45 protein-coding genes and 1 tRNA gene (2 of these 46 only partly in view) are annotated in these 57,671 nt (G+C 70.7%); 23 read left to right on the top strand and 23 right to left on the bottom strand.

The genetic code is table 11. From position 1 onward, the window contains the following. The 6 genes from NQ151_RS04465 to NQ151_RS04440 all read right to left on the bottom strand — a co-directional run. Positions 1-198, bottom strand: the beginning of a protein-coding gene (locus NQ151_RS04465) for a DUF58 domain-containing protein (protein WP_257527128.1). Its footprint begins 1,158 nt before the window's first position; the window shows 198 of its 1,356 coding nt (coding positions 1-198); it begins with the start codon at positions 196-198; the stop codon falls past the left edge of the window. Continuing rightward, on the bottom strand, positions 195-1,160 hold the full coding sequence (locus NQ151_RS04460) for an AAA family ATPase (RefSeq protein WP_257508409.1): 966 nt from the start codon (positions 1,158-1,160) through the stop codon (positions 195-197). The genes NQ151_RS04465 and NQ151_RS04460 overlap by 4 nt, the downstream gene beginning before the upstream one ends. Before the next feature lie 43 nt (positions 1,161-1,203). Continuing rightward, positions 1,204-7,167: an Ig-like domain-containing protein gene (locus NQ151_RS04455; protein WP_257527127.1), complete on the bottom strand. Its 5,964-nt coding sequence runs from the start codon at positions 7,165-7,167 to the stop codon at positions 1,204-1,206. 1 nt (position 7,168) lies between these two features. Continuing rightward, positions 7,169-8,311: a serine/threonine-protein kinase gene (locus tag NQ151_RS04450; protein ID WP_257508411.1), complete on the bottom strand. Its 1,143-nt coding sequence runs from the start codon at positions 8,309-8,311 to the stop codon at positions 7,169-7,171. 123 nt (positions 8,312-8,434) lie between these two features. Next, complete coding sequence (locus tag NQ151_RS04445; protein ID WP_257527126.1) at positions 8,435-9,406, bottom strand: FHA domain-containing protein; 972 nt, start codon at positions 9,404-9,406, stop codon at positions 8,435-8,437. Between the two features lie 36 nt (positions 9,407-9,442). Then, positions 9,443-11,020 (bottom strand): dolichyl-phosphate-mannose--protein mannosyltransferase, encoded by a 1,578-nt coding sequence (locus NQ151_RS04440; protein WP_353477556.1) that lies wholly within the window; start codon positions 11,018-11,020, stop codon positions 9,443-9,445. 23 nt (positions 11,021-11,043) lie between these two features. Between NQ151_RS04440 and rsmI the strand changes: the two genes are divergently transcribed. Then, a complete protein-coding gene (gene rsmI, locus NQ151_RS04435; RefSeq protein WP_257508413.1) occupies positions 11,044-11,877 on the top strand; it encodes a 16S rRNA (cytidine(1402)-2'-O)-methyltransferase in 834 nt (277 codons plus the stop codon). Here the strand turns inward: rsmI and NQ151_RS04430 are convergent. The 4 genes from NQ151_RS04430 to NQ151_RS04415 form a co-directional block, all read right to left on the bottom strand. Further along, on the bottom strand, positions 11,867-12,784 hold the full coding sequence (locus NQ151_RS04430) for a sugar ABC transporter permease (protein WP_257508414.1): 918 nt from the start codon (positions 12,782-12,784) through the stop codon (positions 11,867-11,869). The genes rsmI and NQ151_RS04430 overlap by 11 nt on opposite strands. Next, positions 12,784-14,409: an ABC transporter permease subunit gene (locus NQ151_RS04425; RefSeq protein ID WP_257527125.1), complete on the bottom strand. Its 1,626-nt coding sequence runs from the start codon at positions 14,407-14,409 to the stop codon at positions 12,784-12,786. The genes NQ151_RS04430 and NQ151_RS04425 overlap by 1 nt, the downstream gene beginning before the upstream one ends. Positions 14,410-14,485: 76 nt before the next feature. Next, the gene (locus NQ151_RS04420) at positions 14,486-15,718 is read right to left on the bottom strand and encodes a sugar ABC transporter substrate-binding protein (protein WP_257508416.1); all 1,233 of its coding nucleotides are present in this window, start codon (positions 15,716-15,718) and stop codon (positions 14,486-14,488) included. 104 nt (positions 15,719-15,822) lie between these two features. Beyond that, positions 15,823-17,838: a beta-galactosidase gene (locus NQ151_RS04415; protein WP_257527124.1), complete on the bottom strand. Its 2,016-nt coding sequence runs from the start codon at positions 17,836-17,838 to the stop codon at positions 15,823-15,825. A gap of 115 nt (positions 17,839-17,953) precedes the next feature. Here NQ151_RS04415 and NQ151_RS04410 point away from each other — a divergent pair, with 115 nt between their 5' ends. The 3 genes from NQ151_RS04410 (at position 17,954) to NQ151_RS04400 (ending at position 21,656) form a co-directional block, all read left to right on the top strand. After that, the gene (locus tag NQ151_RS04410; protein WP_502883553.1) at positions 17,954-19,000 is read left to right on the top strand and encodes a LacI family DNA-binding transcriptional regulator; all 1,047 of its coding nucleotides are present in this window, start codon (positions 17,954-17,956) and stop codon (positions 18,998-19,000) included. A 200-nt stretch (positions 19,001-19,200) separates the two neighbouring features. Next, entirely contained in the window at positions 19,201-20,778 is a 1,578-nt protein-coding gene (gene metG, locus NQ151_RS04405; RefSeq protein WP_257527122.1) for a methionine--tRNA ligase, read from the top strand. Beyond that, positions 20,775-21,656: a TatD family hydrolase gene (locus NQ151_RS04400; protein WP_257527121.1), complete on the top strand. Its 882-nt coding sequence runs from the start codon at positions 20,775-20,777 to the stop codon at positions 21,654-21,656. The genes metG and NQ151_RS04400 overlap by 4 nt, the downstream gene beginning before the upstream one ends. Here the strand turns inward: NQ151_RS04400 and NQ151_RS04395 are convergent. The 3 genes from NQ151_RS04395 to NQ151_RS04385 are packed head-to-tail and all read right to left on the bottom strand — an operon-like array spanning position 21,635 to position 26,072. Further along, positions 21,635-23,641: a glycosyl hydrolase gene (locus NQ151_RS04395; RefSeq protein WP_257527120.1), complete on the bottom strand. Its 2,007-nt coding sequence runs from the start codon at positions 23,639-23,641 to the stop codon at positions 21,635-21,637. The two genes, NQ151_RS04400 and NQ151_RS04395, sit on opposite strands and share 22 nt — an antisense overlap. Then, positions 23,638-24,369 (bottom strand): efflux RND transporter periplasmic adaptor subunit, encoded by a 732-nt coding sequence (locus NQ151_RS04390; RefSeq protein WP_257527118.1) that lies wholly within the window; start codon positions 24,367-24,369, stop codon positions 23,638-23,640. The genes NQ151_RS04395 and NQ151_RS04390 overlap by 4 nt, the downstream gene beginning before the upstream one ends. Next, positions 24,366-26,072, bottom strand: coding sequence for a glycosyltransferase family 2 protein (locus NQ151_RS04385; protein WP_257527117.1), 1,707 nt, complete (start codon positions 26,070-26,072; stop codon positions 24,366-24,368). The genes NQ151_RS04390 and NQ151_RS04385 overlap by 4 nt, the downstream gene beginning before the upstream one ends. 195 nt (positions 26,073-26,267) lie before the next feature. Here NQ151_RS04385 and rsmA point away from each other — a divergent pair, with 195 nt between their 5' ends. From rsmA to NQ151_RS04340, 9 genes are all read left to right on the top strand, one after another. Next, on the top strand, positions 26,268-27,122 hold the full coding sequence (rsmA, locus tag NQ151_RS04380; protein ID WP_257508424.1) for a 16S rRNA (adenine(1518)-N(6)/adenine(1519)-N(6))-dimethyltransferase RsmA: 855 nt from the start codon (positions 26,268-26,270) through the stop codon (positions 27,120-27,122). Between the two features lie 10 nt (positions 27,123-27,132). Beyond that, complete coding sequence (locus NQ151_RS04375) at positions 27,133-28,197, top strand: aldo/keto reductase (RefSeq protein ID WP_285169134.1); 1,065 nt, start codon at positions 27,133-27,135, stop codon at positions 28,195-28,197. Continuing rightward, positions 28,194-29,126, top strand: coding sequence for a 4-(cytidine 5'-diphospho)-2-C-methyl-D-erythritol kinase (locus NQ151_RS04370; protein ID WP_257508425.1), 933 nt, complete (start codon positions 28,194-28,196; stop codon positions 29,124-29,126). Before NQ151_RS04375 ends, NQ151_RS04370 begins: the two co-directional genes overlap by 4 nt. Before the next feature lie 15 nt (positions 29,127-29,141). After that, positions 29,142-30,464, top strand: a complete 1,323-nt coding sequence (locus tag NQ151_RS04365) for a GNAT family N-acetyltransferase (RefSeq protein ID WP_257527116.1) — start codon at positions 29,142-29,144, stop codon at positions 30,462-30,464. Positions 30,465-30,529: 65 nt separating this feature from the next. Beyond that, positions 30,530-30,820 (top strand): DUF427 domain-containing protein, encoded by a 291-nt coding sequence (locus tag NQ151_RS04360; RefSeq protein ID WP_257527115.1) that lies wholly within the window; start codon positions 30,530-30,532, stop codon positions 30,818-30,820. A gap of 2 nt (positions 30,821-30,822) precedes the next feature. After that, positions 30,823-31,560 (top strand): ABC transporter ATP-binding protein, encoded by a 738-nt coding sequence (locus NQ151_RS04355; RefSeq protein ID WP_257508428.1) that lies wholly within the window; start codon positions 30,823-30,825, stop codon positions 31,558-31,560. Further along, positions 31,557-32,249 carry an ABC transporter permease gene (locus tag NQ151_RS04350; protein WP_257527114.1) on the top strand — a complete coding sequence of 231 codons (693 nt, stop codon included), beginning with the start codon at positions 31,557-31,559 and terminating at the stop codon, positions 32,247-32,249. The genes NQ151_RS04355 and NQ151_RS04350 overlap by 4 nt, the downstream gene beginning before the upstream one ends. After that, a complete protein-coding gene (locus NQ151_RS04345; protein WP_257527113.1) occupies positions 32,246-32,986 on the top strand; it encodes an ABC transporter permease in 741 nt (246 codons plus the stop codon). The genes NQ151_RS04350 and NQ151_RS04345 overlap by 4 nt, the downstream gene beginning before the upstream one ends. 19 nt (positions 32,987-33,005) lie before the next feature. Beyond that, entirely contained in the window at positions 33,006-33,923 is a 918-nt protein-coding gene (locus tag NQ151_RS04340) for an ABC transporter substrate-binding protein (protein WP_257527112.1), read from the top strand. Between the two features lie 6 nt (positions 33,924-33,929). On the opposite strand, the gene NQ151_RS04335 is transcribed toward NQ151_RS04340, so the two are convergent. From NQ151_RS04335 to NQ151_RS04310, 6 genes are all read right to left on the bottom strand, one after another. Next, positions 33,930-34,742: an ABC transporter permease subunit gene (locus NQ151_RS04335; RefSeq protein WP_257527111.1), complete on the bottom strand. Its 813-nt coding sequence runs from the start codon at positions 34,740-34,742 to the stop codon at positions 33,930-33,932. Continuing rightward, positions 34,739-35,704 (bottom strand): ABC transporter ATP-binding protein, encoded by a 966-nt coding sequence (locus NQ151_RS04330; protein ID WP_257527110.1) that lies wholly within the window; start codon positions 35,702-35,704, stop codon positions 34,739-34,741. The genes NQ151_RS04335 and NQ151_RS04330 overlap by 4 nt, the downstream gene beginning before the upstream one ends. A gap of 173 nt (positions 35,705-35,877) precedes the next feature. After that, entirely contained in the window at positions 35,878-36,618 is a 741-nt protein-coding gene (locus NQ151_RS04325; RefSeq protein WP_257527109.1) for a DUF5808 domain-containing protein, read from the bottom strand. Further along, the gene (locus NQ151_RS04320; RefSeq protein WP_257508435.1) at positions 36,615-36,950 is read right to left on the bottom strand and encodes a PadR family transcriptional regulator; all 336 of its coding nucleotides are present in this window, start codon (positions 36,948-36,950) and stop codon (positions 36,615-36,617) included. Before NQ151_RS04320 ends, NQ151_RS04325 begins: the two co-directional genes overlap by 4 nt. Positions 36,951-37,014: 64 nt before the next feature. After that, positions 37,015-38,841 (bottom strand): ABC-F family ATP-binding cassette domain-containing protein, encoded by a 1,827-nt coding sequence (locus NQ151_RS04315; protein ID WP_257527108.1) that lies wholly within the window; start codon positions 38,839-38,841, stop codon positions 37,015-37,017. Positions 38,842-38,905: 64 nt separating this feature from the next. Then, positions 38,906-39,403: a MarR family winged helix-turn-helix transcriptional regulator gene (locus tag NQ151_RS04310; protein WP_257508437.1), complete on the bottom strand. Its 498-nt coding sequence runs from the start codon at positions 39,401-39,403 to the stop codon at positions 38,906-38,908. A 160-nt stretch (positions 39,404-39,563) separates the two neighbouring features. Here NQ151_RS04310 and NQ151_RS04305 point away from each other — a divergent pair, with 160 nt between their 5' ends. From NQ151_RS04305 to NQ151_RS04265, 9 genes are all read left to right on the top strand, one after another. Beyond that, positions 39,564-43,139: a glycosyl hydrolase 53 family protein gene (locus tag NQ151_RS04305; protein ID WP_502883566.1), complete on the top strand. Its 3,576-nt coding sequence runs from the start codon at positions 39,564-39,566 to the stop codon at positions 43,137-43,139. Positions 43,140-43,207: 68 nt separating this feature from the next. Further along, positions 43,208-43,279 (top strand) — tRNA-Gln (locus NQ151_RS04300). A 1-nt stretch (position 43,280) separates the two neighbouring features. Further along, positions 43,281-44,741, top strand: a complete 1,461-nt coding sequence (glmU, locus tag NQ151_RS04295; RefSeq protein WP_257527107.1) for a bifunctional UDP-N-acetylglucosamine diphosphorylase/glucosamine-1-phosphate N-acetyltransferase GlmU — start codon at positions 43,281-43,283, stop codon at positions 44,739-44,741. Further along, positions 44,716-45,750 (top strand): ribose-phosphate diphosphokinase, encoded by a 1,035-nt coding sequence (locus NQ151_RS04290; protein ID WP_257508439.1) that lies wholly within the window; start codon positions 44,716-44,718, stop codon positions 45,748-45,750. The genes glmU and NQ151_RS04290 overlap by 26 nt, the downstream gene beginning before the upstream one ends. Before the next feature lie 7 nt (positions 45,751-45,757). Continuing rightward, positions 45,758-48,493, top strand: a complete 2,736-nt coding sequence (locus NQ151_RS04285) for a cation-transporting P-type ATPase (protein WP_257527106.1) — start codon at positions 45,758-45,760, stop codon at positions 48,491-48,493. 69 nt (positions 48,494-48,562) lie between these two features. Further along, a complete protein-coding gene (locus NQ151_RS04280) occupies positions 48,563-49,012 on the top strand; it encodes an FMN-binding protein (protein WP_257508441.1) in 450 nt (149 codons plus the stop codon). After that, positions 49,009-49,887 (top strand): FAD:protein FMN transferase, encoded by an 879-nt coding sequence (locus NQ151_RS04275; RefSeq protein ID WP_257527105.1) that lies wholly within the window; start codon positions 49,009-49,011, stop codon positions 49,885-49,887. Before NQ151_RS04280 ends, NQ151_RS04275 begins: the two co-directional genes overlap by 4 nt. A gap of 10 nt (positions 49,888-49,897) precedes the next feature. Continuing rightward, positions 49,898-50,449, top strand: a complete 552-nt coding sequence (locus NQ151_RS04270; RefSeq protein WP_257527104.1) for an MOSC domain-containing protein — start codon at positions 49,898-49,900, stop codon at positions 50,447-50,449. Next, positions 50,449-51,990 (top strand): FAD-dependent oxidoreductase, encoded by a 1,542-nt coding sequence (locus tag NQ151_RS04265; RefSeq protein ID WP_257527103.1) that lies wholly within the window; start codon positions 50,449-50,451, stop codon positions 51,988-51,990. Before NQ151_RS04270 ends, NQ151_RS04265 begins: the two co-directional genes overlap by 1 nt. A gap of 182 nt (positions 51,991-52,172) precedes the next feature. Here the strand turns inward: NQ151_RS04265 and NQ151_RS04260 are convergent, their stop codons facing one another. After that, complete coding sequence (locus tag NQ151_RS04260; protein ID WP_257508756.1) at positions 52,173-53,612, bottom strand: sensor histidine kinase; 1,440 nt, start codon at positions 53,610-53,612, stop codon at positions 52,173-52,175. Between the two features lie 71 nt (positions 53,613-53,683). Further along, positions 53,684-54,418 carry a response regulator transcription factor gene (locus tag NQ151_RS04255; protein WP_257508445.1) on the bottom strand — a complete coding sequence of 245 codons (735 nt, stop codon included), beginning with the start codon at positions 54,416-54,418 and terminating at the stop codon, positions 53,684-53,686. Between the two features lie 135 nt (positions 54,419-54,553). Here NQ151_RS04255 and NQ151_RS04250 point away from each other — a divergent pair, with 135 nt between their 5' ends. Further along, positions 54,554-55,906: an FAD-binding oxidoreductase gene (locus tag NQ151_RS04250; protein ID WP_257508446.1), complete on the top strand. Its 1,353-nt coding sequence runs from the start codon at positions 54,554-54,556 to the stop codon at positions 55,904-55,906. A 12-nt stretch (positions 55,907-55,918) separates the two neighbouring features. Here NQ151_RS04250 and NQ151_RS04245 read toward each other — a convergent pair whose 3' ends face one another. Together NQ151_RS04245 and gnd are read right to left on the bottom strand one after the other, a co-directional pair. Further along, positions 55,919-56,317: a VanZ family protein gene (locus tag NQ151_RS04245; protein WP_257508447.1), complete on the bottom strand. Its 399-nt coding sequence runs from the start codon at positions 56,315-56,317 to the stop codon at positions 55,919-55,921. Positions 56,318-56,358: 41 nt separating this feature from the next. Then, positions 56,359-57,671, bottom strand: the 3' portion of a protein-coding gene (gnd, locus tag NQ151_RS04240; RefSeq protein WP_257527102.1) for an NADP-dependent phosphogluconate dehydrogenase. The gene runs 136 nt beyond the window's last position; only the last 1,313 of its 1,449 coding nucleotides appear in the window; its start codon lies off the right edge, out of view — the gene reads right to left on this strand; it ends in the stop codon at positions 56,359-56,361.

Here is a 57,671-nt window from a genome sequence, read left to right as displayed (position 1 = left end):
CAGCCAGCCGGCGACCGTGACCGTTTCGGCCAGCGCCTGCCAGCCGGTGACGACCGCGCCGCGCACCCGGCGCCACACCCGCTCGCCCCGCACCGCGAGCACGGTGGTCGAGCGGGACGTGGCGTAGCGGGTGTGCGCGTGCGTGCCGCCGGTGGATGCGACCGTGCGGGTGAGGCGGGACTCGGACGGAATGCTCACACGGTATCCCGCTGGCTCGGCGGCATGGTGTCCAGCAGCACCTGTCCGATCACCGCGCCGGCGGTGACGCCGTCGAACTCCGCTTCGGGGTCGAGGATCAGCCGGTGGGCGAGTACCGGCTCGGCGAGGGCCTTGACGTCGTCGGGGGTCACATAGCCGCGGCCGTGCGCGACCGCCCAGGTCTTCGCAGCCTTGGTCAGGCCGATCGCGCCTCGCACGCTCACGCCCAGCTTCACCTCGGTGGCCAGTCGGGTTGCCTCGACGAGGCGGGCGATGTAGTCCAGCACGAGGGGGTTGAGGTACACGTCGCGGGCGACGTCTGCCAGGCTCACCACACCTTGCGGCGTGATGACCGGCTCCACCTCGCGGCGCACCGTGCCGGTGCCCTCGAGGATGCGCACTGTGGAGGCGTGGTCGGGGTAGCCCAGCGAAGTCTTCAGCAGGAACCGGTCCAGCTGCGCCTCGGGGAGGCGGTAGGTACCGGCCTGCTCGACGGGGTTCTGCGTCGCGACGACCAGGAACGGCACGCCGACCGGGCGGGTGACGCCGTCGACGGTGACGTGGCCCTCTTCCATGACCTCGAGCAGGGCGGACTGCGTCTTCGGCGAGGCGCGGTTGATCTCGTCCGCCAGCAGGATGTTGGCGAACACCGGGCCCTGGTGGAAGTCGAACTCGCCGCGGCGCTGGTCGTACACGGTGATGCCGGTGACGTCGCCGGGCAGCAGGTCGGGGGTGAACTGGATGCGGGTGCTCGTGCCCTGCACGGTCTGCCCCATCGCACGCGCCAGCGACGTCTTTCCGGTGCCGGGGAAGTCCTCCAGCAGCAGGTGCCCCTCGGAGACCATCGCGGTGAACGCGAGCTCGATCACGTGACGCTTGCCGAGCACGACCTGCTCCACGTTGTCGACGAGCTGCGCGAACGTCTCCTGGAACCAGGCGGTCTGCTCGGCGGTGATGGTCATGGGGTCCTCTCGGGGGGAAGCGCGGGTACGCGGGTCGCGAAGATCACGGGGTCGTCGGTGGCGGGACGGGGACGGTCACCGGCGGCGGCGGCGGCACGGGCGCGGGCGCGGGCGGCGGCGGCGGCTCGCAGGCGAGCGCGTAGGCGCCGGATTCCGTCGTGAGCGAGGCGAGCCCGGTCAGCGCGCCCCGCCACGTCACGGTGTAGGTGTGGGTGACGACGCCCGCGGCATCCGCCGGAGTCGACGTGACCGCGACGGTGTAGTCGGCCGGGTTGGCCAGCACCGTCGCGCCCGGGGCGGGCTGGTCGCTGCGACACGACGTGGGGAAGGTCACCCGGGCGGTGTATGCCGGTCCGGTGGGCGTCACCGCGACACCCGGCGCGCTGCAGCCGAACAGGTTGTGACACGAGAACGCTTCGATCGGTCCGGGGTTGGCACCCAGGGCGAACAGGCTGCGGAAATCGGTCGTCTCGACACCGCCGGCACGGTAGCGCACCTCGAACAGGCGGCTCGTATCGAGGTCGGGGAGGCCGGTGAGGCGATCCCAGGTGTACTGGCTGCCGTTGCGGGAGAAGCCGCCTTCGACCGTGTACGTCGCCCGGCCGGTGGGCTGGTCGATCCCGGCGATCGGGGTGGCCGTCTGCGACGCCTCGGTGGTGCCGAACCGGTCGCCGCGTTCGGTGACCGCGCAGGCGGTGACGGTGACCGGCAGCCACAGGTCCCGGTTCTCGAACACGTGGGTGACCGTGGCACCGCGGGCGTCGATCGCCTCGGACGGGCGGCAGCCGCGCCCATCGGTGAACCCGACCAGGATGCGCTCGCCCACGCCGTTGGCGGTGACCCGGGCCGTCGCCGTGATGGAGCCGGGGTCACCGGTCGTGGATGCGGCCACCGTCAACTCGAGCCCGGGTGCGCCGATGCCGTAGGCCTGGAACGAATGCGTCCCGCCGGTCGGGGTGCCGCCGGGGATCGGCGGCAGTTCGAAGCGGGTGAGGGCGGTCGCGGTGAGCGTCGTGGGGGAGTTCGAGCCGATCACATAGTCGCGGAACGTGACAGTGCTCCCTCGCACCGGTTCGGTGACCTCGCCGCCGGTGCCGCCGGCGAGGCGCACGAAGCCGGAAGACGGGTCGACGCCGGTCACCGTGATCGTCGCGACGCCGCCGGTGGAGCCGTTGGGGGTGGGCGTGAACTCCGCTCCGGCAGGGGCGGCGGGCGCGCGGTACGCCCACGCCGTCGTGCCGACGCTGCTGCGGGAGTCTCCGACGGAGTTGAAGGCGCGCGCCTCGTACGCGATGCGCTCGCCGGTGGGCGCGTCGATCGGAGGGCATTCGCCCGAAGCCGCGCAGGTGGCGACCACGCGGCCGCCGGCGGTGATGCGGTAGCCCTCGACGCCGGGGTAGGACGAGGAGTCCGAGATGACGCGCAGGGTCACGGTGGTTGCGGTGAAACCGGTCCAGTCCAGTCGCGTGGGGGCGGCCGGCAGGCCGTGGAGGTCGAGGATCACCTGACCGTTGCGGTCCCCGCTGGATTGGCGGCCCTGCGCATCCTGCACGACGAACGAGCCGGTGCAGTCCGCCGCCCCCGCGGCATCCGTGGCCCAGCTGGCCCGCACCGCGGTGTCGCTGGCGCGGGTGAAGCTCACCCCGGCGCAGTTGGCAGGCCCCTCCGCCGAGACCAGTGTGAGCGGGGTCCCCGGCAGCGGGTTGATCTCGCCGGACATGCCGATCACCGAGATCGTGCACGAGGTGGTGCCGCCGGACTGCGAGCAGCGCTGCACCGCGGTGCCTCCCTTGGGCAGCGTCGAGGGTGCCGGGCCGACGGTGACGATGAGGCTGGCGGCCGGCGCGTCGGGGTGGCTGGGGAGGGTGACGGTCACCGGCTCCTCACGGCCGGGTCGGGAGGCATCGTTCGCGGTGACCGAGACGAGCGAACCGGACTGCGATACGACGAACTGGTCGCCGCGGTAGCTCGTGGCGTACTGCACCGCGTCCCAGTCCTCCTTGCCGGCCCAGTCGACCATGCCGCGGAGGTCGTACTCGATGGTGGCGCCGGGGCTGACGGCGACCGAGGCGCTGCGCAGCACCGGCTGGGGGATCTCCGCCTCCACGTCGATGTGCACCGTGAGGAACGTGTACTGGTCCTGGATCTGCAGTTTCACCGGCACGACACAGCTGTCCGTCCAGGGAGCGCCCGCGCCGGCCGAATAGCGGATGGTGGTGCCCGATACCAGGGTGCAGGATGCCTCCGGGCGCGCCCCGCCGGCACGTACGCCGCCGCCGTCGACGTCGATCGCCTGCCCGGAGGGCATCGCGACCGCCTCCGCGAGATCCAGCTCGACCGATTCCTTCTCCTTCACATCCAGCGAGGACATCGCGGTGCGCAGGCTGAGCCGCACATCGCGGTCGCCCGGCACCCGCAGGAAGCCATAGGAATTCACCTCGGTGCCGTCGAAGGCGGTGCCGGTGACCTCGAACGGGATGAGCAGGGTCTCATCGGGGATCTGCCCGGAGATCTCCCAGCCGTCGACCTCGATGCCGGGGTGGGATCCCCACAGCGACAGTTCCAGCCCGGAGACGTCGCCGGCGTTCCAGGACACCTTGCCGGTGAGCACGTCTACGCCGCGGGGGAACGCCTCGCGCGTCTCGATCGTCAGCGCGGTGTCGCGCACGATCGGAAAGTCCGGCACGGGGCCGCGGACCACTTTCACCACGATGAGCCCGATCGCCGTGTCACCGGAATCGTTGCGCACGGTGTACGAGTACGAGAACGTCCCCAATTCCTCCCCGGCTCGCAGCGTCACCTGACCGTCATCGATGGCGCCCAGCCGCGCCTGGAGCGCGGTGAATTCGTCCGAGTCCGGTGGCGCATTCGGCTCCACGGCCACCAGTTCCAGCTCACCACCGCCGGGGTTGACGTCGTTGTCGCCGGGGCGCACCACCGCTTCGGCGGTCGCACCGGCCTGGATCTGGATGTAGTCGCTATAGGTCACCGGGCTGGGGTCCGACTGGCCGTCGAGCACGCCCACCCGGACCTCCGCGGCGCCGGTGGCTCCTTGGGAGTCGCGCACCTGGTAGCCGAAGCGCACCTGACCGCTGAACTCCGCCGGGCTGGTGTACACGATCGCGTCGCCTTCCGGTGCGATCGTGGCGGAGCCGTCGGCGGGCTGGGAAGTGATGCGATCCAGCGTCACCGTGTCGCCGTCCGGGTCGACTTCGAAGGAGGTGAACGGGATCCGCACGGTCTCGCCGCTGAGCACGCGACCCTCGAGGGTGTGGGGGACCGGGGCCTGGTTGCTCTCATCGCCGACGACCGTGACGATCACCCGTGCGGTGTCAACGACCTCGGGGAAGCCGAGCCGGAAGATGGTGTACCCGATGCCGTAGGTGCCCGGAGCCGTCGGGGCGAGGTAACGCACCAGTCGACTGGTCGCGAACGCGAGTCCGGCGCTGTTCTCGTTGACGATGAGGGAGGGGTCCACCGCGATCAGCGCACCCGAGGGGGCGCTGTCGTTGGACAGCACCGGGATGTCGATCTGGGCGCCGGCGCGAACGGTGACGGCATCGTCGACGGCGATGGGCGGGTCGGCGGCGGGGGAGGGCAGCAGAATCACCGTCAGCTCGCCGTGCGCGCTCGCGGTGGGCGACCCGGTGCCGTCCGACACGGTGTAGCGCACCACGCCGAGCCGACCGGGCTGGCCGTCATCGGTTGATCCGCTGACCCGCAGCATGCTCTGACCCACGAGGTCCACGCTCAACGACGCGAGCGGGTCGCTGCGTGGGCGGATGTCGCTGACGAGGAGCACGAGTCCGGCCGGATTCGCCACGGCAGGGAACACATCCACCGTGGCATCCTCGTTCGGGCGGACGAACGCCGTCAGCGGCGGCGTGGAGATGGTCGCGGCGTCCGCGGGGCTCATCGTCACCCGCACCGTCGCGCTGACCTCGCCGCGGTCGTCGCGAACGGTGTACTGCACGAGGTAGGAGCCGGCCTCGGTGGCGCTGAAGAGCATGCTCAGCCCCGTCGCGTTCGTGGTGACCGACGAACGGGCCTCATCCAGTGCGACCGCCTTGGACAGGATGAGCGCACCGGTCGCGCCGGTGACGTAGGGCGCGAGGTCCACCGCTACCGGTTCGCCCACGACACCGACGACGGCGAACGATTCCGCGGTGAGGTCGGGGGTGGGTGTGACGCCGATCGTCAGGGGACGGTCCGCCGTCGCGCCGAACGCGTCGGACACCGTCAGCCCCAGCGTCACGGTGACGGCGTCGGCGGCGTTGGGATCGGGATGCTGATAGGTCACGGTGCCGCCGGGCGTCGTGGTGACGGTGCCGCCGGCGGCCGCGTCGTTCGCCGCGCCGGCGAGGTAGATGGGGTCGCCTTCGGGATCGACCCAGCCGTCCAGCACGTCCACGCTCACCGTCGCCCCCGGTGCGACGGTGGGAGACGGCCAAGTCGCCAGGCACCCCTCCACGCCGCACCACACCGGTGCGCTGTTCTGGGAGGGGGACACGACGGTGATCGTGACGGTCGCGGTGCCCGACAGCAGGCCATCGGTGGTGGTGCCGTCTGTGGTGCGATACCGCAGCGTCGCGGACCCGGTGGCGTCGTCGGCGACGTTCAGCACGAACTGCTGCTGCGCCCCCGCGATGGACACCGTGCCGAATGCGGGGTCCACGCTCTCCAGCGAGGCCGGATCGATGCTGAGCACGTCCTCGTTGGGATCGTGGTCGTTCAGCAGCACCGGCAGCACAGCGACGGAGCCTGCGCGCACGCCGAACGCGTCGTCGACGGCGACGGGGGGCTTCGGGTCCAGTACCCGCTCGGCCTCCACATCGTTCTGCTGCTCGACCTCGGTCGGCTCCTCCAGGTCCCACGCCTGCGATGAGGGGACGAGCTGTCCATCGGGAACGGTCCACACCCACCCGGACTGCCGCTCGTTCAGCGCCAACCGGGACCCGTTGCCGACGAACACCGGATCCAGGCCGTCGCCGATGTCGGCGCCGGCGTAGTCCAGCGGCACCGCCTCGCCCGTCGTACTGGACCACAGTGTGCCCCCGCCGTCACCCTCGGACAGCCACGCCGCATGCACGGCGCCGGCCAGCGTCACCGGGGCGACGGGGATGCCCCCGCCGGAGTGCACCCGGGCCGGGCTGAGCGAATCAAGCGGCACCTGGATCAGACCTTGAGTATCGGCGATGAACACGTCCGAGCCGGTGACGGCGGACTGCTGCAGCACCGCGCCGCCCGCGGCATCCGTCGGCACCTCCTCGGCCCGGTCGCGCAGCAGCAAGCCGCCGGTCGACTCGTCCAGCAGCACCCAGCGGCCGTCGACGGCGGTCAGCTGCGCATCCGCGGGGGACCGGGCGGTGGCGTCCTCGCCGACGATGCTGCCCGTCGCGGCGTCGGCGCGGATCACGCGGCCTTCGGTGGCGGAGTACGCGTAGAGGATGCCGGTGGCGTCGACCGCCACGGCGGTGGCGACGAAACGGGGCCGCTCCTGTCCCTCCTCCGCCTCGACGTCGGCATAAGGGTCGACGCTCACGGTGCGTCCCGCGCCCGACAGCGTGGCACCGTACACGGCACCCGTCTCGGTGAGGTAGGCGAGGTAGTCCCCGGCCGCGGCGATGTCGGCGGTGCCCGCAGGCGTCGGCGCGAAGGCGTCCTCGGCTTCGGCGGTGAGGTCGGCGGGGGTGGCCATGTCGACATCGGCGAACTGCGTGTCGGCGTCGCTGAAGACGAACAACCGCTCACCGCTCTGCGCGAGGGAGCTGCCGTTCTCGACCTGCTTGACGGTGTCCAGCTCCGCCAGTTCCAGGTTCACCCGCGCGTAGCCGCTGCCGGCCCCGTTCTGCATCGCCCAGACCGTTGCGTCGTCCAGCGGCGTCTGCTGTGCGTCATAGCCCGGCCACACCACCGCGAGGGTCGCGACGACGGCGACCACGGCGCTGACGGCGGCAGCGCCGAGCCAGTTGCCGCGTCGCGCACGACGGGGGGTGGCGGCGGACACGTCAACGACCACCCGTCAGCACGAGCACGGCGGTCACGACGCCGCCGGCGACGAGCACCGCCGCGGCAGAGGAGATCAGGACGACCCGCGCCGCGATGCCCTTGCCCCGCCGCGGCCGGGCGCCGGCGAGCACGGTTCCCTCGTCGCGACCGCGGCGCGGCGGCGCGACCCGGGGCGGGCGCCGGACGGCCCGCTCGACGCTGGGGCGCACCGGGCCCCGGGCGCGGTCGTCCTGGAAGTCGATCGCGGTGCCCGCCATCGCCCATTCGTCCACGGCGACATCCAGCGCGGTGTGCGGCAGGCCCAACTCGTGCTGCACCAGCTGCAGGTCGTACGCGAACTCAGCGACGGAGGCGTGCCGGGCGGCGGGATCCTTGCTCATGGAGCGGGCCAGCGCCGTCTCCAGCCGGGCGGGCACGTCGGGGCGGCCGATCGGGGTGTAAGACGCACGGCGGATGCGGGATTTCAGCTGCTCGCGCGAATTCTGTCCGCTGCCGGCACGCTCGAACGGGCTGCGTCCCGCCAGCAGGGAATACACCGTCGCACCGAGCCCCCAGATCTCGGCGGGGATCGAGCCCGATACGCGCTCGTCCACGATCTCCGGGGCGCTCCACGGCACACTCATCGCGAACACCTCGTCGGTGCCGGTGCGTCCGTTGACGGCCGCGGCGATGCCGAAGTCGCTGAGCACGGGGGAGCCGAACGCGGTGACCAGGATGTTGGACGGCTTGATGTCGCGGTGCAGCAGCCCCGAACGGTGAGCCGTCTCCAGCGCCGCGGCGATCTTCACCGCCAGCTGCAGCACCTCCGCGACCGGCATGACCTCGCGCCGGTAGCGGTTGGTCAGCGAGGTGGGGCAATACTCCATCACGAGGTAGGGGCGGCCGTCGGAGGAGATGCTCGCTTCGTAGATCGTCAGGATCGACGGATGCGAGCTCAGCCGCGCCATCACGTCGGCCTCGGCGTTGAACATGCGAAGCAGGCCCTCGTCGACGATGTCCTCCAGCAGCACCTTCACCGCCACCGGGCGGCGGGGGAGGTTCTGCTCGAACAGGAACACGTCAGCGAATCCGCCGGTCCCCAGGGGGCGCACGTAGGTGAATCCGGCGAGCACCGGCGGCGCGGAAGGAAGCCTGTTCGCCACCCGGTCACCTCACCTCATGGAAGTCGACGGGGGCAACCATGCCGAAGCAGAGGCCCCCCGGATCCCTGCTTCCTTAGAAAGTTCTAACACAGCCTGGGTACGGCCGGAAATCACGATCCTGCCTCACTCAGCGGCGTGGAATCGGGCGACGTTCCCGTCGCCGATGTCCAGCAGCGCGCCCTCCGTCAGCCGCGCCGTGGCACCCCCGCGCAACAGCATTGCCGAACCATCGGCGTGGCGCACCACCGTGCCGTTGGTGGAACCGAGGTCGCGCACCAGCAGCTGCTCGCCGTCCAGCCGCAGCTCGACGTGTGTGCCGGACACCTCGCGGCGCGGCGACGGCAGTGAGGCCAGCCGTGCGCCGGGGTGCGCGGCCGGCTCCGGCGCCCGCCCGAGCACGACGGGCAGGTCCAATTCGAGCACGCGGCCGCCCTCGAGCGAGACCACGAACCGGCGCGTGATCGGGCGCGGCCGGCGGCGACGGACGGCACCGAGCTGCGTGTGGTCGTCCAACGCGCCGGCGACCAGTTCTGCCAGCGATTCGCGGTCCACCGCCATGGTGCTGTGCGGATCGTCGAGGTCGGCGGCCCACGCCGGCAGTTCTCGTGCCGGCGGTGCGGCGGGTGCCGGATGGGACCCGGCGGCGGGGACGGTGCCCCACTGCAGCCGATCGGCTCGAACGACCCCGCGACCCAGCGGCAGGAGGGACCCGGTGGGCGACCCGGCCAGCGTGAGGGCAATGCCCGCGACCCGCTGGGCCGATCCTTCCACCCAGGTGCCCACGCCCGCCCCGGCGAGGGTGGTCGATTCCTGGCCGTGCAACTGAGCGGTGGCGGAGCCGCGGACGGCCACGCTCACCGAACTCGTCCGCGAGTCGACCAGCTCCACCAGCGCGAAATCGGGGAGTCGCTCGATGCCGCGCCGGGCGAGCGCCGACAGGGCGTCCTCCAGGGCGGCGTCGCCGTTGGAGAGGGTGTTCCACAACTCGAGGGCGAACGCGTCGCCGACCCCGGCCGCCACGACCAGCAGGAACCGGTCGGCGACCATCGCGAATCCGGCGGTCCCCGTCTGGCTCGGCACGTTGTAGGTGAACACCTCTCCACCCTAGGGCGGGGGCGGCGGTCGGCTGCGTCAGATCCAGCCCGGCATCCAGTTGTGCAGCTGCCAGAAGTCGTACGGCACGTTCATCGCCGTCACCAGCGGATACCAGAACGCCGACACCAGCACCGACACGGTGAGGAACACGACCACCACGCGCTGCCCTGCCAGCCGACGCGCGGCGTCGGCATGATGCGGCGCGGCGAGCGCCTGGAGGGCGAAGGTGAGCGCCAGCAGCGAGAACGGCAGGATCACGATCGTGTAGAACTGGAAGATCGTGCGCTCAGGGTAGAACAGCCACGGGGCGTAGGTGGCCGCGATGGCGGTCAGCACGAACGCGTCCTGCCAGGACCGCGACCTGATGAAGCGGTAGACAAGGTACCCGATCGCGGCCATCGACGCCCACCACAGCAGCGGGTTGGGCATGCTGTAGATGATCTCCATGCAGCCGTTCGCGGCGTCGCAGCCCGCCTCGCCGTCGGCGGTGCGGTCGGCGAACATCGAGGTCGGCCGCAGCAGCAGCGGCCACTGCCATGCCGGGCTTGCGTAGCCGTGGGCGGTCTGCATGCCGGCGGCCGAGGCGTACATCCCCTCGTGGTACTGCCACAGGCTCTGCAGTGCAGGCGGAACCCACTCCCACGCTCCCGTCGCCGGTGCCGTGTCGGCGGTGTGCCGGCCGTAGCCCTCGTCGGTGACGAGCCACCCCGTCCACGACGCGAGGTAGACCCCCGCGGCCACCGGCACCAGGAGCACGAACGATGCCGCCCCCTGCCGGACGGCATCCGCCGGCCACTGCCACACGCCGAGGCGGCGTCGGGCGAGGGCGTCGGTGACGACCGCATAGATGCCGATCGCGGCCAGCACCCACAGCCCCGACCACTTCACCGCCGCCGCGGCGCCCGCCGCGGTGCCTGCCGCCACCAGCCAGGGGCGGTTCCACAGCACCGGGCCCCACGTCAGCGGCTCGCCGTGGTCGCGCGCGGCGATGGCCGCGGCGAGCCGGTGCAGGTGCCCCCGCCGGTCCAGCAGGGCGAACCAGAACGCCACCAGCACGAAGAACATCAGCAGCGTGTCCAGCAGCGCCACGCGGCTCATCGAGATCGCCAGGCCGTCGATCGCCAACATGGCCGAGGCGAGGGCGGCGAAGACCATCGACTCGGTGAGCAGGCGCGCCACGAAGTACAGCACCAGCACCGCGGCGGTGCCGGCCACCGCGACCCCGATGCGCCACCCGAACGAGGAATCGGGCCCGAACAGCGCCATCCCGGCGCCGATGATCCACTTGCCCAGCGGTGGGTGGATCACGAAGCTGCCCACCGGAGCGAACGCCTCGGTGTCGCCCGCCGCGAAGCCCGCGTCGGCATCCTCGGGCCACGTCGCGGCGTAACCGAGGTTCCACTGGCTCCAGGCATCCTTCACGTAATACGTCTCGTCGAAGACGATCTCGTGCGGGTGGCCGAGGTTCCACATGCGCAGGATGCCGGCGACGAGCGTGATCACCAGTGGCACGATCCAGCCCAGCCGCCGCCGCAGGCGCGGGTCGCCGGTGATCCGCGCGGACACCCGGTCGAACCACGACGTCGCCTCGGGAAGCAGTGGCTCGGCGGTCACGGTCACCACCTTATGCTGGCTCGATGATCATCCTCGCGGCGACCCCGATCGGCAATCTGGGTGACGCCTCGCGGCGCCTGGTCGAAGCTCTCGAGACGGTGAAGGTGATCGCCACCGAGGACACCCGCACGACGCAGCGGCTGCTCGCCGGTCTCGGGGTCACCAACCGGCCGCGGCTGATCGCCCTGCACGACCACAACGAGAAGGCGCGCGCCGGCGAACTGGCCGAACTCGCGCGGGACGAGGACCTGCTGGTCATGAGCGAGGCGGGGATGCCGACGGTCAGCGATCCCGGCTACGGCCTGGTGTCCGCCGCGGTGGAGCTGGGTGTCACCGTCACCGCGATCCCGGGGCCCAGCGCCGTGCTGACCGCACTGGCGGTGTCGGGGCTTCCCACCGACCGGTTCACGTTCGAGGGTTTTCCGCCGCGCAAGGCGGGGGAGCAGCGATCGTTCTTCGGGGGACTTGCCGCCGAGCGGCGCACGATGGTGTTCTTCGAGGCGCCATCGCGGTTGGCGGTGACCCTCGCCGCGATGGCGCAGGCGTTCGGCGCCGATCGCCCGGCGGCGGTCTGCCGCGAACTCACGAAGATGCACGAGGAGATCGTCCGGGACTCTCTCGCCGCCCTGGCCGGGTGGGCCTCCGGCGGCGTGCGGGGGGAAGTGGTGGTCGTGGTCGCGGGCGCGGCGGCCCGGGCCGTCGATCCGGAGGACGCCCTCGCTCAGGTGCTGGAACTCGTCGCCGACGGGGTGCGGCTGAAGGATGCCGCGGGCCAGGTGGCCGCGGCATCCGGCCTGTCCTCGCGCGAGCTCTACGCCGCAGCGCTGAGCTCGCGCGAGGGTCGCGTCACCCCTTGACGGAGCCGGCCGTGAGGCCGCCGACGATGTAGCGCTGCAGCAGCAGGAACAGCACCAGCACCGGGATGCAGCCGAGCACCGCGCCGGCGGTGAACAGGCCCCAGTTCGACGAGAGCTGGTTGGACACCCACTGGTACATGCCGACGGCGAGGGTCCAGTTGTCCTCGGACACCAGCACGACCTTGGCGATGACGAAGTCCGCGAACGCGGAGATGAAGGCCAGCAGCGACACGACCGCGAGGATGGGCGTGACCAGCGGAATGATCAGCTGCCAGAAGATCTGCGCGTGGGTGGCGCCGTCGATCTTGGCCGATTCGTCGATCTCCACCGGGATGGTGTTGAAGAACCCGTACATGAGGAACGTGTTCGTCCCCAGTGCCCCGCCCAGGTATACGCAGATGAGGGCGAGCTTGGAGTCCAGCCCCAGCGCCGGGATGACTTCGCCGACGGCCAGCAGCATCAGGAAGATCGCGACGAACGCGAGCGCCTGCGGGAACATCTGCACGATGAGCAGTGTCGTCAGGCCCACGCGGCGCCCGGAGAAGCGGAACCGCGAGAACGCGTACGCGGCGCAGGCACCCATCAGCACCGCCCCGACGGACGAGACGCCGGCGACGATGAGGCTGTTGCCCGCCCATGCCCAGTAGCTCGTCTCGGCCAGAGCGAAGTAGTTCGACAGGTCGATGGCGGAAAACAGCGCGTTGGCCGCCGACAGGGTGCCGTGGGGGTTGAGCGACGCTGATAGCACGTACACCAGCGGGAACACCGCGTAGAAGATGATCGCCAGGGCGACGAGGTACTTCCAGCCCACGTCCAGGAACCAGCGGCGCCGGCTGCCGGGCCGTCGCGGCTCGGCGGCGCGTGCCGCACGTGCGGTGGGAACAGCCTGCTGGGTCGTGATGGACATCACTGGTACTCCTCAAGCTTGCGGGTCTGGCGGAAGGCGATCGCGGAGATCACGCCGACGAGGATGAAGATGACGATCGACAGGGCACTGGCCAGGCCATAGTCCGCCTTGCCCCCCGAGATCCCGGCGATGTCGTAGATCGCCGTGATGAGGATGTCGGTGGCCCCCAGCGCGTACGGCGCCCCCGGTATCGATGGTCCGCCGGCGTTGAACATGTAGATGAGCGTGAAGTTGTTGAAGGCGAACGCGAAGGACGAGATCAGCAGCGGTGCGGTGGACACCATCAGCAGCGGCAGGACGATCGACCGGAACTGGCGGAATTTGCCGGCGCCGTCCAGCTGCGCGGCCTCCAGGGTGTCGGCCGGGAGCGCCTGCAGTGCGCCGGTGCATACCAGGAACCAGTACGGGTAGCTCAGCCACACGTTGACCCACAGCACCGCGAGCTTGGCCAGCGTGGGGTCACCGAGCCAGCTGATCTCGGCGCCGAAGAAGAACAGCTCGTTGATCACGCCGAACTCGGCGTTGAACATGCCTCGGAACAGCAGCGCCGACATGAACGCCGGGAAGGCGTAGGGGAGGATGAACAGCGTCCGCAGCCACTTGCGCGCCCGCACCCGCGGGTCGTTGAAGATGATCGCGAACAGCAGGCCCACACCGAAGCTGAGGCCGACCGAGAGGATGGCGAACGCGAACGTCCATCCCGCCACCATCAGCAGCGGCTGCAGCAGCCGGGGTTCGGTGAACAGGCGGATGAAGTTGTCGAACCCGACGTTGACGGACCAGCCGGTGGTCAGCGCCGTGCCGTCTTCGGCGACGAAGCTGCCGCGGTCGTTGGCCGCGTAGACCGTGCCGTCGGTGGTGTCGGTGATCGTCTGCGCCTGTTCGTCCCAGACGAGGGTGGAGGTGTACACCGCGCCGGTCGTGCCTTCGCGGGTGCGGATCGAGCCGTCGTTCGGGTCGTCCGATACCGGCACTCGGAGGTTCTGCACCGTCTGCTGCAGAGCCTGGTCGGTGAGCAGGTCGGCGCGGGGCACGACCGTCCAGCCGGGCACCTCGATGGCGGCACCGGTGTCGCCGATGCGGGCGCCGTCGACCTGGGCGAGGGGCTCAATCGTGGTGCCGGCGAGAACATCCTCGTCCTCGTCGACGATGGCGAAGCCGTACTCACCGCCGCGCTCGACGATCGTGAGGGGGTAAGTGGGGGAGTCGTCCACGCGGCGCTCGCCCTGGATGAGGGCGGCCTCCACTGCCTGCTCCTGGGAGCCGATGTGCCCGCTGCCGTAGTTGGTGAAGGCGATGTAGGCGGTGTAGACGAAGATGAACACCTGGAACAGCAGCAGGAAGATGAGGCCCGGCAGCAGGTACTTCATCGGCAGGGCGCGCTTGGTGAAATACACGACGTTCGTGGCCACCAGCAGCAGCACCGCGACGCTCAGGAGCAGCCACGACTGCGCGGTAAACGCGCCGAGGGCGGCCATGATGCCGAATGCGTTGACGACCGCCATCAGCAGAAGCTTCACGATGAAGCCCCAGCCGACGCCACGCCAGTTGCGGGCGTGCGACTCCGGCGTGGGCCTGGGAACCTGCGGCGCCGGTGAGGCGACGGCTTCCTGGGTGATCGACATGTGCTCTTCTTCCGTCTCGGGCTCGCGGGTACGAGGGGTGCGGGGCGGGAGGCAGATCCTCCCGCCCCGCAGAATGTCAGCCGGCGACAGCCGTCTCGACGTCGGTCACCATCTGGTTCCACGTCGACACGGGGTCGGCGCCGTTGATGATCTGCACCTGCGCAGCGTTCCACAGGTCCCAGACCGCGCCCATCTCGGGGATCGACGGCATCGGAACGCCGTTCTGCGACGAGGCGACGAACCCGCCGATGATCGGGTCGCCCGAGACCTCTTCGGCCAGCGTGCTCCACGCCGGGATGCGCGGGTCGGCGTCATACAGCGCCTTCTGCGCCTCGTCGGTCGCGATGTAGTTCGTCAGGAACTCCTGCGCCAAGAGTGCGTTCTCGCTCTGCGAGCTGAGGTAGAACCCCTGCACACCCACGAACGGAGCGGCCGTCTCGCCACCGGCGGTCGGGATCGGGTTGACCTTGACGTTGACGCCCTGGGCGGTCAGCGCCTCGATGGCCCACGGACCCTGCACGGTGTACGCGGCCTCGCCGGTCGCGAACAGCTCGTTGTTGGTGTCGTAGTCGATCGTGGTGGAGATGATGCCGGTGCCGGCATCGCCGTTGCCGCCGAGCCACGTGGCGAATGCTTCGCCCGCGGGGCCGCCCATGCCGACCTCGGCCGTGTAGGAGCCGGTGTCGTCCTGGACGAACACGGGAGCGCCGAACGACGTCTGGAAGCCGTACATCGTGTACGCGTCGCCCTTCTGGCCGACGGTGTTGATGACGATGGGGCGTGCGGCCCCGGCTGCCGTTGCGGCGGCGACCATGTCGTCCCACGTCGCGGGGGCTTCTTCACCGACGAGGTCGGTGTTCTGCACGAGCGCGATCGTCTCCAGCGAGTAGGGCAGCGCGTACAGCTGACCGTCGTAGGTCATCGCGTCCACGGCGACCTGCTCGAACGAGCTGGCCTTCTCACCGAGGTCCAGGGTGTCCACGACACCGGCCGCGACGAGCGAGCCGAGCCAGTCGTGTGCGCCGATCGTGAGGTCGGGGCCCTCACCGGTGGGAACCTGGGCGATGAAGTCGGCCCGGATGTCCTCGAAGTTCTTCTGAACCAGGTTGATCTTCGCGCCGGTCTCTTCTTCGAAAGCCTCGGCTGCGGCCTGGATGGCAGGCTCGCGGTTCTCGTCGGTCCAGATGGTCAGCTCGGCGCCCGAGCCCTCTGCCGTGTCCGACTCTTCGGGCGTGGAGCCGCCGGAGCAGCCGGCCAGCAGAATGGCGGTCGACGCGAGTGCGACGACGCCCAATCCCAGCTTGCGCATGGGTTTTCCTTCCGTGAATGGTCGATCCTGCGCGCCTCGGGTGAAGTCGCGCCCTTACGACCGTTTGTGGGTGTTGGGCCGGTCGGCCGCAACGGGTACTTCTGTCAGGTCAGCTCCCGTGACACGGTGCGGATGACGGCGACGTCGCCGCCCGCCAGCAACAGCATGCCGTTGATCTCGCCCTGCGTCAGTAATTCGACGCCTTCTGTGGGAACCGAAACGGTTTCGGTGGTGTGGTTGATGACGACGAGGTACTCCGCGTCTTCACGGCGGCGGCGGACGATCTCGACTCCGGCGGGCAGGCCCGCAGGGGTGAGGCCGGCGTCGGCGTAGACGTCGGTCATGATGGCCGCCAGCCCCGCGGCATCCGGTCGGGTGCTGACGTACCAGCCGACGCCCGCACCGTGCTGGTGGCGCGTGACGGCGGGCTTGCCCGCTGCGGGGCCGTCGAGGTAGGTCGCCCGCACATCGGCGCCGGCGATCACGAGATCCTCCTGCCACACGTCGGCCGCCAGGCGCTGCCCGTTCCAGTCGAGCTCGCCGGTGGCGCCTTCGCGCAGCGGCAGGTGCTCCTCGACGCGCATGCCCAGGGCCGGCTGCAGGACAGCGCCGAAGCCGCCGGCGTGCACGGCGTCGTGTTCGTCGACCACGGCCGAGAAGAACGACACGACCAGGGTGCCGCCGCCCTCGACGTACCGGTTGAGGTTGTCGGCGTCGACGGCGGAGAGCATGTACTGCGCCGGGGCGATGACCAGCTTGTAGCCGGACAGGTCGTGGCCGGGCAGGGCGAAGTCCACCGCGATGCCGTCGCGCCACAGCCGCTCGTAGTAGGCGCGGATGCGCTCGTCGTGTCCGACGTCCTCCGAGGGGCGCCACTCCAGGTCCTGCGCCCAGAAGGACTCGAAGTCCCACAGGATCGCGACGTCGGCGTGCACGCGTGAGCCGCGGACCTCGGCGAGCCGGTTCAGCTTCGCGCCGAGGTCGACCACTTCGCGCCAGACCCGCGAGGCGGTACCGGCGTGCGGGAGCATCGCGGAGTGGAACTTCTCGGCGCCCGAACGGGAGGCGCGCCACTGGAAGAAGAGGATGCCGTCGGCGCCGCGACCCAGGTGCGAGAGGGAATTGCGGGCCATCTCGCCGGCGCGCTTGGCGACGTTGCGCGGCTGCCAGTTCACGGCGGAGGTGGAGTGCTCCATGAGGATCCACGGTGCCCCGCCGCCGACCGAGCGGGTGAGGTCGGCGGCGATGGCCAGCCCGATCTCGCCCTCTTCGTCGGCCGCCCACAGGTAGTGGTCGTCCGAGACGATGTCCACTTCGCGCGCCCACGCCCACAGGTCGCAGCCGTTGTGCTGGTTGGCCATGAAGTTGGTGGTGATGGGGCGGTCGCTGTGCGCGCGGATCGCGTCGCGCTCGGCGATGAAGCAGGCCCGCAGCTGGTGGTCGGTGAACCGGGCGTAGTCCAGGCGCTGGGCCGGGTTGACCGTCGTGGGGGCGGCGGCGGGGGCGCCGACGTGCTCCCAGTCGGTGTAGTGCTGGCCCCAGAAGGCGGTGCCCCAGGCGGCGTTGAGCGCGTCGAGCGAGCCGTAGCGCTGCTGCAGCCACAGCCGCCATTCGCGCACGGCGTGGGGCGAGTAGTCCTCGCCGACGGGGACGCCGTACTCGTTGTGCACGTGCCAGAGCACCACGGCGGGGTGGTTGCCGTAGCGCTGGGCCAGCTCAGTGGCGATGCGCACGGCCGCCGCGCGGTAGGCGGGGGCGGAGTGCGATGCCATGCCGCGGGAGCCGAAGCCCAGGGTGACGCCGTCGCGGGTGACCACCCGGGCGTCGGGGTGAGCGGCGAAGAACCACGCGGGGGGAGAAGCGGTCGGGGTGCCCATGTCGACGCGGATGCCGTTGTCGTGCAGCAGTTCGACGATCTCGTCGAGCCAGCCGAAGTCGAAGACGCCCTCGCTGGTCTCCAGCAGCGCCCAGGAGAAGATCCCGATGCTGACGAGGTTGACGCCCGCCTCGCGCATGAGGGCGACGTCTTCACGCCAGGTCTCACGCGACCACTGCTCGGGCGAGTAATCGCCACCGTAGGCAATGCCGTCCATCTCGGGCCAGGAGGTCATCGAGCTCATCCTCGTTTCAGGGGACCGTCCGATCTGCTGTGACCGGTCCCAGGGCGTGCGTCCAGCCTACGACGTCCCGGGCGGAGGAGCGGGCGGTGTTATCGAACTGTGACCGGTCACGGTTATGGGCGTGTCGGGAGTAGAGTCACTCGTCGTGGGGGAGACCAACGAGGTGCGCAGGCGCCCGACGATCCGGGACGTGGCGGCGGCCGCCGGCGTGTCCCGGGGCACGGTGTCGCGTGTCATCAACGGCGGTCACTGGGTCTCGCCCGATGCGCGTGAAGCGGTGGAGGGGGCGATCCGGGCGACCGGGTACACCGCCAACCACGCCGCCCGCAGCCTTGCCACCGGCAGATCGAATTCGCTGGCGTTCCTGCTGACCGAGCCGCAGCAGTTGCTGTTCGCCGACCCCACCTTCGCGCTGCTGCTGCGCGGTGCCACCGAAGCCCTGGCACAGCGGTCGATGACCCTGGTGCTGCTGGTGGCGGACACCCCCGCGGAGCGGGCGAACGTCGAGCACTACGTGCGGGCAGGGCACGTCGACGGGGTACTGCTCATCTCATCGCACGAGTCCGACCCGCTGCTGGCCTCACTCATCGAGGCCGGGATCCCCACGGTGTGCACGGGGGTGCCGCTGGGTCACCGTGCGTACGTGCCCACCGTCTCGGTCGACGAAGCAGGCTCGGCTCGGGTGATGACCCGCCACCTCCTTGACCGCGGCTACCGCAAGATCGCCGTCATCACCGGCCCCAATGACACCTCCGGTGGCCGCTACCGACTCGTGGGGTTCCGCGAGGAGATGGGCGACCGGTTCGACCCCGACCTCGTCGAGCAGGACGTCTACTCCAGTGAAGCCGGAGCGGCCGCGATGACGCGGCTGCTGGAGCGCGCTCCCGACATCGACGCGGTCTTCGCCGCATCCGACGTCATGGCCGTCGGCGCCATCGCCGCCGCCCGCCGCGCCGGTCGCGGGGTGCCCGAGGACCTCGCCGTGGCCGGTTTCGACGACTCCGGTCTCGCCGAAACCCACGACCCGCCGCTGACGACGATGCGCCAGCCGTGGGCCGAGATCAGCCGCGCCATGGTGGAGATCCTCATCGACGTCATCAACGGCGTCCCGCGCGAGGACCTGGTACTGCCCACGACGCTGATCGTGCGCGACAGCGCCTGAGCCCGCCCGCCCGCCCGCCCTCTGCCCGTCGCCGCAATGCGGGGATCTGCCGGAATGCGGTCCCTCCGCGGCATCCGGTCCTCGTCTGGGCAGATCTCCGCATCTCGGGCGACGGATGCCGGGCCCTCGCGGCCCCGCCCGTGCCGGACCCGGACGTAATGCGCACCGGGCGCACAGCGCGCCCCGCCTAGAATCGACGGGTGACTTCAGGCCGTTCCTTTTACATCACGACGCCGATCTACTACCCGAGCGACGTGCCCCACATCGGCCACGGCTATACCACCGTGGCGGTGGACACCCTCGCGCGCTGGCACCGCCAGGCCGGGGATGACACCTGGATGCTCACCGGCACCGACGAGCACGGCCAGAAGATGCTGCGTGCGGCCGCCGCGAACGGCGTCACGCCGCAGCAGTGGGTCGACAAGCTCGTCACCGAGTCGTGGTTCCCGCTGCTGGACACGCTCGACGTCGCCAACGACGACTTCATCCGCACGACGCAGGAGCGCCACGAGCGCAACGTGCAGGTCTTCTTCCAGACCCTCTACGACCGCGGTTACATCTACGCCGGTGAGTATGAGGCGCTGTACTGCGTCGGGTGCGAGGAGTTCAAGCCGGAGTCGGAGATCGTCGACGGCACCGGCGCGTTCGAGGGCCTCAAGGTCTGCGCGATCCACTCCAAGCCGCTGGAGCTGCTGCAGGAGAAGAACTACTTCTTCAAGCTCAGCGAGTTCCAGGACAAGCTGCTGGACCTCTACAAGACGGTCCCCGACTTCCTGCGCCCCGACTCGGCGCGCAACGAAGTCATCTCCTTCGTCAAGAACGGTCTGAAGGACCTCTCCATCTCCCGGTCGACATTCGACTGGGGCATCAAGGTGCCGTGGGACCAGTCGCACGTCATCTACGTGTGGGTCGACGCGCTGCTGAACTACGCCACCGCGGTGGGCTACGGCAGCGACCCCGAGCAGTTCGAGCGCCGCTGGCCGGCGTACCACGTGGTGGGCAAGGACATCCTCCGCTTCCACGCGGTCATCTGGCCCGCCATGCTCATGGCCGCAGGACTCGAGGTGCCGCGGGGCGTCTTCGCGCACGGCTGGCTGCTGGTCGGCGGCGAGAAGATGTCCAAGTCCAAGCTCACCGGCATCGCTCCCACCGAGATCACCGAGGTGTTCGGCTCCGACGCGTACCGGTTCTACTTCCTCTCCGCGATCGCATTCGGCCAGGACGGCTCGTTCTCGTGGGAGGACCTGTCCGCCCGCTACCAGGCGGAGCTCGCGAACGGCTTCGGCAACCTCGCCTCCCGCACGGTCGCGATGATCGAGCGGTACTTCGAGGCGATCGTGCCGCCCGCCGGCGAGGTCACCGCGGCGGAACTGCGCATCCAGCAGACGGTGGCGGATGCCGCGACGGCCGCGGATGCCGCCATGGAGCGGTTCCGCCCCGACGAGGCGATCACCGCGATCTGGACGATCGTGGACGCGCTGAACCTGTACATCACGGAGAACGAGCCGTGGGCACTGGCCAAGGACGAAGCACAGCGGGAGCGACTGGGCACGGTGCTGTACACCGCTGCGGAGGGCCTGCGCGCCCTCACCGTGCTGCTGTCGCCGGTGATGCCGCACGCCACCGGCATCCTGTGGGACGCCCTCGGCGCCGCCGGGACGCTCGGCGCGCTGCAGGACCAGCCGATCCGCGATGCCGGCGCCTGGGGGCAGCTGCCCGCAGGGGCTTCCGTCAGCGGACTGGCGCCGCTGTTCCCGCGCGTCGAACAGAGCGCATGACCGACCCCAGCCAGTACGTGCGGCAGCGGGAGAAGGGTGCCCGCGACGTGAGCTACCCACCCGCGCCGGAGCCGCTGGCGGTGCCGGTGTACGACAACCACGCCCACCTCGAGATCGAGGACGGGCCGGAGCCGCTGAGCCTGGACGAGCAGCTCGCGCGGGCGGCCGAGGTCGGCGTGATCGGGGTCGTGCAGGCCGGCGGTGACATCGACTCCAGCCGCTGGTCGGCGTGGGCCGCGGCCAGCCATCCCGGCGTCCTCGCCGCCGTCGCGATCCACCCGAATGAAGCGCCGGCATATGCCGAGCGGGGCAGGCTGGCCGAGGCGATCGCCGTCATCGACGGACTCGCGGCGCAGCCGCGGGTGCGCGCGATCGGCGAGACCGGGCTGGACTTCTTCCGCACGGAAGCTCCGGGGCTGCCCGCCCAGTACGAGAGCTTCGAGGCGCACATCGATCTTGCCAAGCAGCACGGCATCGCGATGCAGATCCACGACCGCGACGCGCACGACGAGGTCCTGGCGACCCTCCGCCGGGTTGGAGCCCCCGATCGCACGGTGTTCCACTGCTTCTCCGGCGACGCCGACATGGCACGCATCGCCGCCGATGCCGGGTACTACCTGTCGTTCGCGGGCAACGTGACCTTCAAGAACGCGCAGAACCTGCGCGATGCGCTCGCGGTGACGCCGCGGGAGCGGATCCTGGTGGAAACCGACGCACCGTTCCTCACCCCGACCCCGTACCGCGGTCGCCCCAACGCCCCGTACCTGATCCCGGCGACGGTGCGGTTCCTCGCCGCAGAGCTCGCCATGGACCTCGACGAGCTCTGCGCGCAGGTGGCTGCCAACACCCTCGCCGTCTACGGCTCCTTCACCGACTGAGCCTGCGCCGCCGCCAGCCAGGCGAGCATGATCGCCTTCGAATTGCCGTCGTCGACGCCGTCGGCAGGCAGCGCCGAGAGGGCCTGCGCGGCGGCGGTGCGCTCGGTGTCGCCGGCCAGCGCCGAGTACATCAGCACGTAGTCGCCCAGCGGACCGGTGAACGCGGTCGGGCCGGCGTGGGCGACGTTCGTCGCCACGCGCTGCGGATCCGCGCCGAGGTACTCCAGCGCGACCGGCCCGAGCGGCAGCAGTTGGATGCCGAGGATCGCCGACGGCTCCGGGCTGAACCAGGTCGCGTAGTCGCGTTTGCCGCCCCAGGTCAGCGACACGATGGGGTGGGCGAACCCCTCGGCCAGCGTGCTCGGATCCGGCTCGAGCCAGAGGGCACGGGTCGCGGCGACCTCGGCCGACAGCAGCCACGCCGCCGTCGCCGCCAGCGGCGCGTCGCTGCGGGCCTGCGCCCACAGTGCCAGGCCGTTCCAGGCCGCGACGGCCTCGGAGCTGGACTCCTGATTGTTGCCGTCTGCGAACGGGGAGAGCCCGGAGGCCCAGGAGTGACCGCGATACGGATCGAAGACGCGCAGCTGTGGCAGGGCGTCGTCCACGGCGCCGCCGGCGATGTCGGCGGCGAGCGCGTCCATCACCTCCGCGAGGGCCTCGCCCTTCTCCGGCTGTGCGGCTACGAGGGCCGCGGCGGCGCTGAGGAAGTAGCCGTAGTGGAAGTGGTGGTCGTTGCCCTCCTCCGCCCCGAACGTCGCCGCCTTGCCCACGACCATCCGCAGTGCGTCGTCGTAGACGAAGCAGTGCGCGTCGCGCACCAGGCAGCCGTCCGCCTCGCTCCACGGCTCCAACTCGGTCCACAGCCGCTCGGCGATGCGGTCGGAAAGCTCCGCATCCCCCAGTTCGCGGGCGAGGGTGAGCAGCGCGCCGAGCCGGGCCAGCGCCTTGCCGCCGTAGTACGTGTCGGCGGGCAGCGGCGGGGTGGCATCCAGATCCGCCGCGACCTGCGCCGTGATGGCAGCGCGGGTCTGGTCGTCGATCCCGCTGAGGTCGAACGCCGCGCGGGGCGCGACGGTCGGCACCGACCACTCCAGCACCGTGTCGGCGCACGCGACCGCGTCGCCGTACGCGGTGTGGAACGTGCCGAGCGAGCATCCGGCCTCCACCCGGTGCCCGGGGAACGGCACGACCACCGTGCTGTCGGTGCCGGCATAGGTCAGCCGCGTCGACGACAGGTCGCCGTCCGCGCCCGAGTCCACCTGCACCTCGGTGACCGGCGCGTCCAGTGCATCCGCCCAGTCGGCGACGTCCGCGCCTTCGGGCAGGGCGAACCACTGCGCATACGCCCCGGCGGGCACCGTGAGCGCGTCGCCGTCCCAGTCGGCGCCGGGGGCCACCACGCCGAACGCGGTGTCGTCCGTCGTCGCCGTCCACACTCCGTCACCGGCGGGTTGCAGCGGGGCAGCCGGGGTCAGCGCGGTGCCCCGTGCCGCCGTGAAGCCCACGACGGGGGAGCCCTCCGCGATCGTCACGTCACCGACCTCGGCATCCCCGTCCCACCAGCGCAGCGTGACCGACACCGGATCGGCTCGCACGGCTTCGAACCGGTCCGCGTCGACGGCGACCTGCAGGCCGCCGGCGAACGATGCCGCGACCGTCTGCGCCGTCGCCGACACCGCCGGAAGATCGACCGTGAAGCCGTCGCCCGCGGCAGCGAACGCCAGCGGGAACGGATACACCGGCTGCGGGTCCGAGCCGAAGATCAGCCCGGAGTACCAGCGGTTGGTCGGCGGGATCACGCCGTCGGCGAGGCGCGGCTGGCCGATCTCGGCCACCTGTTCCACCGGCAACGATGCGACCGACGCGGCAGAGGCCGACGTTCGGGTCCAGCCACGGTCGGCCGCGCCCGGAGAGGTCGCGGTGCAGCCGGTCACCACGAGGGCGGCCCCGAGCAGCAACACGGCCAGCAGCCGCCCGCCGCTCACAGGCCGACCTTCTGCAGCAGATCGCGCAGCGCATCGCCGACACCGGCGAGCGGGCCGTCGTCTCGCAACTGCAGCGTGGCCTGCACGGGAGTGCCGGCCTGGAACAGGCCGGTCGCCGCGCGCTGGGACAGATCGGCGCTCGTGATCCGCAGCGTCGACAGCGCTTGCCCCTCGGCGGTCTCCACATCGATGCCGGCGACATCGCCGCCGAGCACCGACTGATTCGGCAGCAGCAGTTCGACGTGGCTGCCCTCCGTGATGCGGGCGTAGTCGCGCGCCGACAGCAGGAACTCGGCCTCCACGAACAGCGACGCATCCTGGTCGACGGTGGCCAGCACGCTGCCGGCCTGGGCGAACCCGCCCTGCGGGACGGCCACCTCGCGCACCGTCCCGTCGACCGTCGCGACGATCGTGGAGGTGCCGTCGGCGGCGACGCTCGCCGCAAGCACCGGGTCGGCGACCTGGCCGGAGGCGATGTCGCGCTGCAGCTGCAGGCTGCGCACGTCGAACAGTGGGTCTCCCACGGCGACGTCGTCGCCGACCTCGACATACTGCCGGGTGACGATGCCGCCGTAGTCGGTGCCGACGGGGTAGTTCTGCGCCACGATCGTCGCGCTGGTGGACAGCGCGCGGTGCTGGCGCTGGTTGAACACGACGGTGCAGGCCATCACGATGACAACGACGAGCAGGATGCCGCCGGCAAGCTTCAGCCGGTTGAACCAGGTCATCGCGCACCTCCTGCCGGCTCGAGTTGCGGTTCCGGTTCGAGCAGGCCCGGCTGGCGCTGGAGCGGCCGCGCGACGACCGTGAGCGGCACCGTTGCGGCGGGGATCTGCAGCGGTGCGGGCCGCACCGTCGGGTGGCTCAGGGCGTGGGCCTCGCGCAGCGCGGTCACCAGGAACGCGCCCAGGATGAGCGTGTTGGTCGCGTTCCAGCCGGTGGCAAGCGTCAGCACGCCGTTGTCGATGTCACGCCAGACGGCGACGAGCGTCGTCAGCGCGAGGAAGAGGAAGAACAGCGTCTGCGGGATGATGAAGTTGAAGGGCGACCGGCGCGACGCCGACCCGGTGACGTGCCACCCCACGTCCTTGCCGGTCAGGGCGTTCCACAGGGCCTTCGAATAGATCGGGAACGACACCGTCGCCAGAGTGAGGGTCTCCCACCGGAACGAACCGACGGCGAACCACGCGAGCAGGATCTGCATGACGTAGAACCCCGCGTAGTACAGCACCCAGGTGAAGACGGTGATCTCCAGCGTCATCGGCCGCAGGTCGAAATAGATCTCCAGCGGCGGCACGAGCAGCAGCAGCAACGGGCAGATCCCGGCGAGGTAGAACGTGGCCGTCACCAGGTACTGGATGCGCTGGTCGGTCGTGAGGGTGCGCCGCGGGCTGAGCGGGTTGTGGTGCAGCAGGATCTCGAACCCGCCGGTGGCCCAGCGCAGCTGCTGCTTGCTGTAGGCCTCGATGGTCTCCGGCGCCTCACCGACGGCGAGGGCGTCGGGGAGGAAGACCGAACGCCACCCGCGTTCGTGCAGCAGCAACGCCGTCCACACGTCCTCCGACTTGGAGTCGGTGTAGATGCCGCCGATCTCGTCGACCGCCCGGCGGCGGAACACCACGTTCGTGCCGACGCAGAACGCCGCGTTGAACCGATTGCGACCCGGCTGGATGAACCGGTAGAACACCGTCTGCATGAACGCCGCACCGCGCGCCACGACGGTGTCGAGGTTGCCGTAGACCTGCGGCGTCTGGACGAACGCGACGTCCTCGTGAACGAAGATCGGCATCGTCTCCAGCAGGAACCGGGGCGAGGGGACGAAATCCGCGTCGAAGATCGCGAAGAAGTCGCCCTTGGCAAGCGTCAGGGCGTGGTTGATGTTCCCCGCCTTCGCCCCGTGGGAGCTCAGCCGGCGCACGTACCAGGCGCCCGTCTCGGCGGCCATGGCCCGCACCTCGTCGGACTTGCCGTCGTCGAGCACCCAGGTGCGATGCCTGCCCTGCAGTCCGAGGGCGGCCACCACCGTTCGGCGCACGGTCTCCAGGTCCTCCCCGTAGACCGTCACGAACACGTCGACGACCACCGGCGCGCCACGGAGGTGAATGGTGTCGTCACCGCGCGCCAGCCGCGGCATGAGGTGGGCGGCGGCGTCGTGGGCGGCGTAGTCGCGTGGGTTGCGCCCGCTGGAGAGGATCGTCCACATCGACAGCAGTGCGTGCAGCACGAGGATCGACTCGGCCACGATGACCATGAGATAGGGCAGCAGATCGCCGCGGCTGTCCGGCGCGAGCAGGAAGGCGGCGTAGGCCAGCACCCCGATCGTCGCGACGACGACCAGCAGGATCATCACCGGTGTCGGTTCGCCGCCGTCCTTCGGGCTCGGCCGATCCAGGGTGTGCCTGGTCTGACGTGTAGATGGAATGCGTGCCATTCGGATCCCCCCGATGGACTGGCGGTGCTCCCATCCGCAGCGCCGTCGGCGCGCATGGATTCCTACCCCAATTCCGGCATGCCCCCCGGCAGCCGGACCGTTCGTCCATGATGCGCCTCGCGCGAGACGGGAGTGTTCCCGCCGTGTGAACGCTCGGTGACGAGTAGCTGTACGCATCCTCGGTACTGTTGATACATGCCGGTGACCCTCCTCGGCGCGGCAGAGATCCGCGCGCTCGCAGCCGAGCTCGACGTCACCCCGACCAAGAAGCTCGGTCAGAATTTCGTCGTCGACGCCAACACGGTGCGCAAGATCGTGCAGGTCGCAGGCGTGAAGCCCGGCGACCGCGTCGTCGAAATCGGCCCTGGCCTGGGGTCGCTGACGCTGGCGATCCTCGAGACCGGGGCGACGGTCATCGCCGTGGAGATCGATCACCGGTTGGCCGAGCGCCTGCCGGTCACCGCCGCCGCGCACCAGGTCGCCGACGGCGCGCTGACGGTCGTCGACGCGGATGCGCTGAAGGTGGTCGAGCTGCCCGGCGACCCCGAGGTGCTCGTGGCGAACCTGCCCTACAACATCAGCGTTCCGGTGCTGCTGCACTTCCTGGAGACCTTCGCCCACCTGAACCGGGGCGTGGTGATGGTGCAAGCCGAAGTGGGGGAGCGCCTGGCGGCATCCCCCGGCACCAAGGCCTACGGGGGACCCAGCGTCAAGGCGTCCTGGTACGGACCGTGGCGGCTGGCCGGCACGGTGTCCCGGCAGGTGTTCTGGCCGATTCCCAACGTCGACAGCGTGCTGGTCGGCTTCCGCCGTGACCCGCAGCCGCGCGGCACCGAGGAAGAGCGCCGCCGCACCTTCGCGATCGTGGATGCCGCCTTCGGCCAGCGCCGCAAGATGCTGCGCCAAGCCCTCTCCGGTGTGCTGGGCGGCAGCGCCGCCGAGGCATCCGCCGTCCTCGAGGCGGCCGGTGTGGCGCCGACCGCCCGCGGCGAGGAATTGGTGGTCGAGGACTTCCTGCGTATCGCGCGCGCGGCGCCCCTCGCGCAGTAGCGTGGGTGGGGTGACACAGACCCCGCGGACCAAGCCCCCTGTCGCCGACCTGCACCGGCCGTATACGGCCGCGGCCGATCGCTACGGATCCGTCGAGTATCGCCGGGTGGGAGCCTCCGGCCTGCGGCTGCCGCCGATCTCGCTCGGACTGTGGTGGAACTTCGGCGACAACGTCCCGTTCGACCGCCAGCGCGAGGTGCTGCGCCACGCGTTCGACATCGGCATCACCCACTTCGACCTGGCCAACAACTACGGCCCGCCGTACGGCGCGGCCGAGACGAACTTCGGCCGCATGATGCGCGAGGACTTCGCGCGCTACCGCGACGAGCTGATCATCTCGTCCAAGGCCGGCTACGACATGTGGTCCGGCCCCTACGGCGACGGCGGCTCGCGCAAGTACCTCCTGGCCAGCGCCGAGCAGTCGCTGCGCCGCATGAACGTCGACTACGTCGACATCTTCTATTCGCACCGCGACGACCCCACCACGCCGCTGGAGGACACGATCGGGGCGCTGCACACCCTCGTGCAGCAGGGTAAGGCGCTGCACGTGGGCATTTCCTCGTACAGCGCACACCGCACCGTCGAGGCCGCCGCGATCGCCCGGAGCCTGGGCACACCGCTGGCGATCCACCAGCCCGCCTACTCCATCGTCAACCGGTGGATCGAGGACGGCCTGACCGGCGCGCTCCAGCAGGAGGGCATGGGAGCGATCGCGTTCTCGCCGCTGTCGCAAGGGGTGCTGACGGACAAGTACCTCTCCGAGGGCGCGGCCGACCGCTCGCTCGAGCGCTGGTCGGTGCCGCGCGATAGCGTCTCGCAGACGGCCCGCGGCCGCCTGCTGGGACTGGATGCCATCGCGAAGGAACGCGGGCAGTCGCTGGCCCAGATGGCGCTGCAGTGGGTGCTGCGCGACGGTGTGGTGGCCTCCGCGCTGGTCGGCGCCTCCCGCCCCGCGCAGCTGGACGAGAACCTCGCCGCGGTCTCGGGCCCCGCCTTCGACACCGAAGAGCTCGAGCGCATCGACGCACTGTCGGACGGCATCGACGTCGGTCTCTGGGACTCGGCGGACAAGTGACGCTGGCCACCTCTGGCGACCGCGTGCACGTACGCGCACCGGGGAAGATCAACGTCTTCTTCGAGGTCGGGGATGTGCAGGACGACGGCTATCACGACGTGGCGTCGGTGTACCAGGCCGTCTCCGCCTACGAAGACGTCTACGCCACGCACGCCGACGGGTTCACGATCTCCGTCGACGGGCTGGTCGACGTCTCGGGCGTTCCGACCGACGACCGCAACCTCGCGGTGCGGGCGGCCCGGCTGCTGGCGCAGGAGATCGGCTACCCCGGGGGCGTGCACCTGGAGATCCACAAGGCCGTCCCGGTAGCCGGCGGCATGGGCGGCGGGTCGGCCGATGCCGCGGCGGCGCTGGTCGCGTGCGACGCGCTGTGGGATGGCGGAGTGTCGCAGGCGCGGATGCAGCGTCTGGCCACCCGCCTGGGCGCCGACGTGCCGTTCGCGCTGATGGGTGGCACCGCGGTCGGCACCGGCCGGGGCGACCAACTCAGCCCGGCGCTGGCCCGCGGCCGCCTGGACTGGGTGATCGTGACGACGTCGGCCGGCCTGTCAACACCCGAGGTCTACCGCGAACTCGACCGACTGCGCGAGCACAGCGCCACCGACATCGCACCGCCCCGAGGCGTGCCCGATGTCGAGCCCGCCGTTCTGCACGCGCTGCGCACCGGTGACGCGGCGGCCGTTGCCGCGGCCGTGCGCAACGACCTGCAGGATGCCGCGTTCTCGCTGCGCCCCGAGCTGGCGGCGCTGCGCGACCTGGGCTGCGACAACGGGGCACTGGCGGGGATCGTGTCCGGTTCGGGTCCCACGGTGGCCTTCCTCGCCGCCGACGCCACCGCCGCACTGGATCTGCGGGTGACTCTGGCGGCGGCCGGGTTCGATGCGCTGACCGTCCACGGGCCGGTCCCCGGAGCCCGTGTCGTGGGCTGACGGCACAATGGGGGGATGATCGATTCCGTGACCAACGCCGCGTGGAAGGCGGCTCCCGTCGACACCGGCTCGCAGCAGACGCTCGCGGCGCGCAACCTGGACTATCGCACCCTCTCGCACGACGGTCCCGCGTACGACGCGTGGCTGCAGGCACTGGCCCGCGGGTTCCAGGACGGTGAGCGCGACGACGAGCAGATCACGGTCAACCGGGAAAGCACCGCCTATCGGCGCCTGACGGGCGTCTACGACTCCGCCGGCCCGATGGCCGAGCTCCCCGTCGCGACCGCCGCGTCATGGATCGGTGAGCTGTCCGTGCCGGGCGGCCGGGGCATCCCCTCCTGCGCCATCACCTCGGTCACCGTCTCGCCGACGCACCGCCGGCGCGGCATCGCCCGGGCGATGCTCGAGGGCGAGCTGCGCGGTGCCGCTGCCGCAGGAGTGCCGATGGCCATGCTCACCGTCAGCGAGTCGACGCTGTACGGCCGCTATGGATTCGCGCCCGCCGCGGCGTCGAGCTCGTGGACGATCGAGACCAAACGCGCCCGCTGGGTCGGCCCGCACCCCACCGGGCGCGTCGACTTCATCCCGCGCGCGAGGATGCGGCAACTGGCGCCGGTGCTGCACGAACGCGCACGGTTGTCGTCGCCGGGCGAGATCGACGTCCCGCTCGGACACTGGGACAACATCGCCGGAACCCGCCCCGATGCCAAGGAGGCCGGCAAGCTCCGCGCGCTGCAGTACGCCGATGCCGATGGCGAGGTCAGCGGACTGGCCGTGTACACCGTCGCGGGAAACGACGACGACTTCACCAAGGCGGCCGTGAGCGTCGTGTATCTGCTGGCGGTCACCGACGACGCGTACGCCGCGCTGTGGCGGTTCCTTCTCGAACTGGACCTCGTGTCCACGGTGAAGGCGCACGAGCAGTCCGTCGACGAGCCGCTGCTGTGGATGATCGACGATCAGCGCGCTGCCACCGTCACGCTGCGCGATCACCAGTACGTGCGCATCCTCGACGTTCCTGAGACGCTGAGCGCCCGCTCCTACGGCGCCCCGGGCCGGTTCGCGCTGGAGGTCTCCGACCCGCTGGACATCGCTGCCGGCCGCTACCTGCTCGACGTCCGCGCCGACGGCCGCGCTACCGTGTCGGCGCTGGACGGCGACGCCCCCGCAGACGCCGTGCCGCTCGCACTGGGGATCCGCGAGCTGTCGGCCGCCTACCTCGGCGGAGTGTCGATCGCGACCCTCGCGCGGGCGGGCTGGGTGCACACGACGGATGCCGCCGCCGCCGCACGCACGTTCGGCTGGCACGTCGCCCCGCGGCTGAGTATTTGGTACTGAGCAGCGGGGTTCACGCTGTCCGAGGCTCCGGCTAGCCTGGACCCCCACCGACGGAAGGAGGCGCGATGAGAGCACGACTGGGTGACACCGTGATCGCCGAGGCGGACGAGGACGACCTCATCAGCATCGAGGGGAATTGGTACTTCCCGCCCGACTCGGTCGCGTGGGAGCTGCTGGAGAAGAGCCCCACTCCCTACACCTGCGCGTGGAAGGGCAATTGCCAGTACTACACCGTCGATGGGCACACCGACAACGCGTTCGCCTACCCGGACCCGCTGCCGAGCGCGATCGACCGGGTCGGCAAAGACTTCTCCGGCTACGTCGCGTTCTGGCAGGACGTTCAGGTCGGGCGCTGAGCGTGATCGAGTTCCGAGGCGTCGCGAAATCCTTTTCCGACGGCACCCGCGCCGTCGAGGACTTCTCGCTGCAGATCCCTCCGCACCGCACGACGGTGTTCGTCGGGTCGTCCGGCTGCGGCAAGACGACGCTGCTGCGCATGATCAACCGGATGGTGGAACCCACCGCAGGCACGATCACGATCGACGGCGAGGACATCGCCACCCGGTCGCCGGTGGCGCTGCGGCGCAGCATCGGTTATGTCATGCAGAACTCCGGACTGCTGCCGCACCTCACGGTCGCCGCCAATATCGCCACGGTGCCGCGCTTGAACGGTGTCGCCCGTGGTCCGGCACGTGAGCGCGCGCTGGAGCTGATGGGGACGGTGGGGCTGGACGGTGCGATGGCCGACCGCTACCCGAGTCAGCTGTCCGGTGGTCAGCAGCAACGGGTGGGGGTGGCCCGCGCGCTGGCGGCCGAGCCGAACATCCTGCTGATGGACGAGCCGTTCGGCGCCGTCGACCCGATCGTCCGCGCGGAGCTGCAGGACGAGCTCACGCGGCTGCAGCGCGAGATCGGCAAGACGATCGTGTTCGTCACGCACGACATCGACGAGGCGTTCTTCCTCGGCGACCAGGTCGTCATCCTGGAACGGGGTGCGCGCATCGCGCAGCGGGGCACACCGGACGAGATCCGGCAGGGTCCGGCGTCGCCCTTCGTCGAGGCGTTCGTCGGCGCGCGGGAGCGGCGCGCTCCGTGAACTGGATCCTCGATAACCTCGGGCTCATCGCAGAGCTGTCGCTCGAACATGTGCGTCAGAGCGTGATCCCGGTCGTGCTGGGGCTCGTGTGCGCCGTGCCGCTGGGGTGGATCGCGTGGCGCTACCGGCTCGTGCGGGGGAGCCTGCTCACCCTGAGCGGACTGCTGTACACCATCCCCTCGCTGGCACTGCTGGCCCTGCTGCCCGGCATCCTCGGAATCAGCATCCTCAGCGAGGTCAACCTCCTCGTCGCCCTCACCCTGTACGCCGTCGCGCTGCTGACGCGGTCGGTGGCCGACGGGTTCGACGCCGTCGACCCCGACGCCCGCCTGGCGGCCGTCGCGATGGGGTACGGGCCGGCGCGCAGGTTCTGGGGAGTCGACCTGCCGCTTGCGGGTCCCGTCATCTTGGCGGGACTGCGCGTCGCCGCCGTCAGCACCGTGTCGCTGGCCACCGTCGGCGTGCTCATCGGGGTGACCAACCTCGGCTATCTGTTCACCAACGGGCTGCAGCGGCGGATCATCCCCGAGGTGCTCGCCGGTGTCGTCGCCGTCATGCTCATCGCGGTCATCATCGATCTGCTGCTGGTGGTCGCGGGGCGCCTGCTCCTGCCGTGGAGCAGCGGCGGTGCACGCCGCCGCGCAGCGCGCGTGCGCCTCGTCGCCTCGGCGGCGGAGGTGCCGGCATGAATCTCTTCGCCGAGGCGCTCGCCTGGATCTTCGCACCGGAGCAGTGGACCGGCCCGGCATCCATCGGCGCCGCCCTTGCGGTGCATCTCTGGTACACCGGCGTGGCCGTCGTCATCGCCGCGATCATCGCGGTGCCGCTGGGCTGGCTCATCGGCCACACCGGGCGCGGGCGGGAGATCGCGGTGGTGATCTCGGGGGCGGCGCGCGCCGTGCCGTCGTTCGGTCTGCTGATTCTGCTGGTGCTGCTGTTCGGCGTGCTCAATCGCCCCGAAGCCGGCGTCGTGACCTTCGTGCTGCTGGCGATCCCGTCGATCCTCGCCGGTGCCTACGCGGGGGTCGAGGCCATCGACCGGGCCGTGCTCGATTCCGGGCGCGCGATGGGGATGACCCAGTGGCAGGTCCTCTGGCGCATCGAGGTGCCCCTCGGACTGCCGTTGCTGGTGGCGGGACTGCGCTCGGCCACCCTTCAGGTGGTCGCGACGGTCACGATCGCCGCCTACGTCGCACTCGGCGGCCTGGGGCAGTACATCATCGCCGGCATCCCGTTGCGCCGTTATGACATGGTGCTCGGCGGCGCATTGCTGATCATCGCCCTCGCACTGTTGCTGGATCTGCTCTTCGCGGTCCTGCAGCGTACAGCGGTGCCGCGCGGGCTTCGCGCCGGACGCGCCGCGCGTGACACCGGGCGCGCATCAGCCGCGCGCACCGCCACGTCCCACACCCCCGTTCCGTCCTGACACGCACTGAGGAGACCTCATGCCCATCACCCCTACCCCGCGCCGCCTGCTCGGCGCCGCCACCGCCATCGCCCTCGCCGCGGCCCTGCTGGCCGGCTGCGCCTCATCAGACCCGCTCGAGGCCGAAACCGGCGGTGAGACCGGGGATGCCGAGGCGATCGTCATCGGCTCGCAGGCGTACTACTCGAACGAGATCATCGCCGAGATCTACGCCCAAGCGCTGGAGAACGCCGGCTACACGGTGGAGCGCTCGTTCAACATCGGCCAGCGCGACGCCTACATGCCGGAGGTCGAAAGCGGTGCGATCGACCTGTTCCCGGAGTACAGCGGCAACCTGTTGCAGTACTTCGAGCCCGAGACCGAGGCGCGTACCCCCGATGACGTCTACGCGGCGCTGGTCGGGGCGCTGCCGGAGGGCATCACCGTGCTGGAGCAGTCCGACGCGAGCGACCAGGACTCCTACACGGTGACGGCCGCTTTCGCCGCGGAGAACGGCCTGACGAGCATCGCCGACCTCGCCGGTGTCACCGTGCCCCTCACCCTCGGCGGCCCGCCGGAGCTCGCCGAGCGCCCCTACGGGCCCAGTGGCCTCGCCGACACGTACGGTGTCGAGGTCGCCTTCGAAGCCACCGGGGACACCACGGTCGAATCCCTCGTGGCGGGCGAAGTGAACATCGCCAACGTCTTCACGGCCGACCCGCGCATTCAGACACAGGATCTGGTCGTGCTCGAAGACCCCGAAGGGTTGTTCCTGGCCTCCAACGTGGTGCCCGTGGTCAATGCGGAACTCGCCGATGAACTGGCCGAGGTGATCGACCCCATCAGCGCCGCGTTGACACCGGAAGGGCTCGTGGCGCTGAACGTGCAGAGCACCGAGGACCAGATGTCCCCGGAGGACATCGCCACCGCGTGGCTCGAGGAGAACGACCTGCTGTGAGCTGCGCTACAGGCGGGTGACGATGCGCTCGCGGTCGAATCGGGCCACGACGAGGACGAACGCCACGACGTCGACGACGAGGAGCACGGCGGCGGTGATGAGCGCCACCGTCACATCGAAAAGCATGAGTCCGGTCGACTGACCGATCACGAGGGCGAGGATCGGCAACACGACGAACATCGCCGTGCCCTGAGCGCCCTGCATCGTGCTGGAGTGCGCCGAGACCGCCACGATCAGGCTCGTCGCGAGGAAACCCACGAGCGGCACGAGGATCACGATGATCACGGCCCAGGTCCAGGTCGGGAAGAACACACCGCCCATCATCGGTGCGCCGAGAGTGTTGACGATGGTCGCGTAGAGGAGGAAGGCGACCCAGGTGAGCACCACGGCGGGGATGACCGAGCCGAGCACCTTCGCGAGGACGAGTTCGCGGGTGCTCAGCGGTGAGTAGAGCAGGCCCTCGATCGTGCGTCGTTCCTTCTCGCCGACGAGGCTCGAGCTGGCGGTGATGCTGGCGATCATGACCGGGATCAGCAGGAAGAAGGGCGCCATGAAGTAGACGATGACCGCGTAGGCGACGGTCTGCTCTGCGGAGAAACCGGCCGGCACGATCCCGGGCGGCAGGTTGCCGATGAAGCTCTGCAGCCCGCCGATGGTCGACGTGGGAACGCTGGTGTTGCCCAGCAGCAGCACCGCCGAGGGGATGACCGCCGCGAACAGCAGCGGGATGATCACGAGCGGGGCGATCACCTGCTTGTCTCGGGAGATTTCGAGCCAGTCCTTGCGGATCACCGCCCAGACACGTTGCCGGTCGATCATGCGATGCCCCCTTCGTCGAGCGTGGCGAAGTAGAACTGCTCGATCGTCGGCACCTCGGGGATCACCGCGCGCACCGGGACGCCGCCGCGCACCAGAGCGGCGACGACGACCGGGACGACGCCGTCGTCGGCGGATGAGAAACCGAGGCGGCCGTCGGTGTCGACCTCCGGCGGCGATCCCGTGACGGATGCCACGAGCTCGGCCGCGCGGGGGAGGGCGCTGCCTACGGTGAGCCAGTACCGGCGGTCGGGCCAACGGTGCGCGAGCAGCTCGTCCACCACGCCGCATGCGAGCAGCCGTCCGCCGCGGATGATCCCGATGTCGTCGCACAGCGACTCCAGGCCGTGCAGCTGGTGGGTGCAGATGATCACCGTCGTGTTCAGCGACCGGATCATGCGCTTGAGATAGCCGATGAGGTCGGCGGCCGCTTCGGGGTCCAGACCCGCCGTCGGCTCATCGAGGAAGAGCAGTTCCGGCTCGTGCATCACCGCGCGGCCGACAGCCAGCTTCTGCCGCATCCCCTTGCTGAACTCACCGACGAGGGAACCGGCGCGCTCCTGCAGGCCGAGCACGGTGAGCACCTCGTCGATGCGATCGTCCATTACCCGGCGGTCGATGCCGTAGAGCGCGCCCCACGTGCGCAGGTTCTCCCGGGCGCTGAGGGTCTCATAGAGGTTCGTGTCGGTCTGCACTCCGATCCGGCGGCGGAGCCGGTCGGCCGCGGCGGGGGTCACCCGCTCACCGAAGAGCGTGATGTCGCCGCGGTCCGGGGTCAGCAGTCCCGTGAGCAGCCGCACGGTGGTCGTCTTGCCTGACCCGTTGGGCCCGAGAAGGCCGAAGGCACGCCCGCGGGCGACGCTGAAGGACAGATCCGAGACCACATCACGATCGCCGAATCGCTTTGAGAGCCCCGCGGCCTGCACGATGACGGTTGATTGGTCACCGGGCTCCGGTGCCGGCATCGGAGGGCGCAACGGCTGCGAGGTCATGAGGTGTGGGGTGCGGCATCGGGCTCGGCGGGTGCCGAGGGGGAATCGGACAGCCACACGCGGCGCAGCCCCGCGCGCAGCGGCACGACGACGACGGCGAGGGAGGCCGCGATGGCCAGGGGCAGCGCCGCGACGGTGAGCAGTGCCTACCGACCCTGCGGTGCGCGGGCATCGGCGAGGGTGGCCGCGACGACGCCGGCGGAGATCACGGCGAGCGAGGTCGCCGTTGCGGTGCGCACCAGGCGATCCTCGGTCGGGGCGCTGCGGCGCTGTGCCCACAGCGCCGGTACCGCGCCGAGCGCGAGATCCGCGAGCAGCGCCCACCGGGGTGCGTGCTCCTGCGCACGACCGCCCAAGTCGAATCCCGCGGCCACCGTCGGCGGGAGGGCTCGCCAGGTGGCCGCAATGACGGCCGCCGTCGTGCCGGCGATGACCAGCGGCACCGCGTGGGCCTGGTGGAGCCGGCGCTGCGGGATGGCCGCGAGCACATCGTCGCCGGTGTCGTCGGGGCGGATGAGGCCCAGGCGCACCGCGACGGCGCCGAGGTTGAGTGTCCACCCGATCCCGAGCAGGCGCGGGACGAACAGTTTCGGGTTCGCCGGATCCCAGGTGCGGGAGCGCACCTCGGCGCTCATCGGGCCGCGCAGTTCGACTGGCAAGCCGAGCAGGCGCCAGCGCGGCCCGGCCGTCGCGGTGTCATCGGCGAGGGCATCGGTCAGCTCGTGCGCGTATGCCGCCGGGTCGCCCAGCGCGGTCACCGGATCGAGGCCGGCCTGGGCGAGCTCGTCGAGCTGCGCCGACAGGGCACTCAGCGCCCGGCGCCGGTCCGGGCGGGGCACGCGATGAAGGTGCGCGCGCACGGCACCCAGGTAGTCGGTCGCGCTCATGGCGTCCCCTCGAGGATCTCGGTCATGGCGCCGCTGAGCGCCGCCCAGGCGTCGGCTCCGGCAGACAGCGAGTCGCGGCCCGCCGGGGTCAGTCGGTAGTACTTGCGCGGCGGACCGCCGGCAGCCTCCGCCCACCGGGTGCCGACCAGGCCCGACTTGTCGAGCCGCGCCAGCAGAGGGTAGACGGTGCCGGGGGTCGCCGTCAGCGCGGGGTACGCATTCAGCCGTTCGATGATCTCGATCGCGTAGCACTCCTCGCGCCCGAGCACCGCAAGGATCGCAAGCTCGAGCACGCCCTTGCGGAGTTGGACCACGCGGTCACTAGTTGGCATAACATACATCCTTGCAGTGCAAGGTACCTGCGGTCAAGAAGGCCGGCGGCCCGCCGGAGGCGATTCAGCCGAGTTCTTCGCCGAGTTCGAGCCACCGCTGCTCGAGCTCGGCGATCTGGGTCGCCTGCTCCTCACGCCGGCGGTACAGGTCGCTGACCTCGTCGTGCGGGGTGTCCGATGCCGCGCTGGCGATCTTCACGTCCACGTCGTTCAGGACGGCCTGGAGCTTTCCGATCTTGCGGTCCAGCGCCGACAGTTCCTTCTCCGCGGTGCGGCGGTCGGCGCCCGAGAGCGACGAGGTGGATGCCTTCGGTGCGGGCGCCGCGGCGGGTGCGGCCTCGGCGGCGCGTTGCTGGGCGTGCCGCAGCCGCAGGTACTCGTCGATGCCGCCGGGCAGGTGCCGCAGGTGGCGGTCGAGGATCGCGTACTGCTGGTCGGTGACGCGCTCCAGGAAGTACCGGTCGTGCGAGACGACCAGCAGAGTGCCCGCCCACGAGTCGAGCAGCTCCTCGATCGCGGCGAGCATGTCGGTGTCGAGGTCGTTGGTCGGCTCGTCGAGGATCAGCACGTTGGGCTGCTCCAGCAGGATCAGCAGCAGCTGAAGTCGGCGCTTCTGACCGCCCGACAGGTCCTTCACCGGGGTCGACAGCTGCGCGCTGGAAAAGCCCATGCGCTCCAAGAGCTGGCCGGGGGTCAGTTCCTGCTCCTTCGAGCCGGTGCCCATCGTGTAGCTGGTGCGCAGCCGCGAGATCACGACGCGTACCGGTTCGTGCAGGTGAGGGTCGAGTTCATCCATGCGCTGGGTGAGCGTGGCGACCTTGACGGTCTTGCCGCGCTTGACCTGTCCGGACGTGGGCTCGACGGTGCCGGCGATGAGCCCGAGCAGCGTGGACTTGCCGGCTCCGTTGACCCCGAGGATGCCGGTGCGCTCACCGGGAGCGATGCGCCACTCCACTTCGTGCAGCACTTCGCGCGGTTCGCCGGTGGGGGAGTCCTGCGACGGGTAGGACACCGACACGTCCAGCAGGTCGACGACGTCCTTGCCCAGCCGGGAGACGGCCAGCGACTGCAGTGCGACGCGGTCGCGCAGCTCGGGCACGTCGGCGATGAGCTCGTTGGCCGCGTCGATGCGGAACTTGGGCTTGGCGGTGCGGGCGGGGGCGCCGCGGCGCAGCCAGGCGAGCTCCTTGCGGGCGAGGTTCTGGCGTCGGGCTTCGACGACCGATGACTGGCGGTCGCGCTCCACGCGCTGCAGCACGTAGGCGGCGTAACCGCCGTCAAAGGGCTCCACGACGCGGTCGTGCACCTCCCACGTGCGGGTGCAGACCTCGTCGAGGAACCAGCGATCGTGGGTGACCACCAGCAAGGCCCCGCTGTTACCGGCCCACCGGCGCTTGAGGTGCTCGGCGAGCCACGCGATGCCCTCGACGTCGAGGTGGTTGGTCGGCTCATCGAGCATGATGACGTCCCAGTCGCCCGACAGCAGCTGCGCCAGGGCCACCCGGCGCCGCTGGCCACCGGACAGCGTGCCGATCTCGGCATCCCACGGCAGGTCGCTGGCCAGCCCCGCGACGACCTCGCGGGTGAGCGGGTCGCCGGCCCATTCGTATTCGGCGCGGTCGCCGACGATCGCCGCCGACACCGTCAGGTCGTCGGGGAGCTTGTCGGCCTGGTCGAGCACACCGATGCGCACGCCGCCGCGCACGGTCACCCGGCCGGCGTCGGGGGTGCGGCGACCGGCGAGCATCGCCATCAGGCTCGACTTGCCGTCGCCGTTGCGGCCGACGATGCCGATGCGGTCACCTTCGTCGACGCCGATCGAGACGCCGTCGAAGACGACTTTGGTCGGATATTCGAGATGCAGGGCCTCGGCCCCCAGAAGATGCGCCATATTCCTTCCAGCGTAGGCTCCGCCGGGCCATGCGCGGACCGCCGGCCGGTGCGGCCGGTGCGGTTCAGGCGTCGAAGCCGAGGCTCAGCTTGCGCAGCAGCGCAGCCAGCCGATCCCGGTCGGCGCGCGACAGGGCCGACAGCAGCGTCGCCTCCGCGTCGACCAGCCGGGTGATCGCGGCATCCACGCGCGTCTGCCCGTCGCCGGTGAGGGTCACCAGCACGCTGCGGCCGTCGGCGGGGTCGCCCTCGCGGCGCACCAGTCCGCGGTCGACGAGGCGGTCGATGCGGTTGGTCATGGTGCCGCTGGAGACCAGCGTCTGCTGCAGCAACTGCTTGGGGCTGAGTTGAAACGGGTCGCCCGCGCGGCGCAGAGCGGAGAGAACATCCCACTCCCACGGCTCCAGGTCGCTGCGGCGGAACGCCTCCCGGCGCGCCCGATCGAGGTGGCGGGAGAGGCGATCCACCCTGGAGAGCACCTCGAGCGGGGAGAAATCCAGGTCGGGGCGCTGGGTGATCCACGCGCCGACGATGCGGTCGACCTCATCCGTGCCTTGAGCCATCCCGCCATTATCGCCGGTAGGTGTCATCACGGTTCGGTAACGGATGCCGGCAACCCCTTTCCGGCCCCCTGGCCGCGCGAGCAGACTGTGACCGGTCACAGCACGTGCCCTTTCGATGGAGATCGGAGCCCTCATGCGCGCACGCTCAACCACTCGGTGGATGCGAGGCGTGGCCGCGGTCGCGACTGCCGCCCTGATCGCGACGGGCGCTGCCATCCCGGCCGCCGCCGACGACGGCCCCGTCGAGGCGGGCATCGTCGTCAAGAAGGTCGAGGGGCTGCCGGCCGACTTCATCCACGGTGCCGATGTCTCCTCCGCCATCGCGCTGGAGGAATCAGGCGTGGTCTTCCGCGACACCTCGGGCAACCCCGCCGACCTGTTCGACGTGCTCGCGGACGCGGGCGTGACCGACGTGCGGGTGCGCGTGTGGAACGACCCGTTCGACGCGGCGGGCAACGGCTACGGCGGCGGTGACAACGACGTCGCCCGCGCGGTCGAGATCGGCCAGCGCGCCACGGCTGCCGGGCTCGGCGTGCTGGTGGACTTCCACTACTCCGACTTCTGGGCCGACCCCGCCAAGCAGCAGGCGCCGAAGGCGTGGGCGGGGTTCACGGCAGACCAGACCGCGGCAGCCGTGGAGGACTTCACCGCCGCGGCGCTGGCCGACTTCGTCGCCGCGGGCGTCGACGTGCGGATGGTGCAGATCGGCAACGAGACCAACGGGGCCGTGGCCGGACTCACCGGCTGGCCCGACATGGCGAAGGTCTTCTCCGCCGGGTCCACCGCTGTGCGCACCGTCATCCCTGAGGCCGAGGTCGTGGTGCACTTCACAAACCCCGAAACCGCCGGCCGATACGCCGGGTACGCGCAGAACCTCGCCGATCGGGGCGTGGACTACGACGTGTTCGCGTCGTCGTACTACCCGTTCTGGCACGGCACGCTGGCGAACCTCACCTCCGTGCTCAGCGACGTGGCCGACACCCACGGCAAGCAGGTCATGGTCGCCGAGACATCCTGGGCGTACACGCTCGAAGACGGCGATGGGCACGGCAACGTCGTCGATCTGCCGTCCGAGGCGACGCAGTACCCGGTGAGCGTGCAGGGTCAGGCCACCGCGCTGCGCGACGTCATGCAGGCAGTCGTCGACGTCGGCGACGCCGGCATCGGCGTGTTCTATTGGGAGCCGGCCTGGCTGCCGGTCGGACCGCCCGAACAGCTCGAGGCGAATCGCGTGCTGTGGGAGACCCACGGCTCGGGGTGGGCGTCCAGCTTCGCGGGGGAGTACGACCCGCACGACGCGGGGCAGTGGTTCGGCGGCTCGGCGTGGGACAACCAGGCACTGTTCGACCACTCGGGTGTGCCGCTGGAGTCGCTGCAGACGTTCCGCTATGCCCGCACCGGGGCCGTAGCGCCGCGCGAGGTGACCAGTGTGGAGCAGCCCACCCTCACGGTGACCGCCGGGACGGAGATCACTCTGCCGGCCACCGTGGCGGTGACCTACAACGACGGTTCGGTGCAGCCCGAGGCGGTGACGTGGTCGGATGCCGCCGATTGGATCGACGGCCCCGGCAGCTACCGGGTCTCCGGCGTCACCGCGTCGGGGCACGCCACGACGGCGACCATCACGGTGCTCGCGCTGAACGCGCTGGCAAACCCCGGGTTCGAAGACGCCGACCTCACGATGTGGGCCCGCACCGGCACGCTGACGCTCCGTTCGACCGATGACCCCCGCAGCGGTGCGCGGTCGGCGCACTTCTACTCCGCCGCGCCGTTCGCCTTCACGCTGTCGCAGACCGTGACGGGCCTGGATGCCGGCACCTATTCGGCCTCTGCCGCACTGCAGGGAGATGGGGAAGGCACCACCGGCACCGTGGCGCTGGAGCTCACGACTTCGTCGGGGCAGTCGGCGAGGGCTGCCTTCGCCCTGTCGGGCTGGCGCAACTGGTCGGTGCCGGAAACGGATGCCGTCACGATCGCGGCAGGCGAGACGATCACCGTCACGGTGACCGCCGAGCTGCCCGGAGGTGCGTGGGGGACACTCGACGACTTCGTACTGTCACCGGTCACCGGCGACGGTGCCGACGTGTCCGACCTGGAAGACGCTGTCGCACGTGCCGCGGCCGTGGACCGCGGCATCGTCACCGCCGCCTCCCTCGCCGTGCTCGACGATGCCCTGGAGATCGCCGGCATCGTGCTGGGGGCCGACACTCCCGCCGCCGATCGCGTGGCCGAAGCGACCGCTCTGGTCGAGGGCGCCCTGGCCCAGCTCGTGCTCACCGGCGCGGAGCCGCCCGCCGTCATCGCCCCGGTCGAGGTGACCGTCGTCGAGGGCGAGGCCATCGACCTGCCCGACACGGTGCGCCGCACCGCATGGAACGGTGTCGTCGACACCGTCCCGGTGGTCTGGTCCGACGCCGTCGACTGGATCTCCGGCCCCGGGGTGTACACCATCGCCGGGACCGCCGGCCAGGCTCCCGCCGTGGCCCGCATCACCGTCACCGAGCGCCAGTGGCTCCTCGACGGCGGGTTCGAAGGCGACGGCGGTGCGTGGACGGTGGCCGGATCGGGAGCGTCGATCACGGCGACCGCCGATGCCGCCGAAGGCGCCCGCGCGGTCAGCTTCTGGAGCGACGCGGCCTACCGCTTCGATGTCACCCAGCAGATCTCCGGCATCACCCCGGGCGTCTATGCCCTCTCCGCCACCGCGCAGGGCGATGGCGAAGCCGCCGGGGACGCCCTGGCGGTCGTGGCATCCACCGCCGCGGGTGAGACGACGGCGCCGCTGCCGCTGGACGGCTGGCAGGCGTTCGGCACGGCGACGACGGCCCCCCTCGTGGTCGGCGAGGGCGAAGTGCTCACCGTCGGTGTCACCGCAGCACTGAGCGCCGGCGCGTGGGGCACTGTCGACGATCTGCGCCTGGTGCGTGCCGGTGAGCGGACCGACACCACCGCCCTCGAAGCGGACATCATCGCCGCTGTCGCGCTGGATCCCGCCGCGTACACGACGGCGTCGTGGGCACGGCTGGCCGAGGCCATCGCGATCGGGCGCGTCGTGAGCGACGCGCAGTGGCCCACCGCCGACGCCGTCGACCAGGCGCGCGCGCTGCTGGCGGAGGCGACCACGCTGCTGGTGCGGCGTGACGCCGACGCATCCACCCGCGCCCCGGGCGTCGGCGTGCTGTCCCACGACAACGGCTGGGGCACCGGGCTGCGCGACGGCGACTTCACGGTGCACATGAACCTGTGGTGGGGCGTGAACGGATCGTCGTTCCGCCTGTACGAGAACGGCGTGCTGGTCTCGGTGCAGCCGCTGACCTACCGCCGCACGACCGCGCAGAGCGCGTCGGTGCCGATCACCGGCAAGGTCGACGGCACGTATGTGTACACCGGGGAGATCGTCAACGCGTCCGGGGTCACCGCGACCCGCCCGGTCACCGTGACGGTGACCGACGCCGCGCCCGGCAAGCCGGTCCTGCGCCACGACAACTGGAACCGCGACGGGGAGTACACGGTGACCGCGGACCTGTGGTGGGGCACCAACGCGACCGGCTACCGCTTCTTCCAAGACGGTGCGCTCGTGGCCGAGGGGACGCTGGAGGCTCGGACGCCCCGCGCCCAGCAGGCCCGGCTCGACGTGAACGGCGCCACGCGCGGAACGCACGTGTACCGGGTGGAGTTCATCGGGCCCGGCGGGGTGACCAGCAGCGCCCCGCTGAAGATCTCGGTCACCCGCTGAAGATCTCGGTCATCCGCTGACGAGCCCTCTGGCAGACTTGACGAGGCTGCTCCCCGGGGGGCAGCCGGTCCGCCGTGGTGTAATGGCAGCACGACAGCCTTTGGAGCTGTTAGGTCCAGGTTCGAGTCCTGGCGGCGGAGCATGACACACAACGCGCTCGCAGTCGTGGTGCTCGCCGCCGGACAAGGCACCCGCATGAAGTCTGCTCTTCCCAAGGTGCTCCACCGCATCGGCGGGCGCCCGCTGGTCGGCCACGTGCTGGACACCGCACGCGACCTCGGCCCCGAACAGGTGCTCGTCGTGGTCCGCCACGAGCGCGATCTGGTCGCCGACGCCGTCGCCGGTGTCGCGCCCGAGGTGCACATCGTCGACCAGGACGACATCCCCGGCACCGGACGCGCAGTCGAAGTCGCCCTCGATCGCCTCGAGGGCTTCGTCGGCGACGTGCTCGTCCTCTCCGCCGACGTGCCGCTGCTCGAGGCCGACACCCTCGCCCGGCTGGTCGAGGTGCACCGCTCCGCCCACGCCGCCGCGACGCTGCTGACCGCCGTGCTCGATGACGCGACCGGCTACGGTCGCGTCATCCGCGACTCCACCGGGGCCGTCGCCCGCATCGTGGAGCAGAAGGATGCCGACGACGCCGAGGCCGCCGTCACCGAGATCAACGCCGGGGTGTACGTCTTCCGCGCCGACGCGCTGCGTGCCCAGCTGCCGCGCGTGGGTACCTCCAACGCTCAGGGCGAGAAGTACCTCACCGATGTGATCGGACTGCTGCGCGGCGACGGTGCGACCGTCGCCGCGCTCACGGCGCCCGACGCGGCATCCGCACTGGGGGTCAACGACCGGGTGCAGCTCTCCGACGCGGCCCGCACCCTCAACGCGCGGGTGGTGCGCCGCTGGCAGCTGGACGGCGTGACGATCCTCGACCCGGCATCCACCTGGATCGACGTGACGGCGACGCTGGCCCCCGACGTGACGGTGCTGCCCGGATCCCACATCCTGCGGGCCACCACCGTGGCAACCGGGGCCGTCATCGGTCCTGATACCAGCCTGGTCGACTGCGAAGTGGGCGAGGGTGCCAGCGTCACGCGCACCGACGCCACGCTCGCGGTGATCGGCGCGAACGCCACCGTCGGCCCGTTCTCGTACCTGCGCCCCGGCACCTACCTCGGTGACGGCGGCAAGATCGGCACGTTCGTCGAGACGAAGAACTCCTCGATCGGCGCCGGCAGCAAGGTGCCGCACCTGTCGTACATCGGCGACACCACGATCGGCACCGGCGTCAACCTCGGTGCCGGCGCGATCACGGCCAACTACGACGACATCGCCAAGCACCGCACCGAGATCGGCGACGAAGTGCACACCGGCTCGCACAACGTCTTCGTCGCGCCGGTTAGGATCGGTGATGGCGCGAAGACCGGTGCGGGGGCTGTCATCCGTAAGGATGTTCCCGCCGGCGCACTGGCACTGACCGTCGCCCCCCAGCGCAACATCGAGGGGTGGGTCGAGACGAACCGACCGGGAACCAAGGCCGCAGATCTCGCGGCCCAGGCTCGGTCCGCACAGAAAGCGGACGATGGCTCGCAAGAACAAAACGGTTGACCTCGACAGGACCCGGGACATCGCTCCCGGCATCGTCGCGAAGACCAAGAAGCGTCTGGTTGTGGCCTCCGGCCGATCGCACCTGGCGCTCGCGCGGGAGGTCGTCGACCAGATCGGCACCGAGTTGGTCCCCACCGAGTACCGCACATTCGCGTCGGGGGAGATCCTCACGCGCTTCGAGGTGTCGATCCGCGGTTGCGACGTCTTCCTGATCCAGTCGTTCGGGCCACCCGTCAACGAGTGGCTCATGGAGCTGCTGATCATGCTGGATGCCGCCAAGCGCGCGTCCGCCAAGCGGGTCACCGTCGTCGCCCCCTACTTCCCCTACTCCCGCCAGGACAAGAAGGGCCGCGGCCGTGAGCCGATCTCGGCTCGCCTGGTCGCCGACCTGCTCAAGACCGCCGGTGCCGACCGCGTCATGAGCGTCGACCTGCACGCCGCGCAGATCCAGGGGTTCTTCGACGGCCCGGTGGACCACCTGTTCGCAAAGCCCGTGCTGCTGGAGTACTTCCGCCGCACGCTGTCCGACGCCGACCGCGCCGCCCTGACCGTCGTGTCTCCCGACACCGGTCGCGTGCGCGTGGCCGACACCTGGTCGGACAGCCTGGGTGCGCCGCTGGCGATCATCCACAAGCGCCGTGACCCGAACGTGGCCAACCAGGTCACCGTCAACGAGATCGTCGGTGAGGTCTCGGGCCGGGTGTGTCTGCTCGTGGACGACATGATCGACACCGGCGGCACGATCGTCAAGGCCGCCGAAGCGCTCAAGGCCAGCGGCGCACAGCGAGTGATCGTCGCCGCGACCCACGCGATCTTCAGCGACCCCGCCAGCCAACGCCTGCAGAGCGAGGCGATCGACGAGGTCGTGGTCACCGACACCGTCCCGGTCCCCGAGCACAAGAGGTTCCCCAGCCTCACCGTCCTCCCCATCGCGCCGCTGCTTGCCCGCGGCATCCAGGAGGTCTTCGAAGACGGGTCCGTCACGAGCATGTTCGACGGCGCCGCATAGGACCAACATGACCGACCGCGACACGCAGGTCCCTCTTACGGTCACCCGGCCGTTCGCCCTCGATGTCGCGGAAGTGCAGCGTCAACTCGGCGCGGACACCGGTGGCCTCAGTTCCGCTGAGGCCGCCGAGCGGCTCGCCGTCGTCGGTCGCAACGAACTGCCCGAGCCGCCCCGCAAACCCGCGGTCCTGCGGTTCCTCGAGCACTTCAACGACACGCTCATCTACATCCTGCTCGGTGCGGCCGTGATCAAGGCGATCATGGCCGACTGGCTGGATTTCTGGGTGATCATGGCGGTCGCGATCATCAACGCCGTCATCGGCTTCGTGCAGGAGGGCCGCGCCGAGAAGGCGCTCGCCGGCATCCGCGGCATGCTGTCCAACGATGCCAGCGCGCGCCGCGACGGCGCGTGGGCGACGGTTCCGGCCGCCGAACTCGTCCCCGGTGACGTGGTGCGGCTCATGCCCGGCGACAAGGTCCCCGCCGACCTGCGGCTGATCCAGGCCTTCCAGCTGCGCATCGACGAGGCGGCGCTCACCGGCGAATCGGTGCCGTCGTCGAAGTCCGTCGACGCGGTGGCGTCGGATGCCGGTGTCGGTGACCGCCACTCGATGGCCTTCTCCGGCACGATCGTCGCCGCAGGCCAGGGCCGAGGCATCGTCACCGCCACGGGCGGGAACACCGAGATCGGCACGATCCAGGCGCTCGTGGGGGAGGCGGGGTCGATCGCGACGCCGCTGACCAAGCAGCTGGACTCGTTCGGCCGGGTCCTGACGATCGTGATCCTGGCGATGGCGGCGTTGATGCTGCTCATCGGCCGGTTCCTGCACGGGATGCCGATCGGCGACCTCGTCTCGGCGGCGATCGGGTTCGCGGTCGCGGCGATCCCCGAGGGCCTGCCGGCACTGGTGACGATCACGCTGGCGATCGGCGTGCAGCAGATGGCCAAGCGCCACGCCATCACCCGCAAGCTCCCCGCCGTCGAGACGCTCGGGGCGGTCACCACCGTCTGCAGCGACAAGACCGGCACCCTCACCAAGAACGAGATGACGGTGCGCCGGCTCGTCACCGCACGAGGCGCGTACGCCACGAGCGGGCTCGGCTACAACCCGGACGGGAAGATCACCCCCCTGGGGGTGGCCACCGCCGGCACCGCGGCGCAACAGCGTCGCGACCTCGCGCCGCTGCTCGCGGTGGCGACCCTCTGCAACGACGCGCACATCGTCCCCGACCCCGCCGCCGGCGACGCCCCCGGCCGGTGGACCCTGGTGGGCGAGCCCACCGAGGGTGCGCTGAAGGTGGTCGCCATGAAGGGCGGCGTCTCGTCCGACGGCGCCCGGCGTGTCGGGGTGGTCCCCTTCGACTCGGCCAACAAGTTCATGGCGACGCTCAACGAGGCGTCAGACGGCTCCCGCGCGATCCTGGTCAAGGGCGCCCCGGACCGCTTGCTCGAGCGCTCCCGCACCCAGCGCGGCGAGGGCGGACCGGCGCCCCTGGACATCCCGTTCTGGGAAGCGGCCATCGACGACCTCAGTGCTCAGGGGCTGCGCGTGCTCGCCGCGGCGCGCCGGCCGGCGGAGCCCGGGCATGAGCTGGACATCGACGACCTGCACGGGCTGGAGTTCCTGGGGCTGTGGGGCATCCTCGACCCGCCGCGCCCCGAGGCCATCGAGGCCATCGCGGACTGCCACACCGCGGGCATCCGCGTGAAGATGATCACCGGCGACCACGCCGGGACGGCGCTTGCCATCGCCCGCGAGATGGGCCTGGTGCAGGGTGCCGACGTGCGAGTGCTCACCGGCGCCGAACTCGAGGCGATGAGCCAGGACCAGCTGGCGGCCGTGGTGCGCGACGTGGACGTGTACGCCCGCACCAGTCCCGAGCACAAGATCCGCATCGTGCGGGCGCTGCAATCGCACCGCGAGGTCGTGGCGATGACCGGCGACGGCGTGAACGATGCGCCCGCCCTGACCCGCGCCGACGTGGGCATCGCGATGGGGATCAAGGGCACCGAGGCCACGAAAGAAGCCGCGGAGATCGTGCTGGCCGACGACAACTTCGCCACGATCCGCGGCGCCATCCGCGAGGGCCGGCGCATCTACGACAACCTCCGCAAGTCCGTCGTGTTCCTGCTCCCCACCAACGGCGCGCAGTCGCTGGTGATCATGGTGGCGATCGTGTTCGGGCTGGCGCTGCCGCTGACTCCGGTGCAGGTGCTGTGGATCAACATGGTCACCGCGATCACGCTGTCGCTCGCGCTGGCGTACGAGCCGGCCGAACGCGGCATCATGACCCGCCCGCCCCGCAAACCCGGCGGCTCGATCGTGAGTGCGGGGGAGCTCGGCTTCGTGCTGGTGGTGTCGCTGCTCATCGGCGGCGCGACGCTCGCGCTGTTCTACGGGGTGGTGGGAACCGGCGTCGACATCGCCTATGCCCGCACCGAGGCGGTCACGATGCTCGCGCTCGGGCAGCTGGCGTATCTGTTCAACTGCCGCTTCCTCGGCCGGTCGAGCCTGTCCGTCGACGTGTTCCGGGGAAACCGGACGGTGTGGTGGTCGGCCGCGGCGCTCATCGCGCTGCAGTTGGTGTACACCTACGTCCCGTTCATGAACGACCTGTTCGGCTCCCGCCCGCTGGCACTGAACTCGTGGCTGCTGCCGATCGTGCTGTCGATCCTCATCTTCCTGGCCGTCGAGGTGCTCAAGGCGCTGCGACGTCGCCGCACCGTGCATGCACACGCATAGGCTTCTCGGAGGGTTCTGCGCAGCTGCCTCGGTAGCGTGAAGGTAGCCGTCCGGCACGAGGAGAACTTCATGACACGCATCACCGCCATCCCCCGCTCCACCCGTCGCACCGCCGCCTTCGCCGGAGTCGCCGGCGCGCTGCTGCTCACCGGCTGCGGCGGTGCCGCCGACAACTCCGACAGCGCAGCGGATGCCGGCTCCGACGCCGCCACCGGGGAAGCGTCGTACGCCGACGGCACCTATGAGGCATCCGGGGCGTACGCGACGCCGGAGTCGGTCGAGGAGATCCAGGTCACCGTCGAGCTCTCCGGAGACGTCATCACGGCCGTCGAGGTCGTGGGCAACCCGACCCGGGGCGAGTCCCAGCGGTACCAGGGCGAGTTCATCGGCGGCATCGCCGACGAGGTCGTCGGCAAGGACATCGACGAGATCTCGGTGAGCCGGGTCGCCGGCTCGTCGCTCACCAGCGGCGGGTTCAACGAGGCGATCGAGCAGATCAAGGCCGACGCGGCACAGTGACCCCGCTCGCCCGCGCGGTCTGGCGCTTCGAGGCGATCGGCACCCGGTGGGAGGTCGAGACGGTCCGGGAGTTGCCGGAGGACGCTCGCGCCGCGGCATCCGCCGTCATCGCACGGTTCGACCGGGAGTGGTCGCGCTTCCGCGCCGATTCGGTCGTGTCGCAGCTCGCCCGCACTGGGGGAGCCGTCCCGGCTCCGCCGGATGCCGCCGCGATGTTCGAGACGTATGCCGCGCTCACTGACGCCACGGCTGGCGCGGTCGACCCGCTCGTGGGGGATGCCCTCGTCCGCCGCGGCTACGACGCGGCGTATTCGCTCGTCGACCAGGGCGCGGTCGCCGCGACCAGTGACTGGCGCGCCCGCCTGACCTGGAGTGACGGCACCCTGCGGCTGGCCGCGCCGGCGACCATCGACGTCGGCGCGCTGGGCAAGGGCCGGCTGGTCGACCTCGTCAGCGCGGCGGTGGAACCCTGGACGGTCGACGGCGCGGTCGTCGACGCCGGCGGCGACATCGCGGTGCGGGGAGCGCCGCAGCGCATCGGGCTGGAGCATCCGTACGTCCCGTCGCGCGCGATCGGGGTGTGGGAGGTGACCGATGCCGCGCTGTGCGCCTCGGCGACCAACCGCCGCTCCTGGGGCGAGGGCCTGCACCACGTGCTCGACGCACGCACCGGGCAGCCGGTGCGCACGATCGCGGCGACGTGGGCGGTCGGGGCGACGGCGATGCAGGCCGACGCCATCGCGACGGCGCTGTTCTTCCCCGGCGGCGAGCAGCTCGCCGCCCGGTGGGACGTCGCATGGGTGCGGATGGCCACCGACGGCGTCGTTGATTGGTCTCCCGGCTGCCCGGCCGAGCTGTTCATCGGGCCGCGCTAGCGTTGATGACATGACCATCGGGCCCGCTCACGTCGTCGCGGTCGCGCGAGACGACGCTCACCGGTTCACCAAGCCCACCCGGGACAGCATCCGCCTCATCGCAGGGCTGGGAGTGGAGGGCGACGCGCACGCGGGTGCCCTGGTGCAGCACCGGTCCCGGCAGCGCACCGGAGCCACCGCGCCGAACCTCCGGCAGGTGCATCTCATCCACGCCGAACTGCTGGAGGAGCTCACCGGCCGCGGTTACGACGTCGCCCCCGGCGGCCTCGGCGAGAACGTCACCACACGGGGGATCGACCTGCTGGGCCTGCCGGTGGGAACCCGCCTGCGCCTCGGCGAGGAGGCGGTCGTCGAACTGACCGGCCTGCGCAACCCCTGCACCCAGATCAACGGCTACCGAGAGGGCCTCATGAAACAGCTCGTCCATCGCGATGCCTCCGGGGAGGTCGTGCGCCTGGCCGGGGTCATGTCGATCGTCGTGACCGGCGGAGTCGTCCGTCCAGGGGACCCGGTCGACATCACTCTGCCCGCGGGCGCACCGCACCCCCTGCAGGCAGTCTGATGGGCTCGCTCACCGCCCTGTGGAGCCGTGTCTTCGCCGTTCTCGGCCGCATGTCGATGTACCGGTTGGTGCTGATCGCCCTTGCCGCCCTGGCCGCGATCGCGTTCGTGATGTCGCTGTTCGGCGTGGTCGTGCCGTCCCCGCTCGAGCTGGTGGCGACGCTCGTGGTGCTGGCCGCTGCGTGCAGCCTGGTCGACGCGGGTGCCCAGCGGCTGCTGAAGCTGCCGTGGCGCGTGGAATCCTCGCTCATCACCGCCCACATCCTGCTGTTCGTGCTGCGCCCCTCGGAGGAGGTGCTGCCGCTGCTGGGCATCGCCGCGGCCGGTGCGGTGGCGTCGCTGTCGAAGTACCTCCTCGCCTGGCGCGGCCGGCACATCTTCAACCCCGCCGCCGTCGGCGCCACGGTCGTCACGATCGCGGGGATCGGCGACTCGGCCTGGTGGGTCGGCTCCCCGTACCTCGCGCTGCCGGTCCTGCTGATCGGGACGATCGTGCTGCTGCGCACCGAGAAGGTACGCATCATCGCGGTGTTCTGGCTCATCGCCGTCGCCGTCGCGGTCGTGCGCACGGTCGTGCAGTACCAGCAGGCGGGGCTGGACGTGGCGGGCCTGGACATCGTGTGGCAGATCGTCACGGCATCCCCGTTCCTGTTCCTCGGTGCCTTCATGCTCTCCGAGCCGCTGACGATGCCGCCGCGGCGCTGGCAACAGCTCACCGTGGCCGCCATCGTCGGCGTGCTGGCGGGCTGGCCGATCGACGTCGGCATCATCAGCCTCGGCCAGGAGCGGGCCCTGCTGATCGGCAACCTCGTGGCGTTCCTGTTCGCGTGGCGCGCGGCGGTGAGTCTCACCCTCACCGGCCGGGACGAGCTGACCCCCACCGTGCGGCAGCTGAGCTTCCGCACGAAGCGCCGACTGTCGTTCGTGCCGGGGCAGTTCCTGGAACTGGAGGTGCCGCACCACCACCCCGACGCGCGGGGCACGCGGCGCGAGTTCAGCATCGTCTCGTCGCCCGCGGAGCTGCCCGAGCTGCGCATCGCGTTCCGTGAGGGCGGTGGCCCGCAGTCCAGCTACAAGAAGGCTCTGGCCGCAGTCACAGCGGGCGACCCGCTGGCCGTCACCGGCGTCTGGGGCGATTTCGTGCTGCCGCGCCGGGCGGACAGTCCCGTGCTCATGGTGGCCGCCGGCATCGGCGTGACCCCGTTCGTGTCGCAACTGACGCAGATGCGCCTGAAGGGCGAGCGACGCGACATCGTGCTCATCTACGTCGCGTCGGATGCCGGCGAGCTGGCGTTCCGCGACGAGCTCGCGGCATCCGGTGTCCCCGTCATCGTGTTCACCCGCGACCGGCCCGCCGACCTGCCGACGCACTGGCAGTGGGCGCAGGGCGTGCGGCTCGACGCAGAGGGCCTCGTGCGGGTCGTGCCCGACATCGGGACGCGTCACGCGTACATCTCGGGGCCCGCCCGACTGATCGCGGACCTGGCCCCCGCGCTGGAGAAGGCCCGTTCCATCACGACCGACGCGTTCTCGGGGTACTGACCCGGCGCTCGCGGCGGCGCGCCGGGTCGTCGCATCCGTCCCTGTGCGTCGCGGGGGCGGGGCCGTTCGTGACGACCGAGCCGGGGTGGATGCCGGGGCGAGGCGTGGGGTCGTCGCATCCGTCCCTGTGCGTCGCGGGGGCGGGGCCGTTCGTGACGACCGAGCCGGGGAGGGCGCCCGGCTCAGACCTCCGCCGCCGCCTCGGTGCCGTCGGCGGGCTCGCGAGGCGCGGCATCCGCGGGGCTGACCGGCAGCCGCACCTCGAACGTCGTGTCGCCGGGCCGGCTGTCGACGCTCAGCTCGCCGCGATGTGCCTGCACGATCGCGCGCGCGATCGACAGACCGAGCCCGGTGCCGCCGGTATAGCGGGCGCGGGAGCGGTCGCCGCGCGCGAAGCGCTCGAACAGCTCATCGGCGATGGCCGGATCCACGCCCGGTCCATCGTCGTGCACCCGCAGCACCGCGCTGTCACCGTCGAGGGCGACGGTCGTGGTCACCGTCGTGCCGGCCGGGGTGTGCACGCGAGCGTTGCTCAACAGGTTCGCCGCGACCTGGTGCAGCCGCCTGGCGTCACCGGCGACGACGACGGGGTCTTCCCCGATGTCCAGCTGCCAGGTGTGATCGGGACCGGCCGCCCGGGCATCGCCGACGGCCTCGATCGCCAGCTGCGAGAGGTCCACCGAGCCGAACACCAATTCCTGACCCTCGTCGAGCCGGGCCAGCAGCAGCAGGTCCTCCACGAGCGAGGTCATCCGCAGCGACTGGGCCTGAATGCGCTCGAGGGCCTGTTCGGTGTTGGCCGCCGTCTCCGGTGCGGTGGGGTCGCGGTGGAGGGCCCGCAGCGACAGCTCCGAATATCCCCGGATGGATGCCAGCGGCGTACGCAGCTCGTGGCTCGCGTCGGCGACGAACGCCCGCATGCGCTCCTCGTTGCGCTGCCGTGCCGCGAGTGACTCGCCGACGTGGTCCAGCAGGGTGTTCAGCGCCGCGCCGACGCGGCCGATCTCGCTGCGCGGGTCGGCCTCCGCCTCGGGGACCCGCTCGGCGATCGACACGTCGCCCTGCGCGAGCGGGAGGGAAGCCACGCGCGTGGCGGTGTCGGCGACGGCGCGCAGCGGGCGCAGCGAATTGCGGATGATGATGGCGATCGCCGCGGCCAGCAGGAGCAGTCCGCCGGTGGTCAACAGGGCGACGGTGGTGAGGATCTGGCCGATGGTCGCGGCCAGTTCGCTGGTCGGCAACCCGACGAGGGCGAAGAACCCCTCGCGGTAGCTCTTCACGAGCAACTGGTACTCACCGAGGTCCGGCAGGGTCACGGTGCCGCCGGGCTGATGCTCGATCGCTGCCTGGATGTGTGCGATCTCCTCGTCGTCGAGGTCGACGACCGACTCGTCCTCGGCGACGTAGGCACCGGACAACCCCGATACGGTGCGCAGCACCAGCAGCGTCCCCGGTTCCTGCCGGCCCACCGACAGCACCTCGCTCGCCGTGCTGCTGGGCGTGAGGTGGTTGTCCACGCGGTCCGCGGCCTGGCTGAGCTGCGCCTGCAGGTTCGTCTGCAGGATCGACCCCAGGATCGTGCCGCTGGCAAGGCCGATGCTCACCAGGATCAGCGCGACCATCGACACCACGGCGGTGATGAGCCGCGTCTGCAGGGTCCAGCGCCGCGGGGCGGGGCCCGCATCGGTCTGGCTCACTGCGGCGCTTTGATCATGTAGCCGACGCCGCGCACGGTGTGGATGAGGGGCTCACGGCCCTGGTCGATCTTCTTGCGCAGGTACGAGATGTACAGTTCGACGACGCTGGAGCGGCCGCCGAAGTCGTAGTTCCAGACCCGGTCGAGGATCTGCGCCTTCGACACCACGCGACGCTGGTTGCGCATCAGGTAGCGGAGGAGTTCGAACTCGGTCGCCGTCAGCTCGATCTGGTCGCCGCCGCGCTCGACCTCGTGCGAGTCCTCGTTGAGGGTGAGATCTCCCACCCGCAGGATGGGCTCGTTTCCGGTGATCGCGGCGGTCCCCGCCCGGCGCATCAGCCCGCGCAGTCGCGCGACGACCTCCTCCAGACTGAAGGGCTTCGTGACGTAATCGTCGCCGCCGGCGGTGAGACCGGCGACCCGGTCGCCCACGGCATCCTTGGCGGTCAGGAACAGCACCGGCACATCGCTGCCGGAGTGGCGCAGCCGCTGCAGCACCGCCATGCCGTCGAGGTCGGGCATCATGATGTCCAGCACGATCGCGTCGGGCTCGAACTCGCGCGCGGTCTGCAGCGCCTCGAACCCGGAGCCGGCGGTGCGCACCTCCCAGCCCTCCATGCGCAGCGCCATCGACAGCAGGTCGGTGAGCATCTGCTCGTCGTCGACGACGAGTACCCGGACGGCGGTGCCGTCGGGGCGGCGTAGTGCGGGAACGGTTGAGCTCGCGATCATGCCCCCATTGTGACGCGCGAGGTAGGAGATTCCTATGGAGCTGTCTATGCGGCGGCTGTGAGCGAGGCGCCGTCCGCCCCGTCCGGATCGTCACAGGGGATGCGCGTGTGCCAGGGGAGGCCTATCGTGTCGCGCGTGACTGTCAGCATCGATCGGATAGACCAGCTGCGGACCAGTTTCGCCGGTCCCGTGCACGCGCCGGGGGACCCCGCATGGGACGAGGCGCGTCGCTACCACGCCGGGATCGGCTCGCCCGATGTCGTCGTCAGGCCCAGCACCGTCGAGGCGGTGCGCGGCGCCGTCGTCTGGGCCGCCTCCCAGGGGGTGCCCGTCGTGGTCCGTGGCGGCGGCCACAGCGCGTGGAACCAGCCGCCGGGCGGCATCGTGATCGACCTGGCCGACCTGCGCGACGTGACCGTCGACCGCACCGACGACGGCGCCATCGTGCATATCGGCGGGGGAGCGGTCTGGGGTGCCGTCGCCCGGGAGCTGGCGGCCCGGGGCCTGGGGATCAGCTCCGGCGACACCGCATCGGTGGGTGTGGGTGGTCTGACCCTCGGCGGCGGCATCGGGTGGATGGTGCGCGCCTGGGGGCTGGCGGCCGACCAGCTCACCGGCGTGCAGCTGGTCACCGCCTCGGGCGAGGTGGTGGAGGCGACGGATGCCTCGCATCCCGACCTGCTCTGGGCGCTGCGCGGCGGCGGCGGCAATTTCGGCGTGGTCACCCGGTTCGATTTCCATGCCCACGAGTTGCCGGCCCTGGTCCACGGCACCTACGCCGTTGCCGGTGACCACGCCGCCGTCCTGCGGACGCTCCGTGACGTGCTCGCCACTGCGCCGCGGGAACTGACGGTGACCTATATGGACGTGCCGGCGATGGACCCCAGCGCTCCCGCCGGCGCGGGGATCGAGGCGGTGTGGCTGGGTGACGATCCCGAAGACCTGCGCCGGCTCCTCGAGCCGGTGGCATCCATCGACGGCGTCACGCAGACCGCGCTGGGTCTCACTGCCTACCCGGACATCCTGCTCGAGATGCCCGCCGCCGAGCCTGAGGCGCAGATGCCCGGGTTCCTCGGAGGCAACACGTTGCTGGACGACCTCACCGACGACGCCATCGCGCGGCTGGTGGCGTTCCGGGCGGCCACCGACGCGTCGGTGCTGTTCCTCCGTTCACTCGGCGGCGCATACGGCGATGTGGCTGCGGATGCCACGGCGTGGTCGGCCCGAGGCGCCACCTGGTTCGCGATGGCCGGCGGCTTCGACATCCCCGGCTTGGTGGACGACGCCGAACGCGCCCGGCTGACGCGGGACTGGGAAGCCATCGAGGCGCTCGGCGGCGGCGTCTACGGCAACTTCGCCGTCACCCTCGACGAGCGTTACGTCACGCGGATGTACCCCGCCGCGACGCGTGCGCGGCTTGGTGCGATCAAGCGGGAGTGGGATCCCGCGAACCTCTTCCGCCGCAACCACAACGTCGTGCCGGTCTGATCGGCTGCGCTCTTACCGGCGGGGAGTGCGGGGACGCACCAGCGCCGCAAGAAGGGCGGCGGCCAGCGTGGCGCCGAGGGTGTTCGCGGCCAGGTCCCGCGGGTCGGGGTACCGCTCGGGCAGGGCCAGCGCCTGGGTCGCCTCGATGCCGGCGCTCAGCGCCAGTCCCACCAGCAGGGCCAGCCACCAGCGGCGCGGGCCGGTCCACAGCACCCACAGCACGCCCGCCGGCACGAACATCACGACGTTGGCGGTGAATTCCAGCACCGGGTAGGTCAGCCACGTCGTCAGCGGGGAGCCGGCGAACCAGTCGGCCAGATCGCGCAGCCCGCCGCCGGCGGCCTCGGGCTGCGGGCCGAGCGTCAGCGACGCGACCCACCCCAGATAGACGACCGAAGCCGCCGCGAGCACCCAGCGCCCGCGGCGGCTTCGAACGGGAAGCCGTGGCTTCGTCAGTGGGTGTCCTCGGCTTCGATCTCGCTACGGTCGCCCGACCACTGTGTGTGGAACGTACCCGGCTTGTCGATGCGCTTGTACGTGTGCGCACCGAAGAAGTCGCGCTGCCCCTGGATGAGCGCGGCGGGGAGGCGGTCGGCACGCAGCCCGTCGTAGTACGCCAGCGACGACGAGAACGCAGGTGCCGGGATGCCGGCGGTCGCCGCCGTGGCGACGATGCGGCGCCAGGCATCCTGCGCCCGGCCCAGCGCATCGACGAAGTACGGTGCGCTCAGCAGCACCGGCAGCTCGGGGGAGGCGGCGTAGGCGTCGGAGATGCGGTTGAGGAACTGCGCGCGGATGATGCATCCGCCGCGCCAGATCTTCGCGATCGCACCCAGATCGATGGCCCAGTCGTACTCGGCCGCGCCGGCGCGGATCTCGTCGAATCCCTGGCTGTACGCGACGATCTTCGAGGCGTAGAGCGCCAGGCGCACGTCCTCGATGAACGCGTCGGTGTCCTCGACGCTCAGCTCCTCCGATGCGCCGGGGAGGTCGCGGGACACCGCGCGCTGCTCCGGGTGGCTCGACAGCGACCGGGCGAAGACCGCCTCGGCGATCCCCGACACCGGGGTGCCGAGGTTCAGAGCGGTCTGCACGGTCCATGCCCCGGTGCCCTTGGCGCCGGCCTGGTCGAGGATGACGTCGACGAGCGGCTCGCCGGTGGCGGCATCCGTCTGACGCAGCACCTCGGCGGTGATCTCGATCAGGTACGACTCCAGCTCGCCGCGGTTCCACTCGGCGAACACGTCGGCGATCTCGGCCGGGGACTTGCCGGTGCCGCGACGGATCAGGTCGTACGCCTCGGCGATCAGCTGCATGTCGGCGTACTCGATGCCGTTGTGCACCATCTTCACGAAGTGGCCGGCACCGTCGTGGCCGACGTGGGTCACGCACGGCTCGCCCTCGGCGACAGCGGCGATCGAGCGCAGGATCGGGCCGAGGGTGAGCCACGACTCATCCGACCCGCCGGGCATGATCGAGGGACCGGTCAGGGCTCCCTCCTCGCCGCCGGAGATGCCGGCGCCGACGAAGTTGATGCCGGTTTCGCGCACCGCTTTCTCGCGGCGGATGGTGTCGGTGAAGCGGGCGTTGCCGCCGTCGACGATGATGTCGCCCGGTTCGAAGACCTCGGTCAGCGCGGTGATCACGGCATCCGTGCCCGCGCCGGCTTTGACCATGATGATCGCGGTACGCGGCTTCTGCAGCGACGCCGCGAACTCGTCATAGGAGAAGGTCGGCACGAAGCCGGCCTCGGGGTGGGCGGTGA

The organism is Microbacterium sp. zg-YB36 (genome assembly GCF_024623575.2).
Lineage (GTDB): Bacteria > Actinomycetota > Actinomycetes > Actinomycetales > Microbacteriaceae > Microbacterium.
The sequence above is the reverse complement of the archived record's forward strand: the minus strand, read 5'-3'. Positions and strand labels throughout refer to the sequence as shown.

Excerpts from the sequence above, each read along its gene's own strand:
- rsmI (WP_257508413.1), top strand. The coding sequence starts at position 11,044 with ATGATCATCCTCGCGGCGACCCCGATCGGCAATCTGGGTGACGCCTCG.
- NQ151_RS04460 (WP_257508409.1), bottom strand. The coding sequence starts at position 1,160 with ATGACCATCACCGCCGAGCAGACCGCCTGGTTCCAGGAGACGTTCGCG.
- NQ151_RS04285 (WP_257527106.1), top strand. The coding sequence starts at position 45,758 with ATGACCGACCGCGACACGCAGGTCCCTCTTACGGTCACCCGGCCGTTC.
- NQ151_RS04260 (WP_257508756.1), bottom strand. The coding sequence starts at position 53,612 with ATGGTCGCGCTGATCCTGGTGAGCATCGGCCTTGCCAGCGGCACGATC.
- NQ151_RS04325 (WP_257527109.1), bottom strand. The coding sequence starts at position 36,618 with ATGAGCGCGACCGACTACCTGGGTGCCGTGCGCGCGCACCTTCATCGC.
- NQ151_RS04315 (WP_257527108.1), bottom strand. The coding sequence starts at position 38,841 with ATGGCGCATCTTCTGGGGGCCGAGGCCCTGCATCTCGAATATCCGACC.
- NQ151_RS04420 (WP_257508416.1), bottom strand. The coding sequence starts at position 15,718 with ATGCGCAAGCTGGGATTGGGCGTCGTCGCACTCGCGTCGACCGCCATT.
- NQ151_RS04305 (WP_502883566.1), top strand. The coding sequence starts at position 39,564 with ATGCGAGGCGTGGCCGCGGTCGCGACTGCCGCCCTGATCGCGACGGGC.
- NQ151_RS04265 (WP_257527103.1), top strand. The coding sequence starts at position 50,449 with ATGGGCTCGCTCACCGCCCTGTGGAGCCGTGTCTTCGCCGTTCTCGGC.
- NQ151_RS04335 (WP_257527111.1), bottom strand. The coding sequence starts at position 34,742 with ATGATCGACCGGCAACGTGTCTGGGCGGTGATCCGCAAGGACTGGCTC.
- NQ151_RS04385 (WP_257527117.1), bottom strand. The coding sequence starts at position 26,072 with ATGGCACGCATTCCATCTACACGTCAGACCAGGCACACCCTGGATCGG.
- NQ151_RS04340 (WP_257527112.1), top strand. The coding sequence starts at position 33,006 with ATGCCCATCACCCCTACCCCGCGCCGCCTGCTCGGCGCCGCCACCGCC.
- NQ151_RS04425 (WP_257527125.1), bottom strand. The coding sequence starts at position 14,409 with ATGTCGATCACCCAGGAAGCCGTCGCCTCACCGGCGCCGCAGGTTCCC.
- NQ151_RS04255 (WP_257508445.1), bottom strand. The coding sequence starts at position 54,418 with ATGATCGCGAGCTCAACCGTTCCCGCACTACGCCGCCCCGACGGCACC.
- rsmA (WP_257508424.1), top strand. The coding sequence starts at position 26,268 with ATGCCGGTGACCCTCCTCGGCGCGGCAGAGATCCGCGCGCTCGCAGCC.
- NQ151_RS04360 (WP_257527115.1), top strand. The coding sequence starts at position 30,530 with ATGAGAGCACGACTGGGTGACACCGTGATCGCCGAGGCGGACGAGGAC.
- NQ151_RS04415 (WP_257527124.1), bottom strand. The coding sequence starts at position 17,838 with ATGAGCTCGATGACCTCCTGGCCCGAGATGGACGGCATTGCCTACGGT.
- NQ151_RS04400 (WP_257527121.1), top strand. The coding sequence starts at position 20,775 with ATGACCGACCCCAGCCAGTACGTGCGGCAGCGGGAGAAGGGTGCCCGC.
- NQ151_RS04345 (WP_257527113.1), top strand. The coding sequence starts at position 32,246 with ATGAATCTCTTCGCCGAGGCGCTCGCCTGGATCTTCGCACCGGAGCAG.
- NQ151_RS04270 (WP_257527104.1), top strand. The coding sequence starts at position 49,898 with ATGACCATCGGGCCCGCTCACGTCGTCGCGGTCGCGCGAGACGACGCT.
- NQ151_RS04390 (WP_257527118.1), bottom strand. The coding sequence starts at position 24,369 with ATGACCTGGTTCAACCGGCTGAAGCTTGCCGGCGGCATCCTGCTCGTC.
- NQ151_RS04430 (WP_257508414.1), bottom strand. The coding sequence starts at position 12,784 with ATGTCCATCACGACCCAGCAGGCTGTTCCCACCGCACGTGCGGCACGC.
- NQ151_RS04330 (WP_257527110.1), bottom strand. The coding sequence starts at position 35,704 with ATGCCGGCACCGGAGCCCGGTGACCAATCAACCGTCATCGTGCAGGCC.
- NQ151_RS04410 (WP_502883553.1), top strand. The coding sequence starts at position 17,954 with ATGGGCGTGTCGGGAGTAGAGTCACTCGTCGTGGGGGAGACCAACGAG.
- NQ151_RS04320 (WP_257508435.1), bottom strand. The coding sequence starts at position 36,950 with ATGCCAACTAGTGACCGCGTGGTCCAACTCCGCAAGGGCGTGCTCGAG.
- glmU (WP_257527107.1), top strand. The coding sequence starts at position 43,281 with ATGACACACAACGCGCTCGCAGTCGTGGTGCTCGCCGCCGGACAAGGC.
- NQ151_RS04290 (WP_257508439.1), top strand. The coding sequence starts at position 44,716 with ATGGCTCGCAAGAACAAAACGGTTGACCTCGACAGGACCCGGGACATC.
- NQ151_RS04310 (WP_257508437.1), bottom strand. The coding sequence starts at position 39,403 with ATGGCTCAAGGCACGGATGAGGTCGACCGCATCGTCGGCGCGTGGATC.
- NQ151_RS04365 (WP_257527116.1), top strand. The coding sequence starts at position 29,142 with ATGATCGATTCCGTGACCAACGCCGCGTGGAAGGCGGCTCCCGTCGAC.
- NQ151_RS04280 (WP_257508441.1), top strand. The coding sequence starts at position 48,563 with ATGACACGCATCACCGCCATCCCCCGCTCCACCCGTCGCACCGCCGCC.